At 67.4% G+C, this 42,393-nt stretch carries 44 protein-coding genes and 2 pseudogenes; 23 read left to right on the forward strand and 23 right to left on the reverse strand.

The window, feature by feature from the left end; translation table 11 throughout:
* Positions 1-317: pseudogene (locus DM816_RS14115) on the forward strand (hypothetical protein); the annotation flags it as partial.
* A 12-nt stretch (positions 318-329) separates the two neighbouring features.
* Here the strand turns inward: DM816_RS14115 and DM816_RS14120 are convergent.
* From DM816_RS14120 to DM816_RS45235, 3 genes and pseudogenes are all read right to left on the reverse strand, one after another.
* Positions 330-1,259, reverse strand: coding sequence for a S1 family peptidase (locus DM816_RS14120; protein WP_162907454.1), 930 nt, complete (start codon positions 1,257-1,259; stop codon positions 330-332).
* Between the two features lie 184 nt (positions 1,260-1,443).
* On the reverse strand, positions 1,444-1,728 hold the full coding sequence (locus DM816_RS44425; protein ID WP_246001938.1) for a hypothetical protein: 285 nt from the start codon (positions 1,726-1,728) through the stop codon (positions 1,444-1,446).
* A 20-nt stretch (positions 1,729-1,748) separates the two neighbouring features.
* Positions 1,749-1,901 (reverse strand): annotated as a pseudogene (locus DM816_RS45235) (GntR family transcriptional regulator); the annotation flags it as partial.
* Positions 1,902-2,008: 107 nt separating this feature from the next.
* On the opposite strand from DM816_RS45235, the gene DM816_RS14130 reads away from it, so the two are divergent.
* Entirely contained in the window at positions 2,009-3,223 is a 1,215-nt protein-coding gene (locus DM816_RS14130; RefSeq protein WP_117210687.1) for an ArgE/DapE family deacylase, read from the forward strand.
* Here DM816_RS14130 and DM816_RS14135 read toward each other — a convergent pair.
* Positions 3,220-4,101, reverse strand: a complete 882-nt coding sequence (locus DM816_RS14135; protein WP_117210688.1) for an MBL fold metallo-hydrolase — start codon at positions 4,099-4,101, stop codon at positions 3,220-3,222. The genes DM816_RS14130 and DM816_RS14135 overlap by 4 nt on opposite strands.
* Before the next feature lie 62 nt (positions 4,102-4,163).
* Between DM816_RS14135 and DM816_RS14140 the strand changes: the two genes are divergently transcribed.
* Positions 4,164-5,465, forward strand: coding sequence for an MFS transporter (locus DM816_RS14140; RefSeq protein WP_117210689.1), 1,302 nt, complete (start codon positions 4,164-4,166; stop codon positions 5,463-5,465).
* Between the two features lie 49 nt (positions 5,466-5,514).
* Here the strand turns inward: DM816_RS14140 and DM816_RS14145 are convergent, their stop codons facing one another.
* Positions 5,515-5,868 carry a hypothetical protein gene (locus DM816_RS14145; RefSeq protein WP_162907456.1) on the reverse strand — a complete coding sequence of 118 codons (354 nt, stop codon included), beginning with the start codon at positions 5,866-5,868 and terminating at the stop codon, positions 5,515-5,517.
* A 195-nt stretch (positions 5,869-6,063) separates the two neighbouring features.
* Between DM816_RS14145 and DM816_RS14150 the strand changes: the two genes are divergently transcribed.
* From DM816_RS14150 to DM816_RS14190, 10 genes are all read left to right on the forward strand, one after another.
* Positions 6,064-6,375 (forward strand): hypothetical protein, encoded by a 312-nt coding sequence (locus DM816_RS14150; protein ID WP_117210691.1) that lies wholly within the window; start codon positions 6,064-6,066, stop codon positions 6,373-6,375.
* An 87-nt stretch (positions 6,376-6,462) separates the two neighbouring features.
* Entirely contained in the window at positions 6,463-7,932 is a 1,470-nt protein-coding gene (locus DM816_RS14155; RefSeq protein ID WP_211588687.1) for a lysyl oxidase family protein, read from the forward strand.
* A gap of 133 nt (positions 7,933-8,065) precedes the next feature.
* Entirely contained in the window at positions 8,066-8,224 is a 159-nt protein-coding gene (locus DM816_RS42545) for a hypothetical protein (protein ID WP_162907457.1), read from the forward strand.
* A 71-nt stretch (positions 8,225-8,295) separates the two neighbouring features.
* Positions 8,296-9,666, forward strand: a complete 1,371-nt coding sequence (locus DM816_RS14160) for an NDP-hexose 2,3-dehydratase family protein (protein ID WP_162907458.1) — start codon at positions 8,296-8,298, stop codon at positions 9,664-9,666.
* Between the two features lie 77 nt (positions 9,667-9,743).
* On the forward strand, positions 9,744-11,177 hold the full coding sequence (locus DM816_RS14165) for an MFS transporter (RefSeq protein WP_117210693.1): 1,434 nt from the start codon (positions 9,744-9,746) through the stop codon (positions 11,175-11,177).
* 122 nt (positions 11,178-11,299) lie between these two features.
* The gene (locus DM816_RS14170) at positions 11,300-12,496 is read left to right on the forward strand and encodes a cytochrome P450 (protein WP_162907459.1); all 1,197 of its coding nucleotides are present in this window, start codon (positions 11,300-11,302) and stop codon (positions 12,494-12,496) included.
* Positions 12,496-13,644, forward strand: coding sequence for a CaiB/BaiF CoA transferase family protein (locus tag DM816_RS14175; RefSeq protein ID WP_211588688.1), 1,149 nt, complete (start codon positions 12,496-12,498; stop codon positions 13,642-13,644). Before DM816_RS14170 ends, DM816_RS14175 begins: the two co-directional genes overlap by 1 nt.
* A gap of 19 nt (positions 13,645-13,663) precedes the next feature.
* Complete coding sequence (cimA, locus tag DM816_RS14180; RefSeq protein WP_117210695.1) at positions 13,664-15,175, forward strand: citramalate synthase; 1,512 nt, start codon at positions 13,664-13,666, stop codon at positions 15,173-15,175.
* Positions 15,176-15,273: 98 nt separating this feature from the next.
* Positions 15,274-16,557, forward strand: a complete 1,284-nt coding sequence (locus DM816_RS14185; RefSeq protein ID WP_117210696.1) for a beta-ketoacyl-[acyl-carrier-protein] synthase family protein — start codon at positions 15,274-15,276, stop codon at positions 16,555-16,557.
* Positions 16,554-17,786 (forward strand): ketosynthase chain-length factor, encoded by a 1,233-nt coding sequence (locus tag DM816_RS14190; protein ID WP_211588689.1) that lies wholly within the window; start codon positions 16,554-16,556, stop codon positions 17,784-17,786. Before DM816_RS14185 ends, DM816_RS14190 begins: the two co-directional genes overlap by 4 nt.
* A gap of 51 nt (positions 17,787-17,837) precedes the next feature.
* Here the strand turns inward: DM816_RS14190 and DM816_RS14195 are convergent, their stop codons facing one another.
* Positions 17,838-18,125, reverse strand: a complete 288-nt coding sequence (locus DM816_RS14195; protein WP_162907461.1) for a hypothetical protein — start codon at positions 18,123-18,125, stop codon at positions 17,838-17,840.
* Positions 18,126-18,165: 40 nt separating this feature from the next.
* Positions 18,166-18,288: a hypothetical protein gene (locus DM816_RS45240; RefSeq protein WP_281274325.1), complete on the reverse strand. Its 123-nt coding sequence runs from the start codon at positions 18,286-18,288 to the stop codon at positions 18,166-18,168.
* A gap of 59 nt (positions 18,289-18,347) precedes the next feature.
* Between DM816_RS45240 and DM816_RS14200 the strand changes: the two genes are divergently transcribed.
* Positions 18,348-18,605, forward strand: a complete 258-nt coding sequence (locus tag DM816_RS14200) for a Prokaryotic metallothionein (protein ID WP_117210698.1) — start codon at positions 18,348-18,350, stop codon at positions 18,603-18,605.
* Between the two features lie 5 nt (positions 18,606-18,610).
* Here DM816_RS14200 and DM816_RS14205 read toward each other — a convergent pair whose 3' ends face one another.
* Positions 18,611-19,219, reverse strand: coding sequence for an MBL fold metallo-hydrolase (locus DM816_RS14205; protein ID WP_211588690.1), 609 nt, complete (start codon positions 19,217-19,219; stop codon positions 18,611-18,613).
* Between the two features lie 321 nt (positions 19,220-19,540).
* On the opposite strand from DM816_RS14205, the gene DM816_RS14210 reads away from it, so the two are divergent.
* From DM816_RS14210 to DM816_RS14225, 4 genes are all read left to right on the forward strand, one after another.
* The gene (locus DM816_RS14210) at positions 19,541-20,926 is read left to right on the forward strand and encodes an ABC transporter substrate-binding protein (protein ID WP_117210724.1); all 1,386 of its coding nucleotides are present in this window, start codon (positions 19,541-19,543) and stop codon (positions 20,924-20,926) included.
* Complete coding sequence (locus DM816_RS14215; protein ID WP_117210699.1) at positions 20,926-21,948, forward strand: ABC transporter ATP-binding protein; 1,023 nt, start codon at positions 20,926-20,928, stop codon at positions 21,946-21,948. The genes DM816_RS14210 and DM816_RS14215 overlap by 1 nt, the downstream gene beginning before the upstream one ends.
* Before the next feature lie 185 nt (positions 21,949-22,133).
* A complete protein-coding gene (locus tag DM816_RS14220) occupies positions 22,134-22,970 on the forward strand; it encodes a carbohydrate ABC transporter permease (protein WP_117210700.1) in 837 nt (278 codons plus the stop codon).
* Between the two features lie 58 nt (positions 22,971-23,028).
* A complete protein-coding gene (locus tag DM816_RS14225) occupies positions 23,029-23,853 on the forward strand; it encodes a carbohydrate ABC transporter permease (protein WP_117210701.1) in 825 nt (274 codons plus the stop codon).
* Between the two features lie 69 nt (positions 23,854-23,922).
* Here DM816_RS14225 and DM816_RS14230 read toward each other — a convergent pair whose 3' ends face one another.
* Positions 23,923-24,822 (reverse strand): acyltransferase domain-containing protein, encoded by a 900-nt coding sequence (locus DM816_RS14230; RefSeq protein WP_117210702.1) that lies wholly within the window; start codon positions 24,820-24,822, stop codon positions 23,923-23,925.
* Between the two features lie 73 nt (positions 24,823-24,895).
* On the opposite strand from DM816_RS14230, the gene DM816_RS14235 reads away from it, so the two are divergent.
* A complete protein-coding gene (locus tag DM816_RS14235; RefSeq protein WP_246001937.1) occupies positions 24,896-25,954 on the forward strand; it encodes a ketoacyl-ACP synthase III family protein in 1,059 nt (352 codons plus the stop codon).
* Between the two features lie 66 nt (positions 25,955-26,020).
* On the opposite strand, the gene DM816_RS14240 is transcribed toward DM816_RS14235, so the two are convergent.
* The 4 genes from DM816_RS14240 to DM816_RS14255 all read right to left on the reverse strand — a co-directional run bounded on the left by DM816_RS14240 (position 26,021) and on the right by DM816_RS14255 (position 31,311).
* Positions 26,021-27,199 (reverse strand): sensor histidine kinase, encoded by a 1,179-nt coding sequence (locus DM816_RS14240; RefSeq protein WP_117210704.1) that lies wholly within the window; start codon positions 27,197-27,199, stop codon positions 26,021-26,023.
* Between the two features lie 92 nt (positions 27,200-27,291).
* Positions 27,292-28,812: a SagB family peptide dehydrogenase gene (locus tag DM816_RS14245; protein WP_117210705.1), complete on the reverse strand. Its 1,521-nt coding sequence runs from the start codon at positions 28,810-28,812 to the stop codon at positions 27,292-27,294.
* Positions 28,813-28,834: 22 nt separating this feature from the next.
* Positions 28,835-31,111: a TOMM precursor leader peptide-binding protein gene (locus tag DM816_RS14250; protein WP_117210706.1), complete on the reverse strand. Its 2,277-nt coding sequence runs from the start codon at positions 31,109-31,111 to the stop codon at positions 28,835-28,837.
* A complete protein-coding gene (locus tag DM816_RS14255) occupies positions 31,108-31,311 on the reverse strand; it encodes a hypothetical protein (RefSeq protein WP_117210707.1) in 204 nt (67 codons plus the stop codon). Before DM816_RS14255 ends, DM816_RS14250 begins: the two co-directional genes overlap by 4 nt.
* Before the next feature lie 28 nt (positions 31,312-31,339).
* Between DM816_RS14255 and DM816_RS42550 the strand changes: the two genes are divergently transcribed.
* Together DM816_RS42550 and DM816_RS14260 are read left to right on the forward strand one after the other, a co-directional pair.
* The gene (locus tag DM816_RS42550; RefSeq protein WP_162907463.1) at positions 31,340-31,519 is read left to right on the forward strand and encodes a hypothetical protein; all 180 of its coding nucleotides are present in this window, start codon (positions 31,340-31,342) and stop codon (positions 31,517-31,519) included.
* A 31-nt stretch (positions 31,520-31,550) separates the two neighbouring features.
* Positions 31,551-32,363: an AfsR/SARP family transcriptional regulator gene (locus DM816_RS14260; RefSeq protein ID WP_117210708.1), complete on the forward strand. Its 813-nt coding sequence runs from the start codon at positions 31,551-31,553 to the stop codon at positions 32,361-32,363.
* 58 nt (positions 32,364-32,421) lie between these two features.
* On the opposite strand, the gene DM816_RS14265 is transcribed toward DM816_RS14260, so the two are convergent.
* The 10 genes from DM816_RS14265 to DM816_RS14310 form a co-directional block, all read right to left on the reverse strand.
* Positions 32,422-33,645, reverse strand: a complete 1,224-nt coding sequence (locus tag DM816_RS14265) for a cytochrome P450 (protein WP_117210709.1) — start codon at positions 33,643-33,645, stop codon at positions 32,422-32,424.
* Between the two features lie 19 nt (positions 33,646-33,664).
* Complete coding sequence (locus DM816_RS14270) at positions 33,665-33,985, reverse strand: 2Fe-2S iron-sulfur cluster-binding protein (protein ID WP_117210710.1); 321 nt, start codon at positions 33,983-33,985, stop codon at positions 33,665-33,667.
* A gap of 302 nt (positions 33,986-34,287) precedes the next feature.
* Entirely contained in the window at positions 34,288-34,896 is a 609-nt protein-coding gene (locus tag DM816_RS14275) for a response regulator transcription factor (protein ID WP_170318816.1), read from the reverse strand.
* Between the two features lie 116 nt (positions 34,897-35,012).
* Positions 35,013-35,909 carry a nuclear transport factor 2 family protein gene (locus DM816_RS14280; protein ID WP_117210711.1) on the reverse strand — a complete coding sequence of 299 codons (897 nt, stop codon included), beginning with the start codon at positions 35,907-35,909 and terminating at the stop codon, positions 35,013-35,015.
* Between the two features lie 28 nt (positions 35,910-35,937).
* Positions 35,938-37,152: an NAD(P)/FAD-dependent oxidoreductase gene (locus DM816_RS14285; RefSeq protein ID WP_117210712.1), complete on the reverse strand. Its 1,215-nt coding sequence runs from the start codon at positions 37,150-37,152 to the stop codon at positions 35,938-35,940.
* Positions 37,152-37,466: a 2Fe-2S iron-sulfur cluster-binding protein gene (locus tag DM816_RS14290; protein ID WP_117210713.1), complete on the reverse strand. Its 315-nt coding sequence runs from the start codon at positions 37,464-37,466 to the stop codon at positions 37,152-37,154. Before DM816_RS14290 ends, DM816_RS14285 begins: the two co-directional genes overlap by 1 nt.
* Positions 37,467-37,476: 10 nt before the next feature.
* On the reverse strand, positions 37,477-37,983 hold the full coding sequence (locus DM816_RS14295) for a flavin reductase family protein (protein WP_117210714.1): 507 nt from the start codon (positions 37,981-37,983) through the stop codon (positions 37,477-37,479).
* Positions 37,984-37,986: 3 nt separating this feature from the next.
* Complete coding sequence (locus tag DM816_RS14300; RefSeq protein ID WP_117210715.1) at positions 37,987-38,943, reverse strand: aromatase/cyclase; 957 nt, start codon at positions 38,941-38,943, stop codon at positions 37,987-37,989.
* A gap of 9 nt (positions 38,944-38,952) precedes the next feature.
* Positions 38,953-39,726 (reverse strand): SDR family NAD(P)-dependent oxidoreductase, encoded by a 774-nt coding sequence (locus DM816_RS14305; RefSeq protein WP_117210716.1) that lies wholly within the window; start codon positions 39,724-39,726, stop codon positions 38,953-38,955.
* Positions 39,727-39,737: 11 nt separating this feature from the next.
* A complete protein-coding gene (locus tag DM816_RS14310; RefSeq protein WP_117210717.1) occupies positions 39,738-39,992 on the reverse strand; it encodes an acyl carrier protein in 255 nt (84 codons plus the stop codon).
* Positions 39,993-40,103: 111 nt separating this feature from the next.
* On the opposite strand from DM816_RS14310, the gene DM816_RS14315 reads away from it, so the two are divergent.
* The gene (locus tag DM816_RS14315) at positions 40,104-40,769 is read left to right on the forward strand and encodes a 4'-phosphopantetheinyl transferase family protein (protein WP_117210718.1); all 666 of its coding nucleotides are present in this window, start codon (positions 40,104-40,106) and stop codon (positions 40,767-40,769) included.
* A complete protein-coding gene (locus tag DM816_RS14320; protein ID WP_117210719.1) occupies positions 40,766-42,154 on the forward strand; it encodes an acyl-CoA carboxylase subunit beta in 1,389 nt (462 codons plus the stop codon). The genes DM816_RS14315 and DM816_RS14320 overlap by 4 nt, the downstream gene beginning before the upstream one ends.
* Positions 42,155-42,393 lie beyond the last annotated feature (239 nt).

Below are 42,393 nucleotides of genomic sequence, written 5' to 3' on the forward strand. Positions count from 1 at the left end.
CGGCGGTGTTCGGTGTCGTGTGGGGGCTCTGCTCGATCGGGCCGGTCGGAGCGGCGGCCGGGCTCGCGCTCGCGGCGGGCGCGATGCGCGCGGCCCGGCGTGGGCGGGTCCGGCACGAGTTCCCGCCGATCGTGACGCCCATGGGATACGTGCCCACGGGCCTGCTCTACTGGCTGGTTACCGGGCTCGACCTGGGCGTGCTGCTTTCCGTGCCCACCTTGCTGATGATCGCCGGCGTGCTGCCGCCACCGCTGGCAGTCGGCCTGCAGGCGGTGGCGTCGCTGTTGGGGCTGGGCCTGTTCGTCACCCGCGCCTAGCTCACGGGTCGGTTATGGTGCGACCACGAGCGTGAGCCCGTATGCGGTGAGCGCCTCCCGGACAGGCTGATGGTACGAGCGGAAGCCGGAGGTGCCGCAGGGAAACGAGTTGCCGCCGGAGACGATGCCGTACGCGTAGGTGACGTCGTTGCCGTACAGCGGCCCGCCCGAATCGCCTGGGCCGGCGCATACGCTCGACTCGATGAGTCCACTGACGACACCGTCGTGGTAGGTGACGGAGACGTTCACCCGGGTGACGAAGCCGCAGGTCGTGCCGGTGGTGCGGCCGGTCTTGCAGACGGGCGAGCCGGGGAAGAAGTCCTGCGGGGGGCGCGCCGTGCCGACCCCGCGCACGGGCCGAGGCGAGCCGTGGTGCAGCACGGACGGCGCGTACTGGTGCGGCGTGATGCGGCTGATCTGGATGTTGGCGAAGTCGTCACCGGGGTAGTACGGCCGGGTGGTGCGGACGCCGATGAGCCCGCCGCTGTTGTATCCGCCTTCGGTGTACCAGACCGCGGCGCTGCCGGAGGTGTTGGCGACGCAGTGGCCGGCGGTCAGCAGGAAATACCACCCGCCGCCCTGGGCGAGGAATCCGGTGCTGCATCGCCGTTCCAAGTAGGCGGTGTCCATGGCCATGCCGCCGTAGATCAGCGCCAGCGGCTTCACGGCGGAGGCGCCCTCGGTCACCTGGACGCGACCCGGGTACCGGGCGGAGGCCGCCCTGGCCGCCGCCGTGCCGGGGCCGGGCGTCTCCAGGACGACGACGCCGCGTTGCGAGTCCACATAAGTCACGCTGCCCACGGGTGCCGTGGCGGCGACGGTGTCGCGCAGCTGTTCGAGTGTCGCCCGGTCCAACGGTTCGGCCCGCGCCGCGGGTGCCGGGCCGGCCACGATCGCGAGGGCGGCGACGGCGAGCACGGCTAGAGGTTGACGAATCTTCATGCATGGATGATCGTCGTGATGGTCGTCCACGAGAACTGGCCGTCCGGGCAGACATGGGTACTCGTCACTCCGGAACAGCGTCGATCACTCGGCGTCGGGCCGGGGGTGTCGGGCGTAGGTGCGGGCGGCGCGAGCGCGGTCTCTGCAGCGGTTGGAACACCGGTGGCGACGGCTGTTGCCACCGCTAGAGCGCGCCGAGCTTGGCGATTGCCGTGCTGAGCAACGCCTCCGGCCGGTCATGACAGATCCGCACATGTCCGGATCTGGCGCGGCGATGGTGGAAGGCCTCCCCGGACGCGATGAGCAACCCTGCCCGCCGCGCGGCGGCGAGATCCACGACCGCCCCGTAGGTGTACTCCTCCACGAGCACCGGCGCGGTCGGCACGGCGAGCACGTCGAACACGACCCGCAGGGCGTGGTGACCGCCTGCCGTGATGATGATCTGGTCAGGGCCCGTCGGCAGGCCCACTTGGCTGAGGCGCGGAGCTGGTTGAGCGCGGCGGACACGGTGGGCCGGCTGACGTGCAGAGCGCGTGCCATCAACCGCTCGGGGGGCAACTGCTCGCCGGGCGCGAGCATCCCGGCCGCGATGAGCTGCCGCAGCGCCAGCGCCAGGCGTGCCGCGAGGTTTTCGGCGTCCATGTGGACCCACCCGTCCAGCAGTTGCTCGATTGGCGCGCTCGTCACCCGCACGATCGTATTCCAATTGGCTAATGCGCCCCCAGCCAATTTCCTGACATGCTGATCGGGTGCTTGATTCCGTTCACGCCAAGCGTGTCCGCCTCACCGTCGCCGAGCGACAGGACGAGATGGTCCGGCTGCTCACCGACTTCTGCGCCATTGCGGCGGAGAACCCGCCCGGCACGTTCCTGCTGGAGTCGCAGCGATGGATCGAGAAGACGCTGCACGAATACGGCATCGGTTCGGAAAGCCATGACACCGCGCAGTCCGGTGGCCAGCATCGGGTGATCATCGGGTCGATCGGCGACTCCGGACCGATGATGTATCTGCACGGCCACTACGACGTGGTGCCCGCCTTCGGTCCTGAGCAGTTTTCGCCCGAGGTGCGCGACGGCCGGGTGTTCGGCCGTGGCGCCTCGGACATGAAGAGCGGTCTGGTGGCCATGCTGATGGGCGCGCTGGTCCACCGTGATCTCGGTGGCCTCGGCCGGATTCGCCTCGTCTACGTGCCCGACGAGGAAACCGGCGGTGCCAACGGTTCCGAGCGCATGGTCCAAAGAGGACTGATTGCCACCGAGGGATGCGTCGGGGCCATCGTCGGTGAGCCGAGTTACCCCGATCTGTGGTACGCCGCTCGGGGCGCATTCACCGTGCGGGTGACCGTGCACGGCCGTCCGGCGCACATCGGGCTGCACTACACCGGGGTCAATGCCGTCGAGGAGGGCTATCACCTGATCGGCCGACTGCTCGCGTACCGCGACCGGATAGCCAAGCACAAGACCGGCTTGAAGATCGAGCCCGAGGCGGCGCGGGAGTCGGTCATGCTGATCGGTGGCCAGGTCGGCGGTGGGACGAACTTCAACATCGTGCCCGACCGGTTCAGCTTCACGATCGATCGCCGGCCCAACCCCGACGAGGACTACGCCGCCGCGCGCCGGGAACTGCTCGATCTGCTTGACGACTTCGGCAAGGATCACCGCGTGACGGTGGAAGTCCTGCAGGACGTGCTTCCCGCGAGCGCCGACGAGGACAGCCCACTCATTCGCACACTCCAAGCGGCGGCACTGGAGGTGAGCGGTCGGCAGGTGCGGGCATCGATGTGTCCGGGCTGCCTCGAAACCCGCGTCTACAGCAGTGTCGGCATTTCGTCGGTTGCGTTTGGACCCGGGCCGTTCACCGAGATGCACGGCCCGGGCGAGCACGTCCCGATCGACAATCTCGTGGAAGCCGCCGCCGTCTACGCCATCACGCTCGGCGAACGGTTGGGAGTCATCGGACGCTAGGCCTGGCAGTCGGGCAGCCTCCCGTGAAACGCGACCATGTCCTGGAATGCCTTGAGCACGTTGACGTCGGTGGAGCCGTCGCGTTCGGCGAACGCGCGGTGCAGGTTGCCGATCAGTCGCTCGGAGTCCAGCAGCTTGCCGAAATCACCGAGGTCTGCTTGCCTCGCGGCGTCCATGATGGACTGTCCATTATGGGCGAGGCCTTGGATCCAGCGCAGGTATGACTCGTTGGCGTCGAGCAGCTCGGGCCCGCCCACCTCGCCGTGCCCGGCGACGATGACCGCCGGGTCGAGGGCGCGCAGGCGCTCGATCGCGCGTAGCGATCCGGCCACCGAACCCATGAGGCAGAACGGCGTCACGCCCGACATGATGACGTCGCCCGCGAAAAGGATGCGCTCATCGGGTACCCAGATAACAATGTCATTGGTGGTGTGGGCCGGCCCGACGTGAATCAGCTCGATTCTACGATCTCCATTGTGGATTGTCAGCCGATCCTCGAAGGTCAGCACGGGCGGTGTGAGCACGATTTCGCCCCACTCCACGTCCGGCCACAGGTTGGTGAGGCCGAGACCGGCCTCAATCATCTCGGAGCGGCAACGCTCGTGCGCCACGATGACCGCCCCCGGCGCGAATTGCGCGTTGCCGAAGACGTGGTCGCCGTGAAAGTGTGTGTTGACGACGAGATTGGCGCCGTTGGGCGCGACCGTCGCCACGGCCTGCTTCAACTGCTTCGAGCGGCGCTCGGTCGCGGCCGTGTCAATCACGACGGTCGTTTCTGGACCGGCGATGATGCCCGCGTTGTTGACGCACCAGCCGCCGTCGGGCTGGACGTAGGCGAACACGCCGGGAGCAAGGGTTTGCAGCGCCCCATCAGTCACCGCGCCATCCTGCCCGGCACCGCTCGAGCACGAGTCGAGCCGCGCGGCGAACTCTGCATGCTATGACTGCGACCTTAGAAAAGACTTCTCATACGGTACCGGATGAGGGCTTCGTTCCCTCCCACGGCAAAGGCCGGCGGGAGTTGCTCGCGGCCTCGGTGGGTGGGATCGTCGAGGGATTCGACTGGACCATCTACGCGGTGATGGCGCCCTATCTCGCGGTGCAGCTGTTCCCGGGCGACAGCCCGGTGGCCAAGCTCCTTGCCGCGTATGTGGGATTCGCGGTCGGCTTCGTCGCGCGGCCACTCGGAAGCATCCTCATCGGATGGTGGGCCGACCGGCGCGGGAGACGGTCGGCGCTCGTGCTCAGCATGGTGACCATCGCGCTGGCGAATCTGGTCATCGCCCTCACACCGACCGCTGCGGTGATCGGGGTCGGGGCTGCGATTATCGTCGTGCTGGCGCGTGTTTTCATGGGCATCTCGTTCGGTGGCGAGATCCCAAGCGGGGCCGCGTATGTCACGGAGACAGCGCCCGCGAAGCGGCGGTTCAGCTACAGCGCGGTCGCGTCGCTCGGTGGGGTGATCGGGCCGATTCTGGCGTTCATCACGCTGGCTATCCTGCTTGGCACATATGGGGCCGAGGGTGTCACCAACGGTGGCTGGCGGGTCGCGTTCATCGTGGCGGCGGCGGCCGGGCTGGTCGCGCTGTGGATCCGGACCGGTGTGCGGGAGAGCAACGCGTTCCTGGACAACCGCACGCCGGTGCGCCGCTGGGCGGTGCTGCGCGCCAATTCCCGCCTCGTCATCGCGACGTTCTTCGCGTGCGCGGGAGGGACCGTCGCGTTCTACCTTGGCACGGTTTACCTTCCCGTCTACGCGGACATGCACGGGGTCATCGCCCGCCCCAACGCCGAGCGGATGATGCCCGCCGCGCTTCTGGTCATGCTCGTCGTGATGCTCATCGCGGGCCGCCTGGCCGACCGGTTCGGCGCGTTCAACGTGTTCCGCACCGGGTTCCTGCTGCTGGCCGTCGGCACGGGTCCGCTGCTGATCGCGCTGCGCACCGGCGCCATCCCGTTCATCGGCGCGGCGGTCATCTACCTGTCGTGCTTCGGGCTCGTGCTGGCGCAAGCAAACGTCATCTTCAGCCAGCTGTTCCCGACGAGTATTCGCGTCATCGGGTACGGCATCCCCTACACCATCTCGGCGGCCGTCTTCGGCGGCACCACTCCGGCCGTGGCTCAGTCGCTGGCCGCCTCCGGCCGCCCGTCGGGCGTCATCTGGTACGCCTCCGCAGCCGCAGTCGTCTCGGCGCTCGCGACTCTGCTGATCCGCCGCAGCGACATCAAGGTACAGGAGTGAGTCGGCTCAAGGGGTGGCCGTGCCAGCCGGTGCGGCCACCCCTTTCGCGTCACCACCAGGCGCCGCAACCCGTGCCGTTGCTGTAATAGCACACGCGAACGTAGTAGGTGCGGGCACTGACAAACTGCTCTGTCCCGTAGGCGCCTGGACCGTAAAGGTTGTATACGATCCCGTCGAAAGAAGCCTGCACGTATCGGTTGTTGATGTCTATCCTCACCCAACCGTCGTATCGCCCGCCGCCAACAGACCAGTAGTCTCCGCATGCCTGAGCCCACGCGTCGTTGATGCCATACAGCCTCTTGCAGCTGCCGTTGTCGCCGATGGCGTGTGCGGCCGTTGGCACCGCGGCAGTCGCCGCCACGAGAGCAAATACCGTGAGCAGTCGCGCTAGCGTCCCCCTCAACGTGTCACCTTCCCTTCGCTGCGAACCTCTCCTTCGATCGACCTTCGCGTGCGGCGAACGTTCGTGGCAACCGTCCCGAACGGTCCCGAACATATCCGGACATGCGTATGGGTGTTGAGCTCAGGACCGCGTCGATAGCATCGAAGTTGATCTGTTGCTGGTACGAATTTTCGTTGAGCCAGAAGGGGAAATCGCATGCTACGCACAGGCCTGGCCAAACTGCTGGTGACCGCCTCGATCATCCTCGCCCCGGCCATCGCGCTCGCGGCACCGGCCGGCGCGGCCGTCGCCCCGGGCACGGCCGCCGTCGCCTCCCATCAGGGTGCTCCCGTCTCCGGGGACTCGCCCGTCATCACCCCGATGAGCTGGCACTACTTTGACTCCTTCGACTCGCTGCGGGCGTGCAAGGACATGGGAAACCTCCTGTACGACAACAACTTCATCAACAACTACAGCTGCCAGTACCGCAACGGCAAATACGAGCTGTGGGTGGTCTACAGCGAGTAGGACGGTGGATTTCCGTGCCGGTCTAGCTTCCGCGTGGCGGGCGCGGAAGCCAGGCGCGCGACCATGCCTGAAGGAAGGAGCCACGAATTGGCAAGGATCGGTTTAAGGGTCGGTGCCCCGCTCGCCGCGTTGCTGACCGCGGTCTGGACCGTCAGCGGGTTCTCGGCTGCGGCCGCACAGGTCGCCTCCCCGGCGCCGTTGGAGCTCGTGAGCACTGCTTCTGCGGTCATCGTGGAGCGGCTGCAGGGCCGACCCTTCGTCACGCTCGACCTCGGTGCGTTCATGGTCGCGGGCAGGTCGCCATTCGAGATCCATGTCAAGCGCCGGTCCTACCACGACCCGATCGTCGCGACACAGATCGTGCGGGACCACGGCCGGGTGCACGTCAGGCCTGTCGCCAGCGATGTGGTGAACGGCTTCGACGGCTTGCGCGACTTCTTCCACCTGAGCCTGACGGACGCGGCCGGGCAACAGGTGCTGAACGCCGAACAGGGATTCTGCCCGAACGGTCGCACCATGCGTCTGCGCCCGGCCGCTCCGCACGCCTCGCCCTATCCACCGTCGTGTCCGACCAATCCGTTCACACTCGGTTCGGTGTGGGGAGTGCAAAGTGGATGGGGCACGTCAACCGGTGGCGCCACTGAGCGCGTCAACACCGCGGGCGTCCCGGACGGGGTCTATACCGCCCGGTTGACCGTGACCGGACGATACCGCGACGTGTTCCGGATCCCGGCGAACACGGTGACGGTCGAGGTCACACTGAGGACCGTGCCGGTACCGCTGCCGACTGCGGCACCCGGCGCCGCCTCACCGCTTGCCGCAACCACCGGGCCGGCGGCCGGCCCGCACGGGCCACGCCCCGATCTGATACCCCTGCCGGCGTGGGCGATCGACATCCTCGGTGACAACCCGCGCACCCCGCAGGTGGAGCCCGAGCGGCTGACGTTCGCCGCCAACGTGTGGAACGCCGGACCTTCCCCGCTCGTGGTCGACGGCTTCCGCCGCCCCAACGAGGCGGTCATGGACTCATACCAGTACTTCTACGACGCCGACGGCAACGCGATCGGTCACGCCCCGGTCGGCTCGATGGAGTGGGACGACAAAGACGGCCACCGCCATTGGCATTTCCGGGATTTCGCCGGCTACCGGCTGCTCGACAGCGACCTGCGCGAGGTCGTACGCTCCCAGAAGGAGGCGTTCTGCCTGGCCAACACTGATGCGATCAACCTGTTCGTGCGGAACGCCGACTGGCAGCCGGACAACACCGATCTGCACACTTCGTGCGGCAATGCGGATTCGCAGACGGTACGGCAGGTGCTCGCCACCGGGCACGGCGACACCTACCCGAACTCGGCGCCCGGCCGGGCAGTGACCATCCAGGACCTGCCCAACGGCACCTACTACATCCAGGTCGTCGCCAACCCCGACAATGTGCTGTACGAGAGCAACCCGCACAACAACGTGTCGCTGCGCAAGGTCGTGTTGGGTGGGACGCCCGGAGCCCGCACCTTCCTGGTGCCCCCATACGGATTGGTCGACACCGACCCCACGGGCTGACCCAGCCCCGCACGCACGCCCGGCGAACGGCCGCTCTGGCCAGTAGCGATGCTTGGCAGCTCATCGAAGCTCATCACGTGCTAGATATCTAGGCCTGCAAGCTCCCGGGGTTGGTGTCGAGCCGAAGCTTGCGGTGCTGATCGGCGATCTGTTCCCGGACTCGGCAATAGCGCTGGACTATCGGTTAAGCCGCGACCGGCCACGTGTGATCCATGCACGACCGCAGGGATGGCACGTGGTGGCGGCCGACTTCGAGGAGCTGGAGCGGCTGCTGGGTCTGCAGGCCGGCTGAGCCGCGCACCGCGAGCGGATGTGTTCTGGGGCTCTGGCCGGGCTTGAGGGCGGATGGCCAGGCTGAGTGCCATGGGTGCCACGGTCCGGCCATCGAAGCTGCTGACCCCGCGCGACGACCGGGATCTGGTCTCCCGGCTCACCGTCTCCGGCGCGGCGGCTGACGGCGTGCTCACGATGCAGCAATTCTACGAGTGGTTCCTGGCGCAGAAGGGGCCGCGGGGGCTGGAGTCGGAACGGGTGCCGTTCGCCGCGCTCGAAGGGTGGGCGTTCGCCAAAGACACCGGCAACCTGGTGCATGCGGGCAGCGGCCACTACAGCGTCGAGGGGATGAAGATCCTGGCCTGGACCGGGCCGATCTGCGAGTGGTATCAGCCGATCGTCAACCAGCCCGGCGTCGGCATCCACGGGCTGCTGGTCAAGGAGCATGCCGGGGTGCTGCACTGCCTGGTGCAGGCCAAGGCCGAGCCCGGCCACCCGGAGGTCATCCAGCTGTATCCGACCGTGCAGGCGACCCGTGACGCCTATGCCACCGCGCAGCGCGATTTCGCGACCCGGCACCTGGAGAGTTTCATCGGCCCGCGCCGTGGCCGCATCATCGCCGACGTGCTGCACTCCTCGCACGGCCAATGGTTCTATCGCATGAGCAATCGTTGCATGGTCGTTGAGGCGATGGGCGACGTCGAAGCGGGCGAGGGGTTCGCATGGCTGACCGTGGGGCAGCTTAACGCGCTCCTCAAGCGGAACAAGGTGCTCAGCCTGAGCCTGCGCTCGCTTCTGTCCCTGCTCCCGCGCAACGACTCCGCGAGCCGCGCCGTGATGACCAGTGCCGAGGTGCTGGGCTGGCTTTCCGAACAACGGGCCTATCGCGAGGTCGAGATTACGCCGATCCCGCTGAACCACGTGTCCGGCTGGCAGCGCACCGAGATGGAGATCTGCCGCGCCGACGGCCGCTATCTCAGCATCATGGCCGTGGAATCCCACGGCCGCCACGAAACCATCAGCCAGCCGATGGTGGAGGTGCGGGGGCAGGGCCTGGCGGCCTTGGTGGTCAAGGAGTTCGACGGCGTGCCGCATGTGCTGGCCCGCGCCGGCCTGGAGAGCGGGCTGCGCGACTCGGTCGAGATTGGACCGACGGTCTTTTGCCAGCCCAAGGACTTCGAGAAGCAGGGTAACGTGCCGCGCCCGGCCCTGCTCGACTACATCCTCTCGGCGCGCCAGGACCAAATCCGTTACGACAGTGTCCAAACCGGCGACGGCGCCCGCTTCTACCACCCTACCTGCCGCAATCTTATCGTGGAGGCCGACGACAGGCTGCCCGCCGAACTCCCACCCGAGTTCGCCTGGGTCGCGTTAGGACAGATTTCCGATCTCATCCGCCACATTCACTGTGTGAACCTCCCCGCGCGGGCGCTGATCGCCTGCCTCAACGCCTTGCAGTGAGGAGTGAAGATCATGAGCGAGGGCTTGCGCCGAGTGAATAGACAGCCAGGGCTCCTTCAGCGCAGCGGAGGCGGCAAATGACGCAGCTTGTGGTTGCGCCAGCCCAGCAAACTGTCAGGGAGAAACACGGCTGGCGGTGGGTGGCGTTCTCGGCCGCGCTCGCCGCGATGGTGATTGACCGGCTCGACGCCACGATTGTCAACGTCGCGGCACCCTCGATTCAGGCCAGCCTGGGCGGGTCGTTCGCCGATCTGCAGTGGACGGCCGCCGCCTACACCCTCGCGATGGCCGTGACACTGCTCGTCGGCGGGCGGCTGGGCGACATGTTCGGGCGCAAGCGCATCCTGCTGCTCGGCGTCGCGGGCTTCACCGCCGCGTCTGTCCTATGCGCACTGTCGGTCAATCAGGCCATGCTCATCGGATTTCGTGCCGTGCAAGGCGTCTTCGCGGCGGTCATGCTGCCACAAGTTTTCGGGCTCGTGCGCGACATCTTTCCACCCTCCCACCAACGCAAGGCGTGGGTCGTGTTAGGACCCGTCATCGGGCTCGCGACCGTCGCCGGGCCGATCGTCGGCGGCGCGCTCATCAGCCTCAACCTGTTTGGCATGGGATGGCGCACCATTTTCCTCATCAACCTGCCCATCGGTGTGGTCGTGCTCCTCATTGGAGCGTGGCTCATCCCGCGCACCGCGCCGCCCATCGAGTCCAAACGGCTTGACCTGCTTGGCATCCTGCTCGCCGGGACGGGCATGTTCCTGCTCGTGCGGCCGCTCGTGCAAGGCTCGACTCCCACCGATCGGCTCATGCTCCTCGGAGCCATCCCGATCCTTTTTCTTTTCGCTTGGTACCAGATAAAGCGCAGCCAATCCGGTCGGCCCTCACTGATCGAGCCCGGCCCGTTCCGCCGCCGCTCATTCCTGTCCGGCATTGTGTTCGCGCTCTCGTTCCTCATGGCGCTGGGCGGATTCGTGCTTACCTTCTCCGTCTTCGTCCAACTCGGATTGTCCTACAGCCCGCTGCGAGCGAGCATCGCCACGCTCCCGTGGGCCGGCGGCGCCTTCCTCGGCTCGACCATCAGCGCGGCCCTCGTGTTCCGCATGGGCCGCAACGTCATCCATCTCGGGCTGGGGCTCATGGGCGGGGGCCTGCTGTGGCTGACCGCCGTGATCGCGCCGGGCGCGACCGCGTGGGACTTCGCCCTCCCGCTGCTGGTCGGCGGCACCGGCATGGGCATGGTCTTCGTGCCCATGTTCGACATCATCCTGGGCGGCCTGGGCAATCACGAGATGGGCTCGGGCTCCGCCGTGCTCAAGGCCGTGCAGCAGCTCGGCCTGGCGCTGGGCGTGGCGGTGATCGGCTCCGTCTTTTTCGGACTCCTCGGCGCGCCCGCCGATTATGTGGCGGCCGCCCGGTGGACCTCGCTCGTCGCCGCCTGCATGATCGCGATCGCGTTCATGCTCGGCTACTGGTTACCCAAGCCCAGTGAAACGAAGGGGGAGATACATGAGTGAGGGCTTGCCCGAGCGAATCAGAGGGCATGCGCCGCGTAGCGCAGTGGAGGGACGCCATAGTGGTGAGGGCTTGCCCGAGCGAATCAACAGCCAGGGCTCCCGGAGCGAAGCGGAGGAAGCAAATGGCTGAGCTTTTCCCGTGGCACCGGCCGGATCCACTCTCCGAACCGCCCGAATACCAACGCTTGCGCGAGAGCGAGACCCCGGTGCGCCGGGTCCGGCTGCGCACGGGCATCTTCGCGACCGTTGTGACCCGCTACGACGACGTGCGCGAGCTGCTCGCCGACACCCGCGCCAGCAGCGACCGGGCGCACCCGGGCTACCCGTACTACATCCCCGTCCCGCAGGCTTTCCGCACCGACTCGGGCTTCCTGGGCATGGACCCACCCGCGCACACCGTCCAAAGGCGGCTCGCCGTGGTCAGCGGCGAGTTCACCAAAATCCGGGTGCGCGCGCTCATGCCCCGCCTGCGCGAGATCGTCGACGGGTGCATCGACAAGATGATCGATCACGGCCCACCGGTCGACCTGGTGCGCATGCTCGCCCTGCGCGTCCCGCTCACCGCCGTCTGCGGCATCCTCGGCATCCCCGAGTCCGACCACGATTTCCTGCACGACCACACCGACATCCTGCTCGGCGGGGGCTCCTCGCCGCAGGAGCGCCTGGCGGCGATGGAGGAGGTCAACGCATACCTGCAGGGTCTGGTGGCCCGCCGGGAACGCCAACCGCGCGACGACCTGATCAGCCGGATGATTTCCCGGTACCAGAAAGAAGAAATCTATAATCGGCGCGACATGGTGAACAATCTGCGCTTGATGATCAACGCCGGCCATGAGACCACGGCCGCGATGATCGCGCTGGGCGTGATGACCCTGCTCGACCATCCGGACCAGCTTGACCTGCTCATGTCCGATCCCGAGGCCCATGCCGACAACGCGGTCGAGGAGCTGCTGCGCTTCATCACGCCGGCCGATCTGGCGATGTGCCGGGTGGCGAAGAAGGACATCTACATCGGCGGTGTCATTGTGCCCGCCGGCGAGGGCATCGTCCTGTTGGGAATGTCGGCCAACCGCGACCCGGCCATGTTCGCCGAGCCCGACCGGTTCGACATCACCCGGGGCAGCCGGGCACACCTGTCCTTCGGCAACGGCCCGCATCACTGCATCGGCGCCGAGCTCGCCCGCGCCGAACTCAATGTCGTGTTCACCAGGCTGTTCCACCGCATTCCGCATATGCATCTGCTCAAGCCCGGCAACGAATTACAGTTCAAGGACGGCAGCGTGGTCTACAGCGTCTTCGAAATGCCGGTGGGGTGGTGATGCACGGACCTCTGCACGGGGTGACTGTCCTGGAGATCGCCGCCATCGGCCCGGCGCCGTTCGGCTGCATGCTGCTGGCCGACCTGGGCGCGACCGTGATCCGGGTCGACCGGCCAGGGGAGCGGCAGCTGGCGCCGTGGCACCGGATTCTCGACCGCGGCCGGCGATCGATTTCGCTCGACCTGAAGCACCCGGCGGGCGTGGAGGTGGTGCTGCGCCTGGCCGAGCGCGCCGACGTGATGGTGGAGGGCTTCCGGCCCGGTGTCGCCGAACGCCTCGGCATCGGGCCGATCGACTGCCGCCGGCGCAATCCGGCGCTCGTCTACGCCCGCATGACCGGCTGGGGGCAGAGCGGACCGTTGGCACGCACGGCCGGGCACGACATCAATTACATCGCGCTGTCCGGTGCGCTGCATGCCATCGGCCGCGCGGGCGGCGGTCCGGTGCCGCCGCTGAACCTGTTGGGCGACTTCGCGGCCGGCGGCATGCTGCTGGTCAACGGGGTTCTCGCGGCCCTGCTCGAACGGGAACGCTCGGGCGTCGGCCAGGTGATCGACGTGTCCATTGTGGATGGTACGGCCTCGCTGCTGTCGATGCTGCTGTCGATGAGCGCGGCGGGGCAGTGGCGAGATGAGCGTGGTACCAACATTCTCGACACCGGCGCGCCGTTCTACGACGTCTATGCGTGTGCCGGCGGCGGTCACGTGGCGGTCGGCGCCATCGAGGACCAGTTCTACCTGGCGCTGGTGACCGGGCTCGGACTGGACCCCGAACTGCTGCCCGACCGGACCGACCCGGTTAACTGGTCCGCCTTGAAGCGGCTGTTCGCCGACCGCTTCGCGTCACGCACCCGCGACGAGTGGGCGGCGATTTTCGCCGAGACCGACGCGTGCGTCACGCCGGTCCTCACGGTTGCCGAGGCGGCACAGCACCCGCACCTTGTCGCGCGTGAGACCTACGTCGAAGGCCAGCCGGCGGGCGCGCCAAGGTTTTCCCGCTCCCGCGCGATGCCGGCCAAGCCCGCGCCCGAGGTTGGCGACGACACGCTGGCCCTGCTCGCCGACTGCGGACTGTCCCAGGACGAGATCGCCCGACTGGAGCGTGCCGGCGCGGTGTGGTCCAACGACACTCGACCGGAGGGCGAGTAGTCCCCCGGATCGTGGGCACATGCCGGCCAGCGAGTTCCAGCTCTACGACACCACCCTGCGGGACGGGACACAGCAGGAGGGCCTGGTGCTCTCCGTCGGTGACAAACTGGCCGTGGCCCGCCGCCTGGACGAGTTCGGCGTCACCTTCATCGAGGGTGGCTGGCCCGGCGCGATCCCCCGGGACACCGAGTTTTTCCGCCGTGCCAAGACGGAACTGGTGCTCAAGAACGCGCAACTGGTCGCGTTCGGCGCGACGCGCCGGCCCGATGTGGCGGTGCATCACGACCCGCAGGTGGCCGCGCTGCTTGAGGCCGAGACGCCGTTCGTCACGCTGGTGGCCAAGGCCGACAGCCGGCACGTCGAACTGGCGTTGCGCACCACGAATACCGAAAACCTCGCGATGATTCGCGATACTGTGCGGCATCTGGTACGACAGGGCAGGCGCGTGTTCGTCGACGCCGAGCACTATTTCGACGGCTTCCGCACGGACCGCGCCTATGCACTGTCCGTTGTGGACACGGCGATGGAGGCGGGTGCGGAGGTCGTGGTGCTGTGTGACACCAACGGCGGCACCCTGCCACACGAGCTGACCTCCATTGTGGACACGACTCGGCTGGCGTCACACCGCCTCGGCATCCACTGTCACGACGACTCGGGTTGTGCCGTGGCCAACACGCTGATGGCCGTGGACGCGGGGGTCACGCACGTGCAGGCGACCGCGCACGGCTATGGCGAGCGGTGCGGCAACGCCAATCTGTTCACCGTCGCGGCCAATCTGGTGCTCAAGCGCGGGCTGCCGGTCATCGCGCACTCGCAACTTGCGACCCTGTCCGAGGTGGCACAGGCGATCACAGACATCACGTCGATGCCCGCACACCGATCCGCGCCCTATGTGGGGGCGGCGGCGTTCGCGCACAAGGCCGGTCTGCACACGTCCGCGATTCGCGTGGATCCCAGCCTGTACCAACACATCGAACCGGCAATGGTGGGCAATACCCGCCGGACGCTGGTCTCCGACATGGCCGGGCGGGCCTCCATCGAGATGAAGGCCCGCGAGCTCGGCTACGAACTCGCGCCCGAAGCCGTGGCCCGCGTGGCGACGCGCGTGAAAGAGCTGGAGAGCCAGGGATACGTGTTCGAGGCGGCCACCGCGTCGTTCGAGCTTCTCGTGCGCGCCGAGACCGGAGCGGACCGGCCGTTCGACGTGGACGGCTGGCAGGTCACCGTCGGCGACGCGGTGGTCGAGGCCACGGTCGAGGTCGACGGAGCCATCACGCGGGCCTCCGGCCAGACCGCCATCGAGGCGCTGTGGCGGGCACTCGCCGCCGCGCGACCCGAAATCGGGGCCTGGCGGCTGGACCACTGCCAGACGTGGACGCTGGAGGGCACGCTCGGCATCCGCGCGACGGTCACCCTCAAAGACGGCGATAACCGTTGCAGCACAGTCGGTGTGGATACCGACGGAGTCACCGCCACGTGGCGGGCGCTGCAGGACGCCGTGCGGTTTGTCCTGACCACACCGGGCGTCTAGGACACTTCGAGTTTCCAGCAGCAGCATCGGGGTGTGGCCCTTTTACTGATGGGAGATGTGATGTCATCACGTACCGCCTTTGCGATCGGAGACCGGCGATGAGTCGCCGGGCGGTCATCACCGGGGTGGGCGCGGTCGCACCGGGTGGCATAGGTAAGAAGGCATATTGGGACCTTCTCGCCGCGGGGCGGTCAGCGACCCGGTCCATCACCCACTTCGACGCGTCCCCGTATCGCTCCCGCATGGCAGCAGAAGTCGACTGGGACCCGAGACAGGAGGGCCTCACGCTGCAGGAGGAGCGGCGGCTCGACCGGGCCGCGCAGTTCGCCGTCGTCGCCGGGCGCGAGGCCGTCTCCGACTCCGGGCTGGAGTTCGAGCGCCTCGATCCCACCCGCATCGGCGTCACCCTCGGCAGCGCCGTCGGCTGCACCACGAGCCTGGAGCGCGAGTACATCATCGGCAGCGCGGAGGGCAAGAAGTGGGAGGTGGACCCGAACTACACGGTGCCGCACCTGTACGACTACTTCACGCCCTGCTCGATGTCGGCCGAAATCGCCTGGCTCGTCGGCGCCGAGGGACCGGTCAACGTGGTCTCGACCGGGTGCACATCCGGATTGGACTCGGTGGGATATGCCGCCGAGCTGATCGTGGAGGGCACGGCCGACGTGATCGTGACCGGCGCGACCGAGGCACCGCTCTCGCCGATCACGGTGGTGTGCTTCGACGTCATCCGGGCCAGCTCGACGCGCAACGACGACCCCACAACGGCGTGCCGGCCGTTCGACAAGACGCGCGACGGGCTGGTGCTCGGTGAGGGCGCGGCCATCATCGTGCTTGAGGAGTACGAGCACGCCCGCAAGCGGGGCGCGCACATCTACGCCGAGGTGGCCGGGTTCGCCTCGCGATGCAACGCCTACCACATGACCGGCCTGCACCCAGACGGCAAGGAGATGGCCGAGGCGATCAACGCGGCGATGGCCGGAGCCAGGGTGGAGGCGGAAGACATTCATTACATCAACGCACATGGATCTGGTACCAAGCAGAACGACCGGCACGAGACGGCGGCCTTCAAGCGCAGCCTTGGCGAGCAGGCCTACTCCATCCCGGTGAGCGGCTTCAAATCGATGATCGGCCACTCGCTGGGCGCCATCGGCTCGCTGGAGATCGTCGGCAGCCTGATGGCCATCGAGGCCGGGCTCATCGCCCCGACGGCCAACCTGCACGAGCCCGACCCCGAGTGCGACCTGGACTACGTGCCGCTGGTCGCCCGCGAAGCGAAGGTGGACAGCGTGCTCACCGTGGGCAGTGGCTTCGGCGGATTCCAGAGCGCCATGGTGTTGCGGCGAGTGTCGTCGCAAGGTTCTGAGGAGGGCGGCAAGTGACTGCGGCGCAGGCGGTGCGGACCGTCGTGACGGGGATCGGGTTGTGTGCCCCCAACGGCCTCGGTCCCACTGCGTATTGGAAGAACACCCTGCGAGGGCAGAGCGGGATCGGCAAGATCACGCGCTTCGACACGTCCAAGTACTGGTCGAAGATCGGCGGCGAGGTGCCCGGGTTCGAACCGGCCGAGCACCTGCAGAGCCGGCTGCTTCCGCAGACCGACCACATGACCCGGCTCGCGCTCGTCGCGACCGACTGGGCGCTGTGGGGCGCGGGACTGCGCTCGACCGACGTGCCCGAATACGATATGGCCGTGGTCACGGCCGCGACGGCCGGCGGATACGAGTTCGGCCAGCGAGAGCTGCAAAAGCTCTGGGCCGAGGGCCCCGATTTCGTTTCCGCGTACCAGTCGTTCGCCTGGTTCTACGCGGTCAACACCGGGCAGATCTCGATCCGGCACGGCATGCGGGGGCCGGGTGCCGTGCTCGTGACCGAGCAGTGCGGCGGGATCGACGCCATCGGGCACGCGCGGCGGCAGTTGCGCAAGGGTGTGCGCATGGCGCTCACGGGCGGGATCGACAGCTCGATGTGCCCGTGGGCCTGGGTGGCACACCAGGTTTCGGGTGGGCTCTCGCACAGCAACCAGCCCGAGCGGGCGTACCTGCCGTTCGACAACGACGCCAGCGGATACATCACGGGCGAGGGCGGGGCCATCATGGTGCTCGAGACGGCCGAGTCGGCCGCGGCGCGCTACCCGGTGCGGGTCTACGGTGAGATCGCCGGGTACGCGTCCACGTTCGACTCCAAAGTGGAGGGTCGCGAGCCGGGCCTGAAGCGGTGCGCGGAACTGGCCCTCGCCGACGCGGGCCTCACGCCCAAGGACATCGACGTGGTCTTCGCCGACGCGGCCGGGCAGCGCGACCTGGACAAGGCCGAGGCGGAGGCGATCGTCGGCCTGTTCGGCCCGTTCGGGGTGCCGGTCACCGCGCCCAAGACGATGACCGGCCGCCTGTTCGCCGGTGGCGCCTCGCTCGATGTCGCGGCGGCGCTGCTGTCGGTGTGGGACGGGGTCATCCCGCCCACCATCAACGTCAACAACCCCAGCAAGGAGTACGAGCTCGACCTCGTGCTGGACCAGCCGCGCCACCAGCGCGTGCGGGCCGCGCTGGTGCTCTCGCGCGGCCGCGGCGGCTACAACTCGGCCATGGTCGTGTGCGAGTACAACAGGTAAAGGTTTTCCAAGCCGTGGGCTGCCCAGCATTGCGGGCGGCCCACGCGCGAGCTACGTCAGGTCGGCCGGCGTGGCGTCCGGTCGCTGTGCTTCGTTGTGCGTGGGCTGCCCGTGCTGCTGCCGGGCAGCCCACGCTATGCGCAGCTCCCGGTTCCACTGCCGGATCCGGATGCCGGCCCCGAGCGCGACGACGACTCCGGCGATCGCCCACCACAAACCCTTGAGGGCGCCCGCCTTCTGGCTCTCGTAGGTGAACGTCCCGCGGTTGCGCTGGTCCACGCACACGTCTCCCGGCATCATCGTCTCGCTGCCGCAGACGGCCGCGCACCGGAAAGCCACGACCAGGTCACCAGGGGCAGGGCGATGGCGGCGGCGATCGCTATGGCGAGCGCTGGCTGATCGCGGTCCGCACGCGCCGCGCCTCCGGCAGGCCGTGACGGGCGCAAACCGTTGGTATCGCGATGCCTTGCGCGGCCCACTGGGCCGGGATCTGGGTAGACATTCCGGGGATCGTAAGCGTTTTGGCCCGCGCGTGGGGGGTAGCAGTGAACAATGGGCACCATGGGCACCTGTGAGGTTTGCGGCAACCAATACGACCTGGCGTTCGAGGTCAAGACGGCCGACGGGGCGGTGCACGTCTTCGACTGCTTCGAGTGCGCGGTGCACCGCATGGCTCCGGAGTGTGAGCACTGCGGCTGCAAGATAATCGGCCACGGCGTGAACGTCGAGGGCAGCTTCTACTGTTGCGCGCACTGCGCACGCTCGGCCGACCGCGAGATGGGCTCTCAGATCCGCGACTCCGTCGGCGCGCACGCATAGGGCGATCACGGAAGGCCGACTGCGTAGGTGCGGCCTTCGACGCCCCACTTGCCGAACGGCGGCTGCGCCCCGGCGTCGATGGCCCGGATTGAGGGGCGGCCGATGTGGGCGAAGACGAGCCTGCGCACGCCCGCGGCCGCCGCGTCCTGCGCGACCGAGAGCACGCTCGCGTGCCCGCCCACGCCGCCCCGGAAGCGGATCGGCCGGTTCCATCCGGCGGCCTCGGCGAACATCAGATCGGCGCCTGCCGCCCATGCAGGGAACTCCAGGAACTCGGGCGCCCACACCACCAACCGATCCCCGGCGCGGATGGCGTAGCCGCACGTGTCGTGCGACGTGTGGACCACCGGTTCGGCCCGCACGTTAAGACCGCCCGCCGTGAAGTCCGCCATCACGGGCCGCAACCCGCGCTCGGCCGCCAGTGTGCGCAAGCTGGTCCGCAATTCGCTGCGCTCGTCACAGACCAGCCACGCGTCGATCCGGCCGGGCGGAAGGGCGGCCGGCCCGCCATCGAAGGCGACCGCTCGCCGGGCGAAGCGCACGAGCAGGCCGGCGGGCGCGAAGCGGGGGGAGTTCATCGCGCCGACGCCGAGCAGGCTGCAGCGGATGCGCATGACTTCATGCTTTCACGGCACCGTGCCCAGGGTGTCCTCGGCGTGGCTCCGCTTCATGCGGGCGGTGCCAAGGGGCGGGCGGGCCACGAGCCCGCCAGGTGATCACGGCAAGGCCGGATGCCTCATCTGTGCACGGCCATCAGCCGACCCGGCAGTCACGCCGTAAACCCCACACGCTTATCGCATACCAGAAGCCCGCCGCAGGCGCGCGAGCCGTCGTCGGTACCAATTGGACATCGATGAGGCATAAATCCACCCGGTCGTGGTTAAGATCCCAAGCAGCATTTCGGATGCCTGGAACAGGGAGGAAACATGGCCGACATGACCCGACGCCGCGTCCTGCAGACAGCGGGCGCGCTGGGTGTTGGCGCAGCGCTTGCCGGTTGTGCGTCCGAAGAGGACCCGCCGGGCGGGGTGCCCGCGACGGGTGCGCCGGAGGAGACCTTCACGCCGCCGACGCGCAAGCTCTCCGGCGATTTGAAGATCCTGCTGTGGAGTCACTTCGTGCCGAGCCACGACACGTGGTTCGACAAGTTCGCCGCCGACTGGGGTGCCAAGGCCGGGGTCAAGGTGGCGGTCGACCACGTCGACCAGGCCACCATCCCGACCCGCATCGCGGCCGAGATCTCCGCCGGGCAGGGGCACGACCTCGTCCAGTTCATCGCGACCCTGTCGCACCTGGAGCAGGGCGTGCTCGACCTCAAGGATGTCACCGACGAGGCGGTCAAGCGCTGGGGCACCCAGCTGGAGCTGTGCCGCAAGTCCAGCTCCAACCCGAAGACCGGCAAGTTTTACGCGTACTCGCCCGGATGGGTGCCCGACCCGGGCAACTTCCGCACCTCGCTGTGGCGGGAGGCCGGCCTGCCCAACGGGCCTACCACCTGGGATGAGCTGCTCGCGGGCGGGACAGAGATAAAGAATAAAAAGAACGTCCAGATGGGCCTGGGGATGTCCCAGGAGATCGACTCCAATATGGTGCTGCGGGCGTTGATGTGGTCCTTCGGATCGTCCATTCAGGACGCCAACGAGAAGGTCGTGATCAACTCGGATCAGACCGTGGCGGCGGTCGAATACATGACCAAGCTGTTCAAGCAGACCATGACCAACGAGGTGTTCTCCTGGAACGCCGCGAGCAACAACCAGGGCCTGGTCGCGGGCAAGCTGTCGTACGCGGTCAACTCCATCTCGGCCTACCGGACGGCGCAGGGTTCGAGCCCCGACGTGGCCGACGACATCGGCTTCGTGCCCGCGCTGCGCGGCCCGAGCGGGGCGCTCGCCGCGCAACACGTGATGTACAACTGGATCGTCCCCAAGCACGCCAAAAATCCTGACGCGGCGAAGGAATTCCTGCTGCACTACACCGCCAACTACGCCGCGGCGACCTATGCGTCGAAGCTCTACGACTTCTGCGCGTGGGACAAGCTCACCCCCAACCTGGCGACGTGGCTCGGCAGCGACCCGTTCGGCAGCAAGCCCGCCGACAAGCTGAAGTTGCTGGCCGACGCGACCAAGTGGAGCACCAACATCGGCCACCCCGGCCCGTCCAACGGCGCCGAGGGCGAGGTGTTCTCGACGTTCATCATCCCCAACATGTTCGCCCGCGCGGCCCGCGGCGAGGTCACCGCCAAGCAGGCGGTGCTCGACGCCGAGGCCCAGATCACCCCGATCTTCGCGAAGTGGCGCTCGCAGGGCCTGGTGGGCGGCTAATGGCGATCGTCGAGGTGCGCAACCTCACCAAGGAGTTCGATGGGGGCAAGGTCCGCGCTGTCGACGGCGTGGACCTCGCCACCAAGGAGGGTGAATACCTGGTGCTGCTCGGCCCGTCGGGCTGCGGCAAGACGACGCTGCTGCGCTCGATCGCCGGGCTGGAGCAGCCGACGTCCGGCGACATCCTCATCGACGGCAATGTGGTCAACGACCTGCCGCCGCGGGCACGCAAAATCGCCATGGTGTTCCAGAGCTACGCGCTCTATCCACATAAGACGGTCCTGGCGAACATCGTGTTTCCCTTGCGCGCGGCCAAACTTCCGCTGGAGGATCGCAGGCGCAAGGCCAACTGGGCGGCCGAGCTGCTGGGCATCCGGCACCTGTTGGAGCGCAAACCGCGCCAGCTTTCCGGCGGTGAGCGGCAGCGGGTGGCGCTCGCTCGCGCGCTGGTGCGTGAGCCGGCCGTGTTCCTGCTCGACGAGCCGTTGTCCAATTTGGACGCCAAGCTGCGCGCGTCGGCGCGGGACGAGCTCAAGCGGTTCCAGCAGGAGGTCGGCACGACCACGATCTACGTGACGCACGATCAGGTCGAGGCGATGGGCCTCGGCGACCGGATCGCGGTGCTCAGCCAGGGCAAGGTGCGCCAGATCGGGCGGCCCGTCGATGTGTACGACGACCCGGCCGACACGTTCGTGGCCACGTTCATCGGTTCGCCGCCGATGAACCTCGTGGCGCGCGGCGACACGCTGGTCGGGTTCCGGCCGGAGCATCTCCTTCCCGCAAGCTACGTCAAGGGCGACGCGCAACCGGTCAAGCTCACGGTGGACCGGCTCGAATACCTGTCCGGCGACAGGCACGTCTATGGCACGGTCACCGGGGTCGGCGAGCGCACGCGGGTGATCGCGCGGCTCCCGGCGACCGTGGGCGATCCCATCGAGAGCGGGCGCGAGTACGACTTCGCCGTGTCCCGCGATCGCCTCCGGCACTTCGACGCGGCGACCGGCCTGCGGAGCGTGTCATGAGCGAGGGCCTGCCCGAGGGAATCGACAGGCATGCGCCGCGTAGCGCAGCGGAGGGACGCCATGGTAGCGAGGGCCTGCCCGAGGGAATCGACAGGCATGCGCCGCGTAGCGCAGCGGAGGGACGCCATAGTAGCGGCGGCCGGAAACTCGCGGACCGGGAAGGTACCCTCGCCTGGCTTTTCTTAATGCCAAGCGTCGTCTACATCATCGCACTCGTGGGCGTCCCGTTCGTCCTGGCCGTGGGCTTCGCGGTGTCCGACGTGACGGCGGGCGATCCCTCGTTCGACTTCGTGGGCCTGGCCAACTTCCGGGCGATCTTCGATGACCCGGTCTTCTGGCGCTCGCTGGGCAACACCTTCCTGTTCACCGGCGTGTCCATGATCTTCATCGTCATCTTCGGCAAGATTCTGGCGAACATCCTCGTGGCCGACTTCAAGGGCAAGTGGATCGTGCGTTTCCTCGTGCTGCTGCCGTGGACCACACCCGCCACCCTCGGCGCGATCGCCTGGCTGTGGCTGCTCGATTCGATCTTCTCGCCCATCGACTGGGTCCTGCGCAAGCTCGGGTTCATCGACGGCAACATGTACTGGCTGGGCGAGCCGCAGCTGGCCATGGGCTCGGTGATCGCGGTGCACGTGTGGCGGCTGACCCCGCTGGCCGCGGTCATCATGATGGCCGGGCTGGTGGCGATCCCGCGCGACATGGACGAGGCGGCGCGGGTCGACGGAGCGGGCTTCTGGCGGCGCATGTTCGAGGTGACGATCCCGCTCACGCTGCCGGTCATCGCCGTGTCCGCGCTGTTCGGAGCGATCTTCACGTTCACCGACATGGCCGTGGTCGATGTGCTCACCAACGGCGGGCCCAACAACGCCACGCAGGTGCTCACCAGCTGGGCGTTCTTCCGCGGCATCGACGGTGGTGACGTGGGCCAGGGCGCCGCCGTGGCGCTGTTCCTGTTCCCGCTGCTGCTCGCGGCCGCGATCGCGATCCTGCGGGCAGTTCGCAAGTTGGAGGTCCGATGAGTCGAACCGGAGCTTCGCGCTCACTGCCGCTCCACCACGACGAGGGCCGGGGTTTGAAATGAGGCGAGTGGGTGTTTATCTGCTGGCCATTGGGGCGGCCTTCTTCTGCGCCGCGCCGTTCCTGTGGAGCCTGATCACCGCGTTCAAGCAGAACCGCGACCTGTACAACCCCAACAACAACCCGTTCCTTTACAACCGGCCGGCCACCTCCGACCACATCATCTATCTGTTCGACCGGGCGGCGTTCGGCACCTTCGCGTGGAACACGGTGTGGGTGGGGGTCCTGGTCGTGCTCATCACGCTGGCGCTGGGGCTGCCCGCCGCATACGCCCTGGCGCGGCTCGACCGTCCCTGGGCGGGCTGGTTCGGCATTGCCATCTTCTTGATTTATCTGGTACCGCCGAGCCTGCTCTTTCTTTCGCTGTCTCGCATTGTCGTGGCCCTGGGCCTGCAGGATTCCACCTGGTCACTGGTTCTGATCTATCCGACGATCACCATACCGGTCTCGATCTGGCTGCTGATCGGGTTCCTCAAGGCCGTGCCGCGCGACATCGAGGAGCAGGCGATGGTCGACGGATACAGCCGCCTGGGCGCGTTCTGGCGGGCCGTCGTGCCGCTCACCTTCCCCGGCATCGTCGCGGTCATCGTGTTCGCGTTCACGCTCACCGCGAGCGAGTTCATCTACGCGCTGTCGTTCGTGTCCCCGTCCACCGAGAAGGTCATCTCGACGGGCGTGCCGACCGAGCTTATCCGCGGCGACGTGTTCTTCTGGCAGTCGCTTCAGGCCGCGACGGTGCTCGTGGCCGTGCCGCTGGCCCTGGTGTTCAACCTGTTCCTGGACCGCTTCATCGCCGGCTTCACCCAGGGCGCGGTCAAGGGATGAGCTCCTCACGCGGGCGCGTCCTGGTTCGGGCCGGTGCGAAGGCGGTGGCGCCGGCTTCGCGCAGGGCGGTCAAGGGATGAGCTCCTTTATGGACACCACCCGGCTCTCGCCGGTGCGCACGGCGCGGTGGCGGCGGGCAAACGAGGACAGCGTCTGTCCCGGCCCGACCTCGACCAGGATCTGCGGGCCGGTGCTCAGCATGCGGTCCAGCGCCGGTCCAAAGTAGACGGTGTCAACGATCTGCCATGCCCAGAACTCCGGCCGCACCGCGTCCTTCTCGGTGAGCAGCTCGGCGGTGTAGCCGGAGTACACCGTCGCTTGTGGAGGGTTCAGCCGGATCGCGGACAGCTGGCGCTCGCACTCGACCGCAGCCGGAGCCATTGCCGCGCAGTGGAACGGGCTCGTCGCCGGCACCACCGCGACGATGAAGTCGTCGCGCTGCAACGCCTTCTCGACCTGTTGGAGCTCGTCGACCGGCCCGGCGAGCATGACCTGGCGGGCGGCGTTGACCGCGGCGATCGCGACGTCACCGATGAGGTACGGGCGCAACTGCTGCTCGGTGCCCGCGACGGCGAGCATGCCGCCGGGCGGGATCAGCACCGCCTGCCGGACCCGCTCCATCTGCGAGGCCACCCCGTCGGAGAAGCTGAACACGCCTGCCAGCGTCCCGGCCACGAGCTCGCCCGCGCTGTGCCCGAGCATCGCGCTTTGCTGGATGCCCCGGCTGTGCAGCATCTTCGCCAGCGCGTAGTCCACGGCGAACAGCAGCGGTTGAGCGCGCCGCACATCGTCGATGTGCACGTGGTCCGTCTCGCCCAGCCAATCGCTCTTTATCGCGGGGTCGCCCGCGAGCTCGAAGAACGCGTCCATTGTGGACGTGAACACCGGGTCGGTGCCGTAGTATTCGGTCGCCATGCCGGCAAACTGGGAACCCTGTCCGGGCAACAGAAATGACACAGGCCTGTCCATGCGCCACAGCGTGCGGCCCGCGCCTTGAGGCCTACCCGAACGCCTCTCGAGGGTGCGGGCCGAGGATCGACACGTGAGATTGGATCGGGACGTTTTCGTGCGGGGCCACGGGATGCGGCTCCCGGCCCGGCTCCGGGTCGACGATGCGGTCGCGATGGGCCAGTGCCAGCCGCGGCTGGTCGCCCGCACGGACGTCGAATCGGTGTCCGTGTCGGAGGGCGAGTCGGCGGCCGAGATGGCCGTGGCTGCCGCCCGGGTGGCGTTGGAGCGGGCTGAGTCGGCCGGTCAGGACGTCGACCTCATCCTGCACGCCGACACCTACCACCAGGGGCAGGATCTGTGGGCGGTGGCGTCCTACGTGCAGGCTCAGACGCTGCGCAACACGTGCTCGGCGCTGGAGATCCGGCAGATGTCGTGCGGTGGGATGGCCGCGCTCGACCTGGCGACCGCCTACCTGACGGCCGCGCCGAACCGGATGGACGCGCTGCTCACCACGTCGGACCGGTTCTGCGAGCCCGGCATCAACCGGTGGAGCACCGACCCTGGCACACCGTATGCCGATGGTGGGACGGCGATCGTTCTCTCCCGCCGCGGGGGTTACGCCCGGCTACACTCAATAGTGATGTATGCCGACTCCGACCTGGAGGAGCTGCATCGGGGCGACGAGCCGTTCAGCCCGGCCCCATTCACCCACCGCATCCCGGTCGACTTCGAGGCGGCCAAGCAGACGTTCACCAAGCGGCACGGGCTGTCCTTCGCCATCAACCGGGTCAACGGGGGTCAGCGCTTCACCATCAAACAGGCCCTCGCCGATGCCGATCTCGAATTGGCCGAGGTGGACTGGATTGTGCTACCCCATTTTGGGTATAGACGACTTGAATCGCTGTACTTTAGGGAGTTCGGCATCGACCCGGCGCGCACCACATGGGAGTGGAGCCGCACGGTCGGTCACCTTGGGGCGGGCGATCAATATGCCGGCCTGGGGTATCTCGTCGACAGCGGTCGGGCCCGGCCGGGCCAGACCTGCCTACTGGTCGGCATCGGGGCCGGCTACACGTGGGGGGCGGCGGTGCTCGAATTCCTCAGTGCTCCCCGCTGGAGCGTGACGCCTGGGTCCGCTGTGGTGGGTTGAGAGAGCTGAGCGTGACCACAGCAGGCGTGGTCACGTCTCAGCGTGCCCTCCTTCTTCCGCCAGCGTTCACGCGTCGGCCTGGCTGTGCACCCGGCCGGTCGGGATTGTCGCGCGCAGGCGGAACCGGCCGTCGGGGTCGGTGCTCGTGGTGAGCGTGCCGTCGAGGTTGGCCACCCGGTTGGACAGGTTTCGGATTCCGCTGCCGCCGCCCTCGGAGACCTGCGTCGGCGGCTCGTGCGAGACACCGTCGTTGGTGATGATGATGGTGACGTCGGTGTCGGTCTGACGCAGCGTGATGTCGCACCGCTCGGCCTTGCTGTGCCGCAGGATGTTGGTGACGCCCTCGCGCAGGACCGTCGCCAGCACCGTGCGCACGGGTGTGGGCAGGTCGTGGTGGCTGATGTCCATGCGAACGTCGACGTCGGCCGCCGAGAGCACCGAGCGCGCGGACACGGCCTCGTCGTCCAGCGACAGCTCGCGATATCCGCTCGCGACGGAGCGCACATCGGACAGGGCCTGGCGCGAGATCTCGATGATCTGGGTGAGCTCCTCTTCCGCCCGGACCGGGTTTTTGGTCACCAGCCGGTGGGTGAGCTCGGTCTTCATCGATATCGCGGACAGGCTGTAACCGAGCAGGTCATGCAGATCCCGGGCGAAGCGCAGGCGTTCCTGCGCGACCGCCATTTTGGCCAGCTCGGTGCGTGCGGCGTCCATCGCGGTCACCACGCTGGACAGCGTCGACATCCCATAGACGATGATGCCCGTGACGATTATTGAGATCATCGAGTATGGCAGCAGGTAGAACATGTTGTCGGTGGGCCCTGCCATGGCGACCTCCACGACGCCGACCGCGGCCACCGTGACGGCGAAACCTACCCAGTTCCAATATGGCCGCAGGATCAAAAGCGCGCTCCCCGCAACGAAATGCGGCAATCCCAGCCACTGATCCTGGAGCAGGAGCATCGGCCCGAACCCCAGAACCGCCTGCGCCGCAAGGCAAAGGTAGCCCAGGCGGGTCTGCCGGAAGCGCCACGCGTGCCGTCCCGCCAGCACCAGCTGGAAGCAGTACAGCGCGAACATGTCGAGGGCGCTGAGGGCGTCCTGCCACAGCGGCATGTCCGCCGTCACCAGGTAAAGACAGCCGAGGACGAAGAAGCAGGTGAACACCACCCAGACGATCGTTTTGGCGAGCCGGGGCGCGAACCGCACCCCGAGATCGCCACTCGCTTCCCAGTGTCGGGCCACGGCACCCCCTTCGACCTATCCGATCCAGACCCCGACGAACTGTTTATCTTCGGCCGGCGCGTCGTGGAAGGTCCCGCTCCTGCCTGCTCAGATCAGGGCAACAGTCTATCGGTCACCCTGACGTGACGCTTCGCATCGATGACGCGACTGGACTCCACCAAACGGCCGATGTCGGCATGGCTTGACGGCCGCACGCCAAGGGCGAGTTCGCCGACACTGACCTCGGCTGGCCAGTCGATGAAGAAGGCGTCGTTGGCCACTTCGCTGTCACCGAACGCGAGCGCGCACGGCGCCAAACCCATTGCGGTGGCGACCAAATGAAGCGTTTGCTGAAGCACGCCAACGTGTTCCAGCACGGTGGAGTACGCGATGCCGCCATACGCGCAAGCGAACCGGGCCATGCGCGCCGTCATCGTGATGAGCACCGGCGGCAGCTGCGGCGAACCGGCCGCGACCATCGCCATGTCGAGCAGCTCGCGCAGGTGCTGATCCGAGTTATTGATCAGCGTGAGGGCGTGCCCCTGCGGATCGTAGTGGTAGATCCCGCGGTCCAGGCCGATGCATCGATCGACCGACAGGTACAGGTCCAATTCGTAGCGATTGGCGACACTCGGATATGGACGGTCGGTGACCGTGTACGCGAACCGCCCCTCGCCGGTGACCCGGGTCGACCGTATCCTCGCGGCCCGGAACAACAACTCTCCCAACTGTTTGACGGTGGGCGCACCGCCCGAGAAGTCGCGAACGTGTTGGTTCGCCTCGATGACCTCGGTGAGCCGGGGGTCGGCGCCGGCCAGTTCGGCCAGCGCCGGCCGGTAAAGCGCATACCGCGGGCCGTCGGGCACCGGCTTGACCGCCGGGGCCACCTCGACCTTCTGGCTCTCCAGCGCGACCATCCCCAGTGGATTGTCGTGCCGCCCGACCCGGCTGCGGCTGTGGAACAGCAACTCGTGGTGCGTCCACGGGGCCAGCAGCGGGTCGTGGTCCTCGGCGAACAGCGCCGTGGCCGGTGAGTCGCCGACCCCGACGAGCACCATGCCCGCCGCGGCCAGATAGGCCACGATCTCCTGGACCAGAGCCTGGGGAACGTCCAGCGTCTCAGCGACGTCGGGGATCACCGACGCCTTGCTCAGCTGCGTGGCCACCTGGGCGGCGAGTGGCCGGTGCACGACCACCCGATGCCGGGCCAGGGGCGACTCGATGAGCAGTTCGCCCTCGTTGGCGCGCAGCGTGGCGAACCGCGACAGCCGCAGCGGTCGATGCCGCTCGATCCTCGGCGGCCGGAAGGTGGCCCACCGGGCGATGGGCACCACCGACAGCAGAGGACCGGCGTTGTTCTCCTGCCCGAGCGTGTGCACGACGCACCCGCTGATGAGGTCGAGCACGCGATGGACGCGGGCGCGTTCGCTGCGGCCCTGGGGGACGATGTTTTCCAGCAGTACCGGACCCATGCTCATGCGTTCGAGGGCTTCCCGAACCGCAGGATCGGGATCGGCCACCGTGATGTCGCCCCACATGCCGGTCAGCACCAGCTGCCTGCCCTCGCCATCGGTCTCCACCAACACCTCCTCGCGCAGCGAACAGAGGCGATAGCAGACGGATTCGCGTTCCACTTCGGACTCCCGGTCGTGATGATTAGATGAATATCGGGAAAGGGTTCAGATCCTCGTATGCCGTGGGAGCGTTCAGCCTCCCGAGTTGGACGGGGACGTCGTAAAGCCTGCCCGGCGCGAACCGTGCCCAGAAATGGCGCAACCCGGGCACGATGACCTTGACGACCGGCAGTTCGATGTCGGGTCGAGTCTGGTCGAGCACCAACAGTTCCAGCCCGGCATCACGCAACCGGGAGTGGATCGTCTCGACGTCGCCGCGCAGGTCTTCGCACGGGACGTAGTGATAATCGGAGGGCTTGCGCGGCCGGGTGGACGCGTCCGGCACCAGGTATGGCTGGTTCTCCGTCGTGGCAAAGCTCCACCACCGCTCCGCGTCGATGTCCGCACTGTCCACTTCGGACGACGGCTCGTCCAGCACGCACGGGATCACCTGATTCATCTCCGTCAGCGCTCGCCGAAGCGCGACCCTCGGGTCACAGTGGGCGCCGAACCCCAGCGTGATCTGCTGTCGCGGCCGCTGGCTGTGTCGCGACACCGCGGCCATGACCGGCACGCCCAGATCGGCTGTCAGGTCCAACACCCAGAGCTCCCGCTTCAGCTCGGCATAACCCGTGCGCAGGTCGTCCAACCACGGCTCATGGAATGCGTCGAGGTCGACGGCCGGCTGCCGGGTCCGGTTGTACCACCAGATTGCCACGGCGTCGCGCTCGATGAGCTCGAACAGCCCCTGCAGCACGGCATCCTCGAGACTCGACCCCGCGGCGTTGCCGTTGGAATCCGCGCGGATCATCGGCGTGCCGGGCGTGTGCGGTGCTCCAAAGTAGAGCATCTCGGTCGGCAGGAGTTTGTGCGTCTGCGCGGTCATGGACCACACCGGGGTCCACGACAACCTCATGCCCTCGTCGATTTTGCCGGTCACGAACTGGAGCCACGAGTGCTTGGCGTTCCAGTGGTGGCGGTCGGCGATCTGCCGGTCGTGATAGAGCTGGCAGGCGTTGGGGTGGATGGCGCGTTCGCCCAGCGATCGCATGCTGCCGACGATGCGCTCCTCGTCGCCCTGATACATGGCGCAGTGCCGCTCCAGCGCCTCGCACAGGGCGCTCGCCTGGGCGTGCACGGGCGTGATCCCCTTGCCTCCGTTCTGGAACCGCATCGACTCGCGCAGGTGCTTCACGCCCCGCGCGGCCGTGCCCAGCGGCGGGCCCGACTGGAACACGTTGAGGAAGTCCGGCCCGCGAGGGTCGCGGCGGATCTCCTTGACCACCCCGCTGATCGGACTGACCAGGTGGCTGTAGCGTTCGATGATCTGATCGGCGGTCAGTGAGCGGTGCCCGCCCCCAGACTGCGAGCGCTTCAGCCGTTCGGTCAGGATAACCGGCCGGCGCGCCTGCAGGCGCATCAGCGTCGGGTTGCCGCAGGAAGGACATTGCGGCCTGCGGCGCACCTCGTGCAGCCGGCCGTCGAGGTCGGCGCTGTCGAACGTCCACACGCATCGCTGAGCGGCATACCGGCGTCCCGCGAGCCATTTCATCGCCTCCAGCGCGATGAGGTTGAGCGCGGCGGCCTCCAGCGCGCGGAGGGTGGTGATGGGGCGGCGCACCGGTCGGCACCGACCCAGTACCGTTTGCACGTGCGCCTCCGCTGGCCGATGCGCCCAGAGCCGGTGCGCGAGGCAGTGCCAGCATGGTGAGTCTTCCCGCTGTGGTTCGAACACTGGACCGATCCAAACCCGCTCGCCCACCGGACGGGCAAGCAGCCACGCACGCCCCGATGCGCGATGGGCTGCGTCGATTTCCTTGAGTTCCGGTGCGAGATAGTCGTTGCACAGCACGATGGAAAGCGCTCCGTCGTGGTGCGTGAGCGTGAGCCCGGCCGCTTGCAGTGCCTCCATGGCGGTCGGCCGGTCCAGGGCGGCTTCCACCGTGAGAAGGCTTACGGGTGCGCAGGAACCCTCGACCGCGGCCGCCGCGTCCAACCCGCTTGCCTCCCAGTACGCGCACGTCGGGTCGTCGGCGGACCGGTCCTGGTACCGCATGGCGATGAGTCCGGCCTCGGCCAGCCTCCCGATCAAACGGGAGATTTGAATCGGTGACATGGCTGGGTCGTCCATGTCGCGAAGTAGTGCCTCCATGTCGCGAGTCCCGTCGAGAAGTGGTGCGACGGACTCGATGCTAGCCCCTTCCAGGGCCATGACCTTGCGCTCGGAGAACAGGTAGACCGCATCTCCAGCGACAACTTCGGCCCGCAGATGCCTCTTGAAGCCAATCGTGGGTGCCGCGGCGCGGCTGACGGCGGTCATCGGACCCAGACATCATCGCCTGGAGGGGACATGCAGGACTGGCAGCCGCCCGGGTAGGACCCTTTGAACATCCCCGCATCTGACAGATTCCACAGGTCGAACTCGTCTATCACGAGTTCCTTGGCCAAGTCCGGTAATCCCGCCCCGATTTCGAGCTCGGTCCACGAGGTCTTGATGGTCTCGATGGCTGGTGCGTACATGACGTGACTCCTGTGATCGATTGTTGGCATGGAACCGATCGGTTGTGAAGGAGTGTCTGATGCCGATCACATAGGCGGTAGTGCCTTGCTCATCGAAGGCATGTGTGTTTTTCACATGATTACCATGCTGCTTTTCATCGCCGATCGATTACTCACGCACTGCCCATGCCGCGCGCTGCTCGCCAAGCTGTACGCAGCAGCACTCTAGCCAGCGCCGACCCATGGTAAGGAGGTCTGATATGGACATAAAGGTCCTTGGGCCGCTGGAGGCGCAAGTAAACGGAAGGTCTATTGCCCCGAGCGCGGCCAAGCCCAGACAGATCCTTGCCTTGCTCGCGTTGCACGTCGGGCGGATCGTGACGGTCCCCGCTCTGATCGAGGAGCTGTGGGGGATGAACCCGCCCCGCAGCGCGCTGACCACGCTGCAGACCTACATCATGCAACTGCGTCGCAGAATCGAGACCGCGCTCGCGGCAACCGAGCAGGGCGGGGCAAAGGACCTGCTGGTGACCCGCTACGGGGGCTACATGCTCGACGTGGCACCGGACGATGTGGACGCCTGCCGCTACGAGCGGGTGGTCGCGGGCGGGGCCCAGGCATTGGAGGACAACGACAACGAGACGGCTTCGAAGCTGTTGCGCACTGCCCTGGAAATGTGGCGCGGGCAGGCGCTCGTCGACGTCCAAATCGGAATGAGGCTCGGCATCGAGGTCACCCGGCTGGAGGAGAGCCGGTTGGCCGTGCTCGAATCACGCATCGACGCCGACCTGCGGCTGGGCCGGCACAACACCCTGCTGAGCGAGCTCGCCGTGCTCGCCGCCAAATATCCCATCCACGAGAACCTCTGCGCGCAATACATGGTGGCCCTGTACCGCTCGGGCCGGCAGTGGCGCGCGCTGGAGGTGTTCAAGCACCTGCGCCAGACCCTGGTGGACGAGCTCGGTGTGGAGCCGTCGGCCCGGCTGCAGCACCTGCAGCGGGCGATTCTGGCCTCCGATCCGGCGCTCGACGAGTCCATGTTCCTTCGGCAGAGCGAGCTGCTGATCCACTGACCACAGCCGAAAAGGTGGCCGGGGCTTTCGCCCCGGCCACCTTTCGTTGGTGTGTGCCTCACCAGGTGATCGGCAGGCCCCACAGGCCGTAGATGACCGCCCGCTCCTTGGAGGGGATCTCGCTGAACGGCTTGGCCAGGCGCAGGGTGGGGATCCGCTTGAACAGCTTGCTCCACACGATCTGCAGCTCCAGCCGGGCCAGGTCGGCGCCGATGCAGTAGTGCAGCCCGTGGCCGAAGCCCAGGTGGCCGCGCTTGCCGCGGCTCAGGATGAGCTCGTGCGGGTTCTCGTAGACGGTCTCGTCACGGTTGCCCGTGAGCACGAGGCACAGGATCCCGTCGCCCTTGGGGATGGTCACCCCGCCGATCTCGATGTCCTCCAGCGCCACGCGCGGCACGGCGATGTCGCCGATCGTGCAGAACCGGATGAGCTCCTCGACGGCCGGGATGACCAGCGAGTCGTCCGCCTTGAGCGCCTCCAGCTGATCGGGGTGCTCCAGCAGGACCGCCGTGCCTAGCGAGATCATGCTGGCGGTGGTCTCGTGCCCGCCGTTCATCAGCAGCCGGCACAGGTTGACCAGGTCGCGATGCTCGTAGGGCTCGCCGGCGGCTCGGTACTCGGCGATGGCCCGGCTCAGCAGGTCGTCGCCCGGCTCGCGTTCCTTGAGCGCGACCAGCTCGTACAGGTACTCGTTCACGTCGACGAGCGCGGCCTGGCGCTGCTCCATCGTGGCCGTCCCGCCCAGCAGCACCGTGCCGTTCTCCTGGAAGAACTCGTGCTTGTCGTGCGGGATGCCCAGAAGGATGCAGATGACCGTCATCGGTATCCGCAGGGAGAGCACGTAATGCATGTCGACCGGCGGCGTCATCTGCAGCATGTTGTCGATGGCCTCGTCGGTGATCTGCTCGATCTGTTCCCGCAGCATTTTCACGCGCCGGTTGGTGAACGTGACGGCCGCCTTGCCCCGCGTCTTCCCGTGCTCCGGCTGGTCGTAGCCGATGAACGACGTCTCGGTGCGAAACTCCGGCGGCGCGTTGAAATAGAACGGGAAGTTGGCGTGCTTGCGCGAGGCGCTGATCCGCGGATCGGTCAGCAGCAGGCGGATGTTCTCGTATCCGGTGACCACCCACACCCGCAGGCCACTGTCGCGCAGGGTGACCTGCTTGATCGGCTCGTGCTTGAACTGCTCGTACTTCAGCGGCGGCTGGTAGGGACATGCCCGCTCGTACGGGAAGGTCTCCTCATCCACGTCTGCCTGCGCGACGATGGCGCCCATCGACATCGAATCCTCCTAAATAGAATCAGACCTGCTTCTCAGGCAGGTGGACCACCAGGCCCTCCAGTTCATCGGCCTTCAGCTGGCAACTGAGCCGGCTGTTCGCGCGCCGTGGACTCGCCGTGCCGTACAGCAGCTCGTCTTCCACGTCTCGCATGGGCGGCAAGGCCACACCGCAGCTCTCGTCCACGTACACGTGGCAGGTGCCGCACATCGCGCCGCCACCGCACTCCCCGACGATCCCGTCGACGCCGTTGAGCACGGCTCCACGCATGACCGAGTTGTTGGGTGGGACGTCGATAACCGTGACGGCACCGCTCAGGTGGACATAAGTGATCTTGGCCATTACAACGGCTCCCTCCTACCTCCTGGCGGGCACGGATGGAGGATCTCAGTAATGTCTGGAACCCAACCGGATCACGCCTGGAGATGGCCTCGGCCGTTGCGCCCCACGGATTTGGCGCGACCCGCCGCCGACAGGTCCGGCGTTGCGGTCGCCCGACATGCCGGAGCCCGACCGTTCGCATCCACGACCACATTCCCAGACCGCCCGGCGGGCCTGCGACCTCCAGCCCGCCCACGGACACCATGACGAACGTAAGGCGGTCCAATGTGGATGACGCGCGTAACCCCGAACCGCTGCGAGGATTAGAGCCAACCGGCGTCGTTGGCGATGCGAATGGCGTCGACCCGGTTGCGGGCGTGAAGCTTGCTCGCGATCGTCGACAGGTAGTTCCGCACCGTCCCAGTGGAAAGGAAAAGTCTTGAGGCGATCTCAGGGGCCTCGGCGCCGCTTGCGGCCAGGCGCAACACATCCAGCTCGCGTGTCGTGAGTGGACACTCTGCGGTGTCCCACGCGGCCAGGGCCAGCTGGCTGTCGATGACGCGCTGCCCCGCGGCCACGCGCCGGATGGCGTCGGCCAGCTCGCGCGAGGGCGCGTCCTTGAGCAGGAACCCGCCGACCCGGGTGGACAGCGCGCGGCGCAGCGTGCCCGGCCGGCCGAGGCTGGTCAGGATCAGCGTGCGGCACGTCGGCAGCGCCTCGTGCAGCTTGCTCGCCGCGGTGAGCCCGTCGGTGCCTGGAAGATCGATGTCGATGACTGCGACGTCGGGGGAGTGCTTGAGCGCGGTGGGCAGGATGTCATCGCCGGAGGCGACATCGGCCACGACGTCGAGGTCTTCCTCCAGGTTGAGCAGTGCCACCAGCGCGCCGCGAACCATGTGCATGTCTTCGGCGAGCATCACCTTGATCGCCAAATGTCAATTCCTCCCCGGCCGCTCTCCCCGAGTCCCGTTTGGATCCTTTCGCATTTCAACGACGATGTGAAGGCCATGTTCGAAATCGGACGCCGGCCCGGGGCCGGCGTCCGTTTCTACTGGGCGGGAGTGTCCTTGACGATGTACCGGGATTTGGTTTGCAGCTCGCCGTCCACCCACACGAGCGCATCGTCCACAGTGAACGTCGGTTCGAACGTGACATTGCCGGCCGCGTCGGTTCGCGTAACAAGCGTGTAATAAGTGACGTTGATGTCGCCATTTTCGCCGCGGTTGAAGGTGAGGTGGTCGAACCAGTGCCTAACCACTATTCCTTGGTACCGGGGAAGCGCCGCACGCATTCCGGCGATCATGGTTTCCCGACCGACCGCCTTCTCCCCGCGGTGGGCGTGCTCGATCCAGCCGTCCTCGGTGAAGGTGTTTGCGTATTCCACGATCTGCAGATTGTCCAGCAGTCGCATCTGCCGCGCGTAGAACGCCCGCACCTCGTAATCCAGCTCCACATTGGACATGCCCAGCTTCAGGTGCCGCTCGACCGCCTTGGCGTACTTGGCGAGTGTCTCACCCGGGCTCGGCCCGTCCAGCGCGCGGTGGATGGCCTCGCCGTCGGGGCCGTGCTTCCACAGCTTGACGTGCGCCAGCTCGACCTCCGTGACGTCCGGCGAAATCTCGGTGAAGTTGACCTCGATCTCGCTCGCCGCCTCGTCGTTGTCGATCATCTGCCAGCGCCCGTTGATGCGCCAGGTCATCGCGAGCCGCTTGGGCGGATTCCACTCCAGCATCACGCCCCACTGGCACTCGCTGCCGTCGACGGCGCGTTCGAAGTAGCGCCCGCCGACGAACGGCTCGAAGGTGATCTGCTCTCGCGGTGACTTGACCAGCACGTGCGAGTCGGGCCACCACTCGATGGGCCGCTCCGTGAAGATCGCCCACGCCCGCTCTATGGGGACGTTGACCCGCACCGACTTGCGGACGTCAGGGGGACTCTGGCTCATTTATCGTGGTCCTTTCTTGAGGGCTCACTTATCGCGGTGCTTTCTTGAGGTCGAAATCGGGGTGCGCCACGTCGTCCGGGGTGAGCTCGGTGGTGCCGGCGAGCAGGCGGCGCGAGATGATGTGGTCGGCCGGCCGGTTGACCGACTCGACCGCGACCAGCTCGCCGGAGCGGAAGCAGAAAACCGAGAACCTGCCCTCGGCCGGATCGCCCTTGAGCACCGTCTGGTCGTGGCCCAGTGAGATGCCCGAGATCTGCAGCTTGAGCCCGCACTGGTCGCTCCAGAACCAGGGCACGGCCGTGTACGGCTCGGGCTGCCCCGTGATGCACCGGGCCACGTGATGCGCCTGATCGACCGCGTTCTGCACCGATTCGAGCCGGATCAGCGAGCTGGCGTGCCTGCTGGGGAACCGGGCGCAGTCACCGATCGCGTAGATCGCCGGATCGCTCGTGCGCAGCGTCTGGTCGACCAGGAAGCCGTCCGACGTGGGCAGGTTGGCCTTGTAGGCGAGCTCCACGTTGGGCACGACGCCCACGCCGAGCACGACCACGTCGGCCTCCAGCCGCGTGCCGTTGTCGAGCGCCACCTGCCGCACCCGGCCCGCGTGGTCGCCGTCGAACGCGGCCACCCGCCGGCCCAGCAAGACCCGCGTGCCCCGCGACCGGTGCACCTCGACCAGCGTGTCCGAGGTCTGCGGGGTGACCACGCGGGCCATCGCGTGCGGCAACACCTCCACGACGGTCGTGTCGCAGCCGAGCTCCTGGGCCAGCGAGGCCACCTCAAGCCCGATGAACCCGCCGCCGACCACGACCACCCGTGTGCCCGCCTCCAGCCGTTTGCGCAGCGATTCGGCGTCGCCGACCGTGCGCAGGGTGAATACGTTGCTCAGCCGCGCACCGGGCACGGGCAGCGTGCGCGCCCGAGCCCCGGTGGCGAGGATGAGCCGGTCATAGGGCAGCGACCGTCCACTATCGAGGGTGGCGGTGCGCGCCCGCGGGTCGATGCCCGCCACGCGGCCGGCGATCAGGTCGATGCCCTTGCCGTCGTAGAACGATTCGGGCCGCAGTGCCAGATCGATGTCACCGCGCAGGTAGTCCTTGGACAGCGGAGGCCGCTCGTAGGGCAGCGTGCGTTCCTCGCACACCAGCGAGAGGTCCCCGTCAAAACCGTTGTCGCGCAACGACGAGCACGCCTGGAAGCCGGCCTGCCCGCCGCCAACGACCACTATCCGCCCGCCGGCCATCAGAGCTGCTTCTCCGGTACCAGAATGACAAGACCCTCCATCGCCGGAAGCTGGCAGGCCAGACGGCTGCCCGGCAACCTCGGGCTGGCGGTGACCTGCAGCAGTTCGTCTTCGAGATCGTCGATGGGCGGCAGCTTCGCGGTCGATGCCTCGTCGATGTAGACGTGGCACGTCGCGCAGATGGCGCCGCCGCCGCATTCGGCGAGGATCCCGTCGACGCCGTTGTCCACCGCGCCGCGCATGACGCTGCAACCCACGGGGACGTCCACGGTGGTGGCCGTCCCATCCGCTTGCTTGTAGGTGATGTGTGCCATGGGCTGACTCCTAGACGAGACTGGCGTACCGGCTGCGGTGATAGAGCAGCGGCGCCCGGTCGGGATCTTCGCTGTGTATCGCGACCACCCGGCCCAGCAGCAGGGTGTGGTCGCCGCCCGGGTACTCGGCGTGCAGCTTGCACTCGATGGACGCGACGGCCGAGGGGATCACCGCGTTACCGGTGATCCCCTCCACGGCGCCCAGCCGGGCCATCGCGGCCTCGCCCGTCGGCCGGTCGGACCGGGCGAACTCGACCGAGAGGTCCCGCTGGTCGGCGGCGAGGATGTTGACCCCGAAGCTGCGCCGGCGCCACACCAGGTCGCGCAGCTTGCCGCCGCTGCGCACGCTGACCAGGATCAGCAGCGGTTGCAGCGACACCGACGTGAACGAGTTGAGCGTCATCACGCTGGTGTCCGGGCCGCAGCCCTGGGTCAGCAGCGCGACGCCGGTGGGGAAGCACGCCATCGCGGCCCGGAAGGTCGCGGCGTCGGGCTGTATGGGCGCGAGCGTGGACATGCCTTAAACCTCAGCTTCCGCATAGGCTTTGGCGTGTCGCATGGTGGTCATGCTGTTGGTGCTCAGCGCGTGCTGGATCTTCTCGCGCGCCTGCTGCACGGTCCCGTCCGGACCGAGCACCTTGGACACCACCTCGGGCCGGATCACCACGGTGTGGGTCGAGGTCAGTTCCACGGCCCCGTCCACCTCGCGCACGTCCCACCGGCCGGTGTGCGCGGCCATGATCTCGGGCGTCTCGGTCTGCTTGTAGATGATCGCCTTGTTGGGCGAGCAGACCCGGACCGATTTGGTGGTGTGTATCGATCCATCCACGCTCTTGGTGTCCATGACCATCGACTGGATGTTGGTGACGTCCTCGGTGAGGTCGAGCCGCGCGACGTGCGGCAGCCGCTCGGGCCACAGATCGGCCCGGTAGAGGAAGTCGTAGACGTCGCCCAGCGCCCCGTTGATCGAGACGGTGTCGCTGAACGTGAGCACCAGCACGTTGAAGTACTCGCCGAGCTCGGCCGCCCGCTTGAGCGCGGCCAGCTCGGCGTTGCTGTTGCTGTCCACGGCCCGGGTGACAAACGAGCGGTCGTCCGGGTCGTCGTTGATGATCGTGAAGTCGTGCAGCAGCACGACCCGGGTGGTCCCGTCGGCCAGCGGTTCGAGCACCCACTCGCCGCCCATCGACTCCACCGGAGGTGAGGTGATCACCTGGTGGAACCGGATGCGCAGGTTCTCCGGGTCGAGCGTGCGGCGCGACACCCACGTGCGCACCTGCCCGTTGGCGAACGCCCACAGCCGCAGGCGCTCGTTGTTGGCGTCCAGCTGGGTGGTCTGCACGTGCACGGTGGGGGAGAAGATATACGGCCACTTCGTCACGTCGGAGATCAGCCCGTAGATGGTCTGCGCCGGCGCGTTCACCGTGATGATGTGGGTCGTGACATGTGTCCTATTTGGAGTGACGGTGTTACCCACTGTGGACTCCTAATAATTGCCGAGACCGCCGCAGACGTTGATCGCCTGTGCGGTGATGGACGCGGCCGTGTCCGTGGTCAGATAGGCGACCAGACCGGCCACCTCCTCGGGCGTCGAATAGCGCCCCAGCGGGATCTTCGCCTCGAACCGGTCCAGCACGATCTCCTCGGTGACGCCCCAGTGCATGGCGTAACCCTGGCGCACCCTTGTCGCCATGGGTGTCTCCACATAGCCGGGGCACACCGCGTTGACCGTGACGCCGGTCTTGGCGAGCTCCAGCCCCACCGCCTTGGTGAAGCCGACGACGCCGTGCTTGGACGCCGAGTACGGCGACGCGTAAATCACGCCCTGCTTGCCGCCCGTCGACGCGATGCTGATGACACGGCCCCAGCCCCGCTCCAGCATCCCGCCGCGCTTGACCACCTCATGGGTCACCCGGAAGACGCTGTTGAGGTTGGTGTTGATGACGTTGAGCCACAACGACTCCTCGAGCTTGTGGATCTCACCGCCGCCGCTGGTGCCCGCGTTGTTCACCAGAACGTCGATGCGGCCGAAGGTTTCCAGCGCCTTGCCGACCGCCTCCTGCACCGACTCGGTGGTCGAGACATCGCAGGCACAGCCGTCGGCGGTGATGCCCTCCTCGCGCAGCTGCTTGGTCACGGACGCGACGTTCTCGGCGCTGCGCGCCACGCCGAAGACCGCGAAGCCCTGCCGGCCAAGGGTCTCGGCGCATGCCAGGCCGATGCCGCTGGTCGATCCGGTGACGAAAGCGACCTTGCTCACGGGAAAACCTCCTATACCAGAACGGAGTTGACCTTCTCCAGGAAGGCGCGCGGGGTGTCGATACCGTGCAGATCCTCGTCGGACACCGTGACTCCGTATTGCCGCTTGATCAGGGCCGCCGTCTCCAGCAGGGCCAGCGAGTCGTAGCCCAGGTCCATGAACGGGGTGTCCAGGATGTCGCCCTCAAGGCTGATCGAGTCGTCCTCGCCGGCGCACTCGCGCATGATCTTCTTGAGGTCCTCGATGGTCAGTTGGTTGGTGCTCATCGCCAAAGGCCCCTTTCTTATTCTGTCCCACGAAAGGCTGGCCATCGGGTCTGGAAGTGGGCTTGAAGCGCTCTCAACCGCATATCAAGGCAGCGCGCCCACCCTTGGCGCATGTTGACCCAGGTTCACGTGTGGCAGGGCACGGCGACCCGGCACACGGCCTACGCCGATTGGGCCCTGCTGTCCAAAGAGGAGCATGCCCGGTGGCGGCGGCTCCCGCCGGTCGCGGGCGCCTACTATGCCGGGGCTCACGCGGCGGTGCGGCGGATCCTCGGCCGGTACCTGTGCGCGCCGCCGGTTTCGTTGCGTATGGACTCGCCCGGTCATCCGCTTTGGTTCAGCCTTTCCCACTCGGGTCCACATTGGATATTTGCCATCAGTGGGTACCCGTTGGGCGCCGACATCGAGCAGGAACGACCGGTGGACATCGAGGCGCTGCAGGAGCTCGCGTTGTCGGGCACGGAACGGCGCACGCTCGCCCAGCACGACAAGGCGGAGCACAGTGAGCTGTTCTTCCGTTGCTGGACGCGCAAGGAGGCGGTCTACAAGGCGGCCGGTGCCGCGTGCTTCAGCGGTCTGACCAATGTGGACACATACCCGGAGCGGGGAGGCGAGGTCGTCGTGCACTGCCCGGGGCGCACGGGTGCCCGGCAGTGGCGGGTGCGCACCGTGGACGCGGGCGAAGGGCGCTACGCCGCCGTGGCCAGCCCGGCCGACGTGCCGGGCGAGCTGGTGCACCACACGTGGCCCATACGGATAGCGGAGGCAGCGCTATGACCACAGTCGTCGAATACTCCAGCACACTGGTGCGGCTGCGCGACCTGTTCGACCCGGGGACGATGCGTCTGCTGGGGTCGGTGGACGACTCCGGTGTGCTCGCCGGGCGCGGGGTGGTCGAGGGGACTCCCGCGATCGCGTTCTGTACCGACTCGTCCATCAAGGGCGGTGCGATGGGTGTGGAGGGCTGCCGCCGCATCGTCGAGGCGATCGACATCGCGGTGAACGACCGGCTTCCCGTCATCGGGCTGTGGCATTCGGGCGGGGCACGGCTGCCCGAGGGAGTGTCCGCCTTGGACGGTGTGGGGAGCGTGTTCGCGGCGATCGTGCGCGCGTCGGGGCGGGTGGCGCAGATTTCGGTGGTGTTGGGGCCTGCGGCCGGTGGGGCGGCGTACGGGCCCGCGCTGACCGACGTCGTCATCATGAGTGGTGGCGGGCGCATCTTCGTGACCGGGCCGGAGGTCGTCAAGAGTGTCACCGGTGAGCAGGTCGACATGGACCAGCTCGGTGGGCCTGATATCCACGGCAAGCAGTCGGGTGTGGCGCACGTGGTGGCGAAGGACGACGCTTCGGCGGTCGCGACCGCGCGCAAGTTGGCGTCGCTGCTGGGCCTCCAGGGGCGGGTGCGGCCCGATCTGCTCGGGATGGACCCGGACTTCGGTGGGCTGCTACCTGAGCGTGCGAATCAGGCGTACGACGTCAAGCCGCTCATCAAAGCACTTCTCGACGAACCGGGTGTCGAGTTGCACGGGAAGTGGGCCCCCAACATCGTGACCACGCTGGGCCGGTTCGCCGGCCGCACGGTCGGCGTCATCGCCAACAACCCGATGCGCCTCGGCGGGTGCCTCGACGCGTCCAGCGGCGAAAAGGCGGCACGGTTCGTGCGCATGTGCGACTCTCTCGGCGTCCCGCTGATCGTGCTCGTCGACGTCCCCGGCTATCTACCCGGCCTCGGCCAGGAGCGCGATGGCGTAGTCCGACGCGGCGCGAAACTCTTGCACGCGTTCGCCGAAGCGGTCGTGCCTCGCGTAACCTTGGTGACGCGCAAGGCCTACGGCGGTGCATACATCGCCATGAACTCACGTTCTCTCGGTGCGACGGCGGTTTTCGCCTGGCCCACTGCCGAGGTCGCCGTGATGGGCGCATCGGCCGCCGTCGGCATCCTGCACCGCCGCCGCCTCGCCGCCGAACCCCCCGAAACCCGCGAAGCGCTACGGGCCCAACTCATCGAAGAACAGCAACGGGTCGCCGGCGGTGTCGAACGTGCCCTCGAAATCGGGGTCGTGGACGACATCATCAAGCCCGACGAGACCCGCCGCCGCATAGCCGAGGCCCTCCTCGCACCCCCCTCAATGCGCGGCACCCACGGCAACATCCCCCTCTAACCCCACCCTCCCCTTCCGGTTGATCATGAACTTAAGTCCGTCTTCGGCGGCGTGTCGTGGCCCTAACCTCATGGTCAACCGGAGGGCGAGGAACCATACGCGGTGAAGGTGAAGCCAAAGAACGGCGGCGAAGGGGCTGCCGACGCGGAGGGGGTGCGCGGGGCGTGGGGTGGGGGTTAACGGCGGGCGACGAAGATCAGGCGGGGATAGTGGGGGAAGGTGCAGTGGTCGTCGATGCG

This window comes from Allorhizocola rhizosphaerae, assembly GCF_003426775.1.
GTDB lineage: Bacteria > Actinomycetota > Actinomycetes > Mycobacteriales > Micromonosporaceae > Allorhizocola > Allorhizocola rhizosphaerae.

Bases quoted from the DNA above. Each gene is read 5' to 3' on its own strand.
- DM816_RS14120 (WP_162907454.1), bottom strand. From the start codon at position 1,259: ATGAAGATTCGTCAACCTCTAGCCGTGCTCGCCGTCGCCGCCCTCGCG.
- DM816_RS14140 (WP_117210689.1), top strand. From the start codon at position 4,164: ATGACTGCGACCTTAGAAAAGACTTCTCATACGGTACCGGATGAGGGC.
- DM816_RS14150 (WP_117210691.1), top strand. From the start codon at position 6,064: ATGCTACGCACAGGCCTGGCCAAACTGCTGGTGACCGCCTCGATCATC.
- DM816_RS14160 (WP_162907458.1), top strand. From the start codon at position 8,296: ATGGGTGCCACGGTCCGGCCATCGAAGCTGCTGACCCCGCGCGACGAC.
- DM816_RS14165 (WP_117210693.1), top strand. From the start codon at position 9,744: ATGACGCAGCTTGTGGTTGCGCCAGCCCAGCAAACTGTCAGGGAGAAA.
- DM816_RS14170 (WP_162907459.1), top strand. From the start codon at position 11,300: ATGGCTGAGCTTTTCCCGTGGCACCGGCCGGATCCACTCTCCGAACCG.
- DM816_RS14175 (WP_211588688.1), top strand. From the start codon at position 12,496: ATGCACGGACCTCTGCACGGGGTGACTGTCCTGGAGATCGCCGCCATC.
- cimA (WP_117210695.1), top strand. From the start codon at position 13,664: ATGCCGGCCAGCGAGTTCCAGCTCTACGACACCACCCTGCGGGACGGG.
- DM816_RS14185 (WP_117210696.1), top strand. From the start codon at position 15,274: ATGAGTCGCCGGGCGGTCATCACCGGGGTGGGCGCGGTCGCACCGGGT.
- DM816_RS45240 (WP_281274325.1), bottom strand. From the start codon at position 18,288: ATGTCTACCCAGATCCCGGCCCAGTGGGCCGCGCAAGGCATCGCGATA.
- DM816_RS14200 (WP_117210698.1), top strand. From the start codon at position 18,348: ATGGGCACCTGTGAGGTTTGCGGCAACCAATACGACCTGGCGTTCGAG.
- DM816_RS14205 (WP_211588690.1), bottom strand. From the start codon at position 19,219: ATGCGCATCCGCTGCAGCCTGCTCGGCGTCGGCGCGATGAACTCCCCC.
- DM816_RS14210 (WP_117210724.1), top strand. From the start codon at position 19,541: ATGACCCGACGCCGCGTCCTGCAGACAGCGGGCGCGCTGGGTGTTGGC.
- DM816_RS14215 (WP_117210699.1), top strand. From the start codon at position 20,926: ATGGCGATCGTCGAGGTGCGCAACCTCACCAAGGAGTTCGATGGGGGC.
- DM816_RS14220 (WP_117210700.1), top strand. From the start codon at position 22,134: ATGCCAAGCGTCGTCTACATCATCGCACTCGTGGGCGTCCCGTTCGTC.
- DM816_RS14225 (WP_117210701.1), top strand. From the start codon at position 23,029: ATGAGGCGAGTGGGTGTTTATCTGCTGGCCATTGGGGCGGCCTTCTTC.
- DM816_RS14230 (WP_117210702.1), bottom strand. From the start codon at position 24,822: ATGGACAGGCCTGTGTCATTTCTGTTGCCCGGACAGGGTTCCCAGTTT.
- DM816_RS14250 (WP_117210706.1), bottom strand. From the start codon at position 31,111: ATGACCGCCGTCAGCCGCGCCGCGGCACCCACGATTGGCTTCAAGAGG.
- DM816_RS14255 (WP_117210707.1), bottom strand. From the start codon at position 31,311: ATGTACGCACCAGCCATCGAGACCATCAAGACCTCGTGGACCGAGCTC.
- DM816_RS42550 (WP_162907463.1), top strand. From the start codon at position 31,340: ATGGAACCGATCGGTTGTGAAGGAGTGTCTGATGCCGATCACATAGGC.
- DM816_RS14260 (WP_117210708.1), top strand. From the start codon at position 31,551: ATGGACATAAAGGTCCTTGGGCCGCTGGAGGCGCAAGTAAACGGAAGG.
- DM816_RS14265 (WP_117210709.1), bottom strand. From the start codon at position 33,645: ATGTCGATGGGCGCCATCGTCGCGCAGGCAGACGTGGATGAGGAGACC.
- DM816_RS14270 (WP_117210710.1), bottom strand. From the start codon at position 33,985: ATGGCCAAGATCACTTATGTCCACCTGAGCGGTGCCGTCACGGTTATC.
- DM816_RS14280 (WP_117210711.1), bottom strand. From the start codon at position 35,909: ATGAGCCAGAGTCCCCCTGACGTCCGCAAGTCGGTGCGGGTCAACGTC.
- DM816_RS14285 (WP_117210712.1), bottom strand. From the start codon at position 37,152: ATGGCCGGCGGGCGGATAGTGGTCGTTGGCGGCGGGCAGGCCGGCTTC.
- DM816_RS14290 (WP_117210713.1), bottom strand. From the start codon at position 37,466: ATGGCACACATCACCTACAAGCAAGCGGATGGGACGGCCACCACCGTG.
- DM816_RS14295 (WP_117210714.1), bottom strand. From the start codon at position 37,983: ATGTCCACGCTCGCGCCCATACAGCCCGACGCCGCGACCTTCCGGGCC.
- DM816_RS14310 (WP_117210717.1), bottom strand. From the start codon at position 39,992: ATGAGCACCAACCAACTGACCATCGAGGACCTCAAGAAGATCATGCGC.
- DM816_RS14315 (WP_117210718.1), top strand. From the start codon at position 40,104: ATGTTGACCCAGGTTCACGTGTGGCAGGGCACGGCGACCCGGCACACG.
- DM816_RS14320 (WP_117210719.1), top strand. From the start codon at position 40,766: ATGACCACAGTCGTCGAATACTCCAGCACACTGGTGCGGCTGCGCGAC.